A 44737-nucleotide genomic window follows, 5' to 3' on the forward strand; every position below is an offset into this window, starting at 1 on the left:
GACAACTCGTATTGAGCTGCTGTGGTTGAGGCGCCAGACAGGCTTGTAAGCAATCGAATACGCTGGATGGGTTAATAGGTTTCAACAGAATGCTGGAGATAATGTGCTTTTGTTCGTCTTTCAGCCCCAGCTCTCGTCCATAGGCGGTGACCAGGGCGTATTGGCTTGCCGGAGACTGGGCATGTAACTCCATAATGGTATCAATGCCGTCTTTTTGCGGCATGTGCCAGTCAATAAACGCAATATCAAAGTGCGGCTGTTGATTCCGTACGTACTCGATACAGGCGTCACCGGAAGAGAACAGCTTAGAAGCGATACCAAACTTTTTCAGCATTGCAGCCATCACTTCGCGTGCCAGGGCATTATCGTCTACTACCAGCGCCATTTTATCTTTGAAGTGTTCAGCAGGCTGACTCAAAAGACGGGTAGGGGTTGCAAAGGGCAACGGCAAGGTAAAGTAGAACGTAGACCCTTTACCCAGTTCGCTCTCGACAAAAATTTCGCCACCCATTAGTTTCACCAGATGTTGTGAAATCGTCAGCCCCAGACCCGTGCCGCCGTATTTGCGGGTAATGGAGGTATCTGCCTGCGCAAATGATTGGAATAACCGGGTTTGTTGCTCCTGGCTTAACCCTATTCCGGTATCAATGACACTGAAAAGCAGCCGGGCACTTTGTTCATCCTCACTCTGATAGCTAATGTTGACGGTGACATGGCCTTGCTCCGTGAACTTCACAGCATTACCAGCCAGATTGATTAGCACCTGACTGATACGCAGAGGGTCGCCGATATAGTCATTGGCCACATCCGGATGAACATCAAACACTAATTCCAGTTGCTTTTCATCTGCCTTGAAGCCCACGATAGTTGCCACATTATCCAGCACTTTATCAAGTTGAAAATGGGTTGATTCAATTTCGACTTTACCCGCTTCGATTTTCGAGAAGTCCAGAATGTCATTCAGGAGTTTAAGCAACTGCTTAGCAGCATTGTCAATTTTCTCAACATAACTGCGCTGTTTGATATCAAGCTGTGTATTCAGCGCCAGGTGCGCCATACCTATAATGGCATTCATAGGGGAGCGAATCTCGTGACTCATATTGGCAAGAAACTCACTTTTTACTTTGGCATTTTTGTCAGCGAGCTCTTTGGCTGCGAGCATGTTGCGTTCCAGCTCATTACGTTCAGTCATGTCTAAAAAGGTGCCCACTACACCGCCAACCTCTTTAAACCCATCAAAGAAGGGGGCTTCATGAACGATTAGCTCTCGTGATTCCTGCTGACCGTTTTCCAGCTTCAGCTCAAACTGATGTTGTGCCTGCTGCTCTATCGTATAACGAGACTTTTGCTCCAGATAACCTGTGGTGTAAACGTCGAACACGTCCTGTATGCGCATACCGGTTACTTCGGCTTCAAATAGATCCAGAAAATCCAGAAATGCTCGGTTAACACCTAAAAAGGTGCCATGAATATCCCGATAATAAGTGGGGTTGGGAATGGCATTCAGAATGTGCAGCATCATTTCAAGATGCTGTGACAGGGCTGTTTCAGCTGCAAGCTGTTGTTGGGCATTTTCACAAAGCTGTATCTGGATAGCGAGGTCTTCGCACAGCTGCTGGATACTGCTTTGTTGCTCACAATCGAAGTGCTCAACACTGGCAATATACAATGCACCTCTGAGCTGGTTGTTGACCAGCAAGGGATACAGTGCTGCGCTTTTTATTGAAATAACTACGGCACCTGCTTTTACTTCAAAGGCGCTGCTGCCAGCGTCCAGACTCTGGCGTGTTAATGTACGACATAATTGAGCGTATTGGATACTCAGGTCATCTAAGCAGGGTGGGCAGCCAATGGTTTGAATTGGTATCAGTGTATTTTCATCTGTGTTACAAATAGCCACGCTGGGAGCGGCATAATGGGTGGCGAAAAATTCCAGAGCAAAACGCCGTAGCTCATCCGGATCACGGCTATGTCTGATCCCCTGATTAAACATTTCTCGTAATTTAGCGATTTCTATTCGATTGTGAAGTTTGTCATGCATCTTTCCAACAACATTTGCCAGCCCACTGAGCTCAGTGCCAAGTTGTTCGGGGAGTTGTAATTTTGTATTGCCCGTCTGGTTGGCATTGTGTAAAGCCAGATATAGCCTTTGCAGCGGCTCGAACAGTCCGAAGTTGCTCCACCAGGCCGCCAATAGCGTGGCTGCGCTAAGCAGTACAACGCCCCAGATAATGAGTGTCTTGAGCTGCACAAAAATATAGTCTTTATCAGCACGCAATTGTCGACTTTGTTGCATGAAGAGCCCATTCAATTGCTCTAACTCAGCCGTTATGTGCTTTAGTTCTGTGTAATAATGTGCCAAATTAAATGGTGAAGCGACTAAATTTGGTTGATTGAGCTCAGCATAGGTCTGGATAAAAAGCTGTCTCAGGTCACTATGCAGCGTTGCAAGCTGAGCAGCCGAAGATTCAACTGGCAGAGCGGCAATGGCCTCGAGCAGGCTGACTGGTTTCTGGTTTGCCTGCGCGATATCTGGCGAGATCGGTGTACCCGTGACGAGCGATAACTCGGACGTACTGAATATGGCCAGTTTTTTGAGTTGATCGGGCTGCGACTTATTCAGGTATAGAGCAAGCTGAACAGTGTGGCTTTGCGCATGCGCTGTGAGGCTGGATGAGACAGTGCTGAGGGTAGTAAGGTTGTCGAGCTTTTCATTAATGGGCGCTATTTTGGCAAAATTAAGAAGGAGTAATAAGGCTGCAATAATCAACAACGACAGTATCACCGAATAAACGATATTTACTCTAAATCTTACACCCATATATACGCCACACCGTTGAGTTTACTAACATAGTAACCATAGTCGCGTGCGGCCATTTCTCAAGCTATGCTTACTGAAAGTGTGCAAAGCAATGAGGAGGATAAAGGAATGGCAGACATTTTGGTGGTTGATGATGTTGCTGAAAACCTGCACATGCTGCAATTGATCCTGCGCCAGCAAGGACATACGGTACTGGCGGCGATAAATGCTGAAATAGCCTTAAACATTATTAAGCGTAAACCACCTGAACTGGTGATCACGGATATAAAAATGCCTGGGACGTCAGGCATTGAACTGTGTAAGATACTGAAAACGGAAAAACATACCAGTCATATCCCGGTGGTTTTTGTCAGCGTCCACAGCGACACCGACTGGATAGTCGAAGCACTCCACGCAGGCGGCAACGATTATATCACCAAGCCTTTTATTCCAGCCGAAATCCTCGCCAGAGTTGATACCCAAATAAAATTACTGGATGCACAAAAAAGTGCGGTTAAGCAGCAGCTTTCTCAGGTCATGAACGAAATGGTTATAGGGGTTGCCCATGAAATAAATACGCCACTGGGAACGGCCATCACTGCGGTGAGCCATTGTTCTGATACGGTGCATAAACTCATATCAGCTTTGCAAACCAATAGCGCCGACCCGGAGGTATTTGCAGATAAGCTGGCACAATGTGACACCAGTCTGGCGTTAAGCCAGAAAAACCTGACTCGGGTGGCAAAATTTGTCTCTATGGTGAAGCAGATTGCCCGGGTAGAGTGTCCAGTGTCACCGACTCGAGTGAACCTGAGCGACCTTGCTGACAAAGTCCACAGTGCTTGGTCGGACAAACCCGTTGATGTCCATGTCGCTGTCAATCAGAACCAGGTAGCAGTGTTTGATGGTGGGTTAGTGGCATCGGTATTAGACACTTTGATTGCCAATTCTCTATCTCATGGCCGCCAGGAGGGGGCGCTTCAGGTGAATATCGTGATCTCAATAGAGGATGGGGTGCTGAGTATCAGCTGTGCGGATAATGGCTTAGGGCTAGATGGGATTTCGGAAGAAGACATGCTCAAACCGTTTGTGACGACAAAACGAGGCAACACTGGCCATGTGGGACTGAGCGCTTCGGTGGCGGCTAATTTGATTGTTAATGCTTTGGACGGCACGTACAGTGTGCGCAATCACCAGCATGGTCTGGAGTGGCAAATATCTTTGCCCGTGGATGCAGTTTGATCTGAGTCAATCAGGGGGATTATTGAGGGAGTGGGCGGACATAAGTCCTTATCTGCGGCGGTGTATTTCTCTAAGCTCGCGAGCAAGATTTTATCTTAATTCAAAAAGTTAATTTTCAATGTTCGAGTTGCAGTTAATTTTTTGAATTTAAGTCACGTTAATATATCGGTGGAACCATTATGCAACAGCTACCTACAGTTGACTATCAAGCGCCTGACGCGGCGAAACAATTTGTTGAATCTCTGCGCTCTACGGGCTTTGGTGTACTAAAGAATCACCCAATTCCTCAGGAACTGGTTGAGTCTATCTATAAAAACTGGCAAGAATTCTTTAACTCAGAAGAAAAGCACGCGTTTTTATTTAATAAAGAAACGCAAGACGGTTATTTTCCGCCTGATGTATCTGAAGTTGCAAAGGGCTTCACAATTAAAGATATTAAAGAGTACTTCCACGTTTATCCAAAAGGTCGCGTACCGGCGCAGCTGGATGCGGAAATTCGTGAGTACTACCGTCTGGCAAATGAATTTGCGGCGCAGCTATTAAGCTGGGTACAGGCCGAAGCGCCTGAAGATGTGCGTGCCAAGTTCTCGATTGATCTAAAAGACATGATCAAAGATTCTGAGCAAACGCTACTGCGTGTTTTACACTATCCGCCGATGACAGGTGACGAAGAACCAGGTGCTATCCGTGCAGCAGCACATGGCGATATCAACCTTTTGACGGTGCTACCCGCAGCAAATGAGCCAGGTCTGCAAGTACAAAGACAAGACGGCAGCTGGTTAGACGTGCCGTGTGACTTTGGCAACTTGATCATTAACATTGGTGATATGTTGCAAGAAGCGTCTGGTGGTTATTTCCCGTCTACTATTCACCGAGTGATCAACCCAACGGGTAAAGCCAGTGATAAGTCGCGCATCTCGCTGCCGCTTTTCTTGCATCCTCGTCCTGACGTAGTACTGTCTGAGCGCTATACAGCTGATAGTTATCTGCAAGAACGTCTTCAGGAGCTGGGCGTTAAATAACCCTGATTAGCTTATCCGAATGGGTGTATCACCAATAAGGATGAGTTGAGCCTGACAGGCATATTAAACGGCGCGAAAGCGCCGTTTTGCGTTTCGAAATATACTTGCGTAGCACTCTGTATTAATCGGTCTTCAGTTGTAGAGAGTCGGCGTGTAGCAAACAGTGTTAAAATTTCTCATAGCGCTCGTTGTGATGTCACCATCTCTAGATTGGCGACGCCATTTATCAAATGGGTATTAAATCAAGCTGGTGTCCTGTTCCTGAATATGCCGGATTTTGTCGAAGAAAAAGGACAATATTCAGTTCCTTGCAAAAATTTTTCTGACAATTAAGCAAAAGTATGCAATATTAAAATTTTTCACACTGCGAAAAAATAATAAAAAACTTAATGACAACGCTGTCATTTGTTGTGTAACATCAAATCAACATGACTGAATACTGGTTGCCTTTGGATGAGGAGGCACCAATCACACTTTTAGGGGTCGCTACATGATGGCTAAACAGGTTGAACATGACCAGTTATATATAGGTATCGATGGTGGAGGGACGAAATGCCGTGCCACCATATACTCTGCAATACATGGCGTACTAGGCACTGGTCTTGGCGGTCCTGCGAATCCGCTGCACGGATTTGAAAGAACCTTAGAGTCAATCATGGTTTCTACTCAACTGGCATTGCAGGACGCAGGACTCAGAGTAGAGCAGGTACATGAACTCAATGCGGGTTTAGGCCTTGCAGGCGTTAATCTACCTAGCTTATATGACAAAATTATGCGCTGGGATCACCCGTTTAAACAGATGTTTTTGACCACCGACTTGCATACAGCGTGTATCGGTGCACATGAAGGTGAAGATGGCGCAGTGATTATCACCGGAACTGGCTCTTGTGGCTTTGTGCTGGTGGATGGTAAAAGTGCTAATTATGGTGGACATGGCTTTGCTCAGGGAGATATTGGCAGTGGCTCCTGGATGGGTCTGGAAGCTGTAAAAGCCGTATTGTTGGACTTGGACGGGTTAGGGCCAAACACAGTACTATCGCAGGTTTTCTTACAGCATTTCAACACCAATACTGCGATGGGCATTGCTGAGCAAATGGCAGGGCAACCATCTAGCAGTTACGCCAAACTGGCGCGCTATGTATTGGATGCAGCGAAAAGCGGAGACTCGCTTGCCTTGGAGATTGTTAAAACCGGTGCTGACTATGTAAGTCGCCTTGCGCGCAAACTTCTGGAGAACAACCCGCCCAGGCTTTCAATGATTGGTGGTTTATCTGAGCCACTTAGCCAGTGGTTAGATCCGGAAGTGGCAAATCAAGTAGAGCTGCCAAAGCAGCCGCCTGAAATGGGCGCTATTTACTTCGCCATGCAAAGCATTCAACGTCAATCGGAGCACTTGGTATAAAACATGAACAGATTTTTGGCCAGCCGTTTGTTTGACGGCACACAATTTAAAAACGATGTTGAGTTTGTTGTCGACAATGGCAGACTTAGATTTGAATCGCACCCGTCGAGCAGTGACGTAACGCGATTGGAAGGGCTTACCGTACCAGGTTTCATTGACGTTCAGGTTAATGGCGGCGGCGGTGGCTTTTTAAATGCTGATCCGACCTTATCGTGCCTGACAACCATTGTCACAGCACATGCGCAGTTTGGTTCAACCGCTCTGATGCCAACGCTGATCACCGATCAGATTGCCGTTATGGAGCAAGCCGCAGATGCTGTTGCAGAGGCCATTGCCCGTAAAGAACCTGGTGTTGCCGGGATCCATTTTGAAGGTCCACACCTGTCCCACCCAAAGAAGGGAACACACAGTGAGCAATTTATTCGTCCTATCTCAGAGCGTGAATTTGCTATTTATGCCCGTACAGATTTAGGGATCAAGATGGTGACTCTGGCACCGGAAACTGTGCCTCTGAGTGACATAAAACGTCTGGTTGAACTGGGCGTGAAAGTGTCGATTGGTCATTCTAATGCTGACTTTGAAACCACCATGGCTGCATTGGAAGCAGGGGCTGATGGCTTCACTCATTTGTTCAATGCTATGTCGGCGTATACCTCACGTGAACCCGGTGTCGTAGGTGCTGCATTGTGGGAAGACAATGCCTGGTGTGGTCTGATCGTTGACGGTCACCATGTCCATCCTGCGTCGGCAAAACTGGCTATTCGTAGTAAACAGCGCGGTAAGATCATGCTGGTAACTGATGCTATGCCTCCTGTGGGCACCGATGATCAGGAATTCGACTTCTTCGATGGCCGTAAGGTGATCCGCACGGGTGACAGATTAAATTCGACCACAGGTGAGTTAGCCGGCAGTGTTTTGGACATGGCCAGTGCGGTGCGCAATAGTGTCAATACGCTAGACGTTACCTTGTCAGAAGCGCTGCGGATGGCTTCTTTATACCCAGCACAATATTTGGGATTGGCAACTAAAGGGCGCCTTATCGACGACGCCGATGCCGACTTTGTTGTGCTCGATGACGATCTTCATGTGTTGCAGACTTTTATTAACGGGCAACGCGTATAATTTTCCCTGGGTAAAAAACCCCGCTGCAGTTTAGCGGGGATTTTTTGTTTGTGTAGGCTGTAACTATGTCAAATAATAAGAAAAGACTGGCATCACTCGATGCTTTACGCGGTATGGATATGTTCTGGATCCTCGGTGGTCAGTCCATATTTGCCGCATTGTTTGTTTTAACCGGCTGGCAGGGGTGGAAGATATTTGAAGCTCAAACGCTCCACAGTGCCTGGCATGGTTTCACTTTTTACGACCTGATATTTCCCTTGTTCATCTTTTTGTCAGGTGTGGCAATGGGACTCAGACCCAAGCGCATTGACCACCTGCCAATGGCAGAGCGTAAACCCATTTACATAAAAGCGATTAAGCGACTTGGCTTACTGTGCCTATTTGGGGTGCTATATAATCATGGCTGGGGAACAGGTATACCTGCTGATCTCGGTGAGATCCGGTATGCCAGTGTGCTTGGGCGGATTGCTATTGCGTGGTTTTTCTGTGCCATGCTGGTATGGCATTGTAGTTTGAAGACCACAGCTTTTACAGGCGTGGGTATTTTGCTGGCCTACTGGTTGCTACTTTGCTTTATTCCGGTCCCTGGTGGCAGTGCTGGTGAACTCACACCGGCAGGCAGCTGGAATGCTTGGGTCGATCAGGCACTGTTACCCGGGATTACCTATCAAAACCGTCCGGTTGATCCGGAGGGGATTTTGTCCAGCTTTCCTGCCATCGTTAATGCGATAGCGGGCGTGTTTGCAGGCCAGCTGATAGCTCAATCGGATAAACTCGGACAGTGGCAGGTAGCAGGGCGTTTGTTTGTCGCTGGTATCGTCAGCCTGGCGTTAGGCTGGCTATGGGATTTACAATTCCCGGTTAACAAAGAGTTATGGACGAGTTCTTTTGTGCTGGTCACCGTGGGCTGGAGCGCGATTTTTCTTGCCGTTTTCTTTACCCTGGTAGATATACTCAATGGTCAAAAACTGGCTTATCCATTCGTGATTATTGGCGCCAATTCTATCATTATTTATCTGGCCTCGAGTCTGGTTGACTGGGCCTTTATTAGCCGTAGTGTATTTGGCGGTATCATTAATGCTGTGCCTGCGCACTGGCAGGCATTGGTCAGTGTATGTGCTCTGCTGGCGGTTCAGCTTCTGGTATTACACTGGATGTATAAGCGTAAGATCATTGTTAGTGTGTAATAACGCAAAACATACTAACTCCAATATTTAGTTAGCAAACTCAAAATGGCCCGTTGTAAGGGCCATTTTTATTTGGCTATAAAAAAAGTACATTTTTTTATCACTTTTACTTTACAAGCGCGCTTTTTTCTCTAATAATGACAGCGTTGTCATAATGGTAATAACCTAAACAGTGTATCCCAGTTAGGTTTTGATCTGACCTTGTTTTGATTGCACGCAAAGCAAGGTTCAGATCCCATTTTTCCTGTTTGTTCACAACCTTGAGCCTTACATTATGCAAATAGTAATTCTAAAAAACGCAGCAGAAGTTGCGGCATATGGTGCCGATATTTTCACTCAACAGTTAGCACGTAACGCAGGCTCTGTATTGGGACTTGCCACAGGGTCAACGCCCGTTGCTTTGTATCAGGAACTTATCCGTCGTAACGAAGCGGGTTCGGTGAGCTTCAGCAAAGCAAAAACGTTTAATCTGGATGAATACCTTGGGTTGGATGGCGAGCACCCGCAAAGCTATCGCTATTTTATGAATGAACAGCTGTTCAATCATGTAGACATTAACAAAGATAATACGCATGTTCCGCCGGGTGATGCTAAAAACCCAATTGAAGCCTGCAAAGAATATGAAGCACAGATCAGCGCGGCGGGCGGTATTGACGTTCAGCTCTTGGGTATTGGTCGTAATGGCCACATTGGTTTCAATGAGCCTTCTTCAGGCCTGACATCACGCACTCGGGTCAAAACTCTGACTAAGGCAACCATTGACGATAATGCACGCTTCTTTGCGGCCGACGAGTACCAGCCTCATTTATCAATCACTATGGGGATCGGGACTATCCTGGACGCACGTAAAGTCGTGTTGCTTGCGACTGGCGAAAATAAAGCGGACGCCGTGCACGCCATGATAGAAGGGCCGTTAACTGCCGCATGTCCTGCGTCGGCACTGCAAATGCACCGTCACGCCGTTATTGTGTTAGATGAAGGTGCGGCCAGTAAACTAAAAGACATCGAATTCTATAAGCATATTGAAGCTGAAAACCAAAAGCTTCAGGAATATCTTGCCTCTCTGTAGTGTGATATCACACTGTAGTTCAAGCCCGTAAGGGCTTTTTTTTTGCCGCAAAGCTATTGGCATTCGGCCCAGCTATGTTAGCGTGTCCTCAAAGAACAAGAAAAGGATGAACGTCGTGCTGCACTACACGCAAATGAACCTGGATCGGGCCTCGGCTGAACGTAAAGACCCTAACTGGCTGTTGGGCCAATATGGCGAAAAAAGCCGCTGGTTATTGGTGTGGAATAATAAAAATCTGATTGTGAGTGAAAAGCGTGAATTGGCACTGTTATCTCAGTCGCAGATTGCCACACTAGACCGTGCAGAAGCTGTTTTTTTAGGTATCGACGATACACATAGCTATTTTGCACTTGATGTAAGCGAGGTGGAGCAAGAGCTGCTGCAGGGCTGCATTGATGTGAGTTTTGAAGAACACGCCGATCAACAGGCTTTTCATTTTGAAGACATGCGGACTATTGGTCCCAAGCTGGATGTTGAACTGGCCTCTGTGGGCGTGTTAGCGCGAGGGTTATGCTACTGGCATAAAACGCATCGCTTTTGTGGCCGCTGCGGTAGCCCAAATCGTTCTGTTGAAGCCGGGCATGCGCGTTTGTGTAACGACCCGGAATGCCGTCATATGACGTTTCCGCGTACCGACCCTGCTGTGATTATGCTGGTTACTTATACCTTTCCTGATGGGGTTGAGCGTTGTTTACTCGGTCGTCAGGCTCAGTGGCCTGACGGCGTGTACTCGACCTTGGCCGGGTTTGTTGATCCGGGTGAAACGCTTGAGCGAGCGGTGATCCGTGAAGTGAAAGAAGAAGCGGGGGTTGACGTTGATGAGGTGCGCTACCTTGCTTCACAGCCCTGGCCATTTCCGTCATCTATTATGCTAGGCTTTATTGCAACAGCAAAAAGTACCGAAATCTTTGTTGAGCAGGATGAACTGGAGCAGGCACACTGGTTTTCCCGGGAAGATCTCGACGGTTTTGCCGAGTGGGGAGACGATGCGCCGGGATATAAACTTACCCGAAAAGACTCTATCTCCCGATATCTGATTGAATACTGGCGTCAGCAATGATGCATCTAGTCCAAAATTGAGCACTTTATGAAGAAGAATACCAAACTGGTGGCTGTAGGCCGCAAATCCCAGTATACCAAAGGCGTTGTTAACCCGGTTGTACAACGCGCGTCGACAGTTGTTTTTGATTCCGTTGCTGATATGCAGGAAGCCATTTCCGAGCGCGGCAAGCGAACCTTATTTTACGGGCGTCGTGGCACCAATACCCATTTTGCATTGCAAGACGCCATTATGGAGCTGGAAAATGGCGCGGGTTGTGCGCTGTATCCCTCAGGGGCAGCTGCAATTTCACAAGCTTTGTTGTCATTTTTGAAAACCGGTGATCATCTGTTAATGGTGGACACTGCGTACGAACCAACGCGTGATTTTTGTGACAAGATCCTTTCCGGACTTGGCATCACAACAACTTACTATGATCCTCTGGTTGGCGCAGATATAGAGTCTCTGATCCAGGACAACACCAAAGTCCTGTTCCTGGAATCTCCGGGCTCTATCACGATGGAAGTGCAAGACGTGCCCAGCCTGGTTAAAGTGGCCAAGGCAAAGGGCCTGATTACTATGCTGGATAACACCTATGGTAATGGCTGGCATTATCGCCCGCTTGAGCATGGGGTAGATATCAGTATTCAGGCTGCCACCAAATATATTGTTGGTCATTCAGATGTCATGATGGGTGTAGCTGTTGCCAACGAAACCCTGTGGCCAACACTGCGCGAAAATTCCTATCTGCTGGGCCAGTGTACCTCGGCGGACGATGCTTATCTGGCATTGCGCGGCTTGCGAACTATGCCGGTGCGTTTACAGCAGCATGAGAAATCGGCATTGCAGGTTGCCAACTGGCTGGCGGGCCACCCGCTGGTTGATCATGTACGCCACCCAGCCTTAAAAAGTTGTCCCGGGCATGAGTTCTTTAAACGTGACTTTAGCGGCAGCAATGGCTTGTTCTCTGTCGTCATGAAACAGGGACATCGTAAAGCCATTAACCGTTTCCTCGACAGTCTGCATCACTTTAAGATGGGCTTTTCCTGGGGCGGCTTTGAGAGCCTGGTTACGGCTAACGCCAGCATGGCGCCATTGCGAAGCACTACCGGCTGGCAGCATGGCCCGGTGATCCGTTTACATATCGGTCTGGAAGATGTGGAAGACCTGATTGCCGATCTGGAGCAAGCCCTAAAGGTTTATCAGGAAAGTTTGTAACGGAAGAGGGCGGTGATAAATCACCGCCTTTTTAACCGGTTAGCTTAGAGGCTCTGAGCGTAGTGGTAGAGCGCTTTGAGTACTGCCAAATTCTTCTCATTCCCTTCATGTTCGTACACCAGGTTTTCCAGCGTGATCATAAAGTCCTGAGCATTAATAGACGGATTATCTTCGCCGTGCATCAGTTTGTTCTGACAGTATTTACGCCACTGGTCTAATTCGTTTTCAGAGAGACTCTCCGGCCAGTTTCTGGCGCGATAACGAAACAGCAGGGTGTGGAACTTAGGGTCTTCAAATTCCAGCGCCAGCGACCCTAATTCATGAGGCGGTGCACTGCGTACAATGGCCAGTTTGGCTTTGTCAGCTTTACTGATAAAGCCGTTATATAGCTGATAGTCGGGGTTGGTGGTGTCGCTAAAGTCGCCCTGATCATTAAACACTTCAGCCACCTTGTTGCGCAGCTCAGGGTTTGATTTCAGTACTTTTAGATTTTCCAGGCACTGTTCGCGGTCAATGCCCAGGCGTGCTGCGTTCTCCGGCAACAGCGTTTTAGCCGGAGCTAATATCGGACATTTGTTCAGGTGAACCAGTTTCAGACCAACCGGCAGCTCATCTTCGCCTAAGTCACTGTGCTTGGTATATAAGCGCGCCCGTAATTCTTCTACCGACAGGTCCAGCAGGACCTGTGGATCGTTAGTCAGGTTAAAGCACACCACGGCATTTTTATTGACCGGGTGAAAGCTCATCGGTGCAATCCAGCTGGTGCAACCCTGAGTGGCCGGAATACGCGAAGATGTATGAACCAGCGGCTGCATATTAAACACATCAATCAGATCGGCCAGTGCTTTTTTGCCGCGCAGTGAGAAGAAAAACTGATACAGCTTTGGCTGTTTTTCTTTGATTAATTTTGCCAGCGCGATGGTTGCGGTGACATCGCTCAGTGCATCGTGCGCATCAGCGTGTTCAATGCCATTGGCTTTGGTGAGATCTTCCAGACGAAAGCTGGGCGTGCCATCTTCTTTTTCTGGCCACACAATGCCTTCAGGGCGCAGGGCATAACAGGCACGCACCAAATCTATGATATCCCAGCGGCTGTTTCCATTTTGCCACTCGCGCTCATACGGGTCATAAAAGTTACGATACAGGCTGTAACGGGTTACTTCATCATCGAACCGGATGCTGTTATACCCAGCGACACAGGTATTGGGCTTACTGAATTCTATGTGAATTTTCGCCATGAACTCACTTTCCGGTAAACCATGCTTAAGCGCATGTTGCGGCGTGATCCCGGTCACCAGACACGCCTCCGGCTGAGGCAAATAATCCGCCGCCGGGCGACAATATTCAATCAGTGGCTCACCAATGATATTTAAGTCCAGGTCAGTGCGGATCCCGGCAAACTGACTCGGCCGGTCTTTTTGCGGGCTGGCACCCCAAGTTTCATAATCGTGCCAGTAAATTGTTGGGATATTATCAGTCAATTCTTGTGTCGCCATCAGGCTATAAATCCTATTTCTATCAACCTGTTATTCTTATTAAGGGCAGCAGGCTGCTATTCAGAGTTTGCTGTTTTTAAACCCAAGTGTGTATACAACTGCGTATTCCGCCAGGGCCCAATACAAACTCAAAAGTCTGGAAATCTAAGTCGTTGCGTCATTGTCTCATAGTGATGGGAGTAAACGGAAGAGGCCGAGTGCGCTCTTTAATGCTGAGATATCCAAAGTTTCATGCCAGCCTTGTTACTGGTGAATTTGCTTATTATTGTCTTAAACTAACTGGCCCTGTTCATATAGAACTACTTTATGACTTTATAAGCTCATAGGGGCTAGTGTTATTGTAGCGATGCGACGAGTATATTATATTGTTAACAACAAGATTAATTCTTTAAAACGTATAGAGTTAAACGGCAAGGAGCGGGTAACGGCGTTGAATGTACAATTAAGCACATTAGCAAAAGCTAAGGAACTGTGAACCAGCCTTGTACTTCGCTAAATTGGAAAATCGAATATTCCGTTTATCACCATCAACACTTTAAGCCGAGCGGCTCGATGAGAATCTTGAACCGTAAAATTGTCTGCATATCATTGCAAGGGCAGAAAGCATGATCAGTGAAGTGATTGAAGACAGGGATATCAATAAAGGGTAGCAGCAGATGACTGAACATGAAGAGTTTGGAAGTTTAATAGGTCGAATTTCTTTCAACGGCATTGATGATTTTAAAATTCACTGGGACTTGGAAGAGCTAAAACAGATAAATTTGTTTATTGGGCCAAACAATTCAGGGAAGAGTAGGATGATCAGAGAGGTCTTTCAGGCCGATAAAAACAAGATGGAACTCGGTTTTTCCGCTGAAGTAATCAGTGAATACGTGCGTCCTATATATGATAAAATGGATCGCATGGTCAAACTGAATGGCAGCGGCACTCAAGAAGCTAATTTAGCTACAAGTATACAAAATCTGATTGGGGGTGGCTCAGGTCTGGACCCAATTAAGCATTGGGGGCCTTTAATTGGGTATGCTAATCAAGATATAAATTTAAAATCACATTTTGCAGAACCTTTCTACAAGGTAGGGTTTGAAGCCAGAAAGGACTGGACTTATAAGGAGGTGGTAGATAAGTTCGAAGCTCTGAATTGGGAGACAATCTACATTCCAACGCTAAGGTCGCTCCGTTCATTCGGCAATGAAGATCATAACTTATCGCGAACAATAAAAGACTACTTTACGAATTCAGACGGCAGTTACAAAGGTGAAATCAAAGAACAAGTGTTCACTGGCCATTCGATTTATTAAGAACTAATTGAACACCTTTTAGGTGATCATAAAAAACGAAAGACAATCAAAAAATATGAGCAGTATCTATCAAAGGAGTTTTTCTTTGGAGTGGAAGTGTCACTTGTGCCTCGAGTCAACGAAGATGTTGTCTACTTTAAGGAAGGAAACTTAGAAGAGCGACCAATATATGACCTAGGTGATGGGATACAATCGATTATAATTTTAACATTCAAGATTTTTATGGCCGATGGCCCAACAATGTTCTTTATAGAAGAGCCAGAGCATTTTTTGCATGCAGGTATGCAAAGGCGTTTGCTGGAAACATTTGCTAAGCATCCAGAGCATATCTATTTTATTTCCACTCACTCAAACCACTTTTTAGATTTTGCCCAGGAAAGTGATTGCGTCTCTGTTCAGCATTGTCATAGAGAAGATAGTAGGACAGTAGTAAAACCAATGACCGATTACCAAGAGGCTCTTACCTCTTTAGGTGTAAGGGCTTCGTCTGTTCTTTTAGCCAATTGCTCAATATGGGTTGAGGGTATTACAGACCGGATGTATCTGACGTTCTTTATGAAAAAGTATATTGAAGAGAATGATGATAAGAAACATCTAAAGAGCTTTAAGGAAAACCTACATTTCATCTTTGTTGAGTATCAAGGTAGCAACATAACTCATTGGTCATTTGCTGAAACGGAAGAGGGGGAAGGTATTGAGGCTGAGAGTCTCTCTGGCAATATATACCTGATTGCAGATGGTGATATTAGAGATACTGGGAATCGGGTCGAAAAACTGAAAGAGAGCTTGCAAGAAAACTTCTGTTTGCTCGAACGTAAGGAAGTTGAAAACTACTTACCAAGCAAAGTCACTACATCAGTTGCAAAACGCCGGTTTAACGATATGCGTGATAAAACTAAAGCTGGAATATCAATAGACGGCTTTGAATACATTAATGACGAATCTTTTGACGATGAAACGCTTGGTATTGGAGCTATACTAGATAAACATTTGACTCCCGCAGACTTTCCGTTATTCGCTACCGAGTCCGGAACAATAAAAAACAAAGTGGATTTTTGTAAGGAGGCAATCGTATTTATGCAAAAGGATGAGGGGTTTAAGTTAACAGAAGAGCTTAGTGCTCTTTGCAAAGGTATTTGGGACTTTATTGAAAGAGCAAATTCAAGCGAGTTAGGCTCAAATATCCAGTAACTCTAATTGCTTTTCTTTTGGTAAGTGAGTCAAAATGATACGGCCATTCTCGCTGTATCTGCCCACGGAGGGTTTAGGTAATGCTTAAACGAAAGTGTCGCTACGAACGTAGCGTAGCACTGAGTATATACAGTGCCACCATACCTGGCAAATAACCTCACAGACTCCTGAGAATAGCCATCTAACCGGGAAAAGCACTCATCCTCGCCTTCCGAGTTTGCACAAAAAACCTTATTTTTTAAAGCTTAGCTGACAAAGGGATCTGGCTGTATGCCTTGATCTGAAAGGAACTTGGTCGTACTTCGCGATTTGTAGTGGTGGCAAGGGAGTGACATTCTAGGTCAATTACTGCCATTTTTATTTTCTGCAAGGAGCATGGTGCATTTTATCCTAGATTGTGTCCTTAATGAATAGAGGCATCATTGTGGATAGAGTAAGTTATTGATAAATTGTCTATTTTTATAATTATAACGGTATAGGATAGGGAGTGAATCATGGGTCTGTTAGGTATGATTGAGTGTAAGAAGGTGAGTTGTGATGTTTAAAGTTGATTTAGAGCGCAATGAACTAGTGGCACTTGAGCCAACTGATTATTCAGCGATTGGACTTAAAGAGCGTTTTAACATTCAAGAGTGGGTAGTAAAAACCCCATGGATTCTTGGTGAAGAACTATTGGTGATTGGTAAAGAAGTAATCTTACCCTCTGGTAAAAGGCTTGATCTATTGTGCATAGATAAAGGTGCTGCTCTGGTAATTATAGAGTTAAAGAGGGATGACTCTGGTAGCTCGGTTGAGTGGCAGGCAATCAAGTATGCGTCATATTGTTCTAACTTTCTGCCAGAAGAAATTTTTAACCAATATGCATCTTATACAGGTAAAACACCTGATGAAGCTGCAAAAAGTGTTGAAGAGTTCATAGATTCTGACATCGAAGCACTTAATAAATCACAACGTATAATATTAGCTTCTAAAGAGTTTAACTCCGAAGTAATATCTGCTGTCTTATGGCTTCGTGAGTTTGGCTTGGATATTCAATGTACAAGATTGGCGCCATACCTAGACAAAGACAATGAGCTTTTTATTAAACCAGAGACAATAATACCTCTCCCTGAAGCAAAGGATTACATTGAAAAGAAAGAGGTGAAGAATAGAAAAACGGCGATATCAAAAGGTTGGACTGGGTACTGGTTTGTAAATGTCGGTGAGGGTAAGCATAGAACGTGGGAAGATAACCTTAGATTTGGTTATATAAGTGCAGGGCAGGGGCTTATTTATTCAAAAGCACTAAAGAGGTTAAGCGTCGGAGATAAAATTTTTGCGTATATGAAGGGGGTTGGCTACGTAGGTTTTGGCGAGGTTCAAAGTGAATCAATGATGATTAAAGACTTCATTGTCGAAAATAGTAAACCACTTCTAGAGTGTGACCTTAAGTCGGAGAGCCCCGACGAAAACAGCAATAATGAATTGTTATCTGAATACGCTATAAAAATTGATTGGATAAAGACTTTTTCAGTGTCAGAGGCAAAGACTTTTTCCGGCATATTTGCTAATCAAAATGTTGTCTGTAAGTTAAGGCATGAAAGTACGCTTAACTTCTTGCTAAAAGAATTTAAGTGATTCTTTTAATAAAGAAATTAAAAACAATAGGTTAGTTCTTTTCTCCCCCATAAACTGCAAAGTATTTGTTCAAAACCTGGAAAACAGCAGGAAAAGGCAGAGTCAGTAAATGGGGGAGTTACAAACGCAATAACCTATCTAAGCAGCAGGTTTTGAACGTTAACCTTGGTGTGTCTAAACTTAAGGAAGCTATGGCAAAGCATATGGCAGGGCTGTTGAGGTCATGTGTTCTTATTGCTTACTTTGAATCAGTGACCGTTTCAGTTCCTTGTGAACCGGTAGCTCTGGAGGCTTGATGACGCGTAACCGTTCTGATCAACAGCATACCCATGTTAAGCAGTTGCTTAATAAAATGGATCCCGAAGTAGCGGCAAGTTTTAGCTATAAACAGCGTAAAGCACTGCAAAAGGTCATTGATACCAGGGACTGGCGGGGTCATGCCATTGATTTCAGGCCGACACTGGCATTACCGTTTTTACCCTGGAGTTTTTATATTGTTTTCCTGGGTGGCGTCAACCGACGCAGCCTGACTAACACCGAACGCTTTACTGCGGCCATTGTTTTCCTGGCTAGTTTGTTGATTGTTGGGCTGGTTTTAATCGGTCTCGTTTTTGTTGCGCTTTATCTGCTTAAATCCTGGCTGGGCATCGATATTTTTGCAGGCGAATCTTTGGGGCTGTGGGACTACTTTAAGGCGCTTTTTGAATAAGGTTTTGATTGTGAACGCCGAACGACGATTTCGTTGTTTTAATGGTGCTTAAATGGCGCCCTTAGTCCAAAAGTCTAACGCTGTCATTATTGTTTGTGTGAAAAAAGTTCAATATAACAAACAACTTAAAAAACAGTTACCTAAAATAATACACAGATAAAGCGGGTAAAAGTGCTTGATATTTGTTGCTAATTTAAACACATTGTTTAACTGATGAGCACAGTCAGATCATTGTGACTTCATCATCAGTCGATTAAACAATTAAAGCATTACAACAGGAAACAACATGAAACTTAAAAAGGTTAAACTAAAAACGCTCAGTCCCGGCAAAAACATCAATGCACAGCAAACCAATCAAATTGCAGGTGGTGCCAGTGCTTACAGTAAAGACTATGGTGCGTGTCACACTGCTCCCGTGTTTTGTCCGACAGCATACATCTGTTGATAAGGCAGCTTAGCCCGGATCAGTCCGGGCTTTATGGTTTCAAAGTAAACCTTTATTCATTCCTTGTGTTAGCCCATTATTCGCAAACAAGTTGGACTGTCTCTGTACAGTACAGCGTCCTATATCAACCTCACCTTTATGTAAGCCTAACTGTATATTGAGCATCATGGCCTTCTAAACAACATCAGTCATTATTGTGTTTATTCGTGCTTTCACATTTATTCAGAGTCCAGGAATTGTCCTGTATTAACGGATGAAAAAGATGATGAGTAAACAAACTTAATGTACACCGGTTGTGTCAGGTGGCTGTACCTATGGACACGATATACACTCAACAGTGGAATGTTACAGGTTGTATTTCAAACGATAATATATGGAGAGTGTTATGTTGATGCAAGACGACAATGAAAAACCAGAGGGCCCGGAGCCGGACTTTGATGGGCAAGGGCCTGAATTTGAACTCCAGGTAGACGGTGAGGTAATGTTGCTGGGCGCGGCACCAGAAGGCGAAGTGGAGCAGAAGTTTGAGGATATGGCACGGGGCCTGGCCCTTGCCGGGATCTCTGCAATTCCCTATGTTGGTAGCGCGCTTTCGGCAATCATCGGTGTTCTGACCGAACGCAAACTGGATATCTGGGCTGAAATAAAAGAGCGTGTTTATGAAGCCATTCACAGAAGTATCCTTGAAACAAAATTGAATGAAATAAAAGGTCACTACAACGGGGTGACGGAAGTCTTTAGGCAGGCCAATGATTTTCGTGGTGGGCAACGCTTTAACAAGTTAAATAACCTGTCGGATACGTTTGTTGAGAAGTTCGAGAGTATCCAGTCAAGCCTTAAAAAAGGGGACTCAGACGAAGTTGATGGAGAAGCGATTTTTTATGCGCTGCCCTACATCGTGCCATTTTGCGCGCTGGAGCTGGCGAATAGAAATATGGTGATCCGTGCAAGTTGGTGGCATGACTTGTTGAATCGCAATGTTCATAAAAAACATCATGAAGATCGTAAGAATGAGTTTGTGGCCTTTATTACCCTGTCTGCCTGGCAGTCGTTACAGTGGCGTCTTGGGCAAATTGAATTAAAGGACATGACCCAAAATCCAAATAATGCGTCGGCCTTTTACAGATACGTGGATAATTTCACTGGTAAGGAGATAAAAGGGACTGGTCCATTTAACCCGATCAGTAACCCGGATGCGGCTATTTTTAAAGAAGTGGCGGCGTACCATGAAGAAGTAAAGGAACAAACGGTCAATTTTATTATTGAGCATTCAGTCGGTTTTGTGAAGGATTGGGGAGTACCTCAAAAAGTAGAAGAGTGGGATCCTTCACCGCCTTCACCGTTTTGGTCATGGATAAAGTGGTTACTGGGTTGGAAATAAAACGGTAATAGTATCAGCCTTCCCTTTGCAATAAGCTTGTGAGGGGTTGTCTGAAGTTAATTGCCGGGAAAATAACCAGGCATCGGCTTTGGACGTTAAAGCCAATTGTCATTGACGTTGCTCACAGTTTTAGCTGGAAAGGCATTGCAGTATCATAGTGAGCCAGTGCCTTATGACAGTAAGCAAAAACAACTAGACAAAGCCAATTAGGGGCGCTTGTTGATGCTGTGTCAGGTGCTCTGGATCAGAATAGAGCATTACCCTAATAGCCCTGCGCACATAAACAGGCAGCATCTGGCAGGGCAAGTTTTATTGTCTATGCCGATATCAATTCGTCAAACGCTTCTCGTGCTTGATCGCTTTGCAATATCCGGCCATGACCCAGCCCCTGCGTTTCTATCAGTTTGACCTCAGACATTTCAGTGGCTGCGCGTTTAGATACGGTGAACTGTGCAAACCTGTCATATTTATCATGCACGATAATACACGGAGATGTTCTGTTTTTTAATTTCTCAAATGGATCCACTGCTGCCATTGGATAGTTGTACTCACTTTCAACTTTACTGACCACAGAACGAAACAGGCGCATTGAATAGCCGGAACGTTCAATACTGCCAAACAGGTTACTGACATAATCTAATACAGGTGCAATTAACAGCAGTGGCTTGTTATTAAGTTTAGGGTGTTTACATTCAATTGCAGCAGCGCAGCCCATACTGTGCGCAATAACACCTTCAATTTCATTTGTGCTACTTAGCACCGTATCAAGCCCGGATACAAAAGCGGGCAGGTGGCCCATAGAGCCTTCGCTGTTGCCGTGCGCTGGGTGATCAAAGGCCAAAGCGGTATAACCTTGTTGTGCGATGTATTGCATTAACGGGAAGAATTGATTGGCACTGCCAGACCAGCCATGAGTTAATACCCAAACAGGCCCGCTGCCGACCTGATAGGTTTTAAGAAAGCCTTCTCGGGAGGGGATACTCGCCTCAATCATATCACTTGGTACTGTATTTTTCGGTTTTGCCCGCACCGGTGTGAGCAGCAATTTAGTTGCGGTTTTCTCTGCGTGTCTTGGAGCGACTCTGTGATGCGCGCGTGTCATCACATTGAGCATGTGCTTTTTGAAATTAAATCTACTGTCTGATTTAAAGTAAATTTTGTCACTCATATTTATTCCTCTACCTGACAACCATAATTTGTTAACTTTTAAAACGAACGGTCGTGCTTTTAATGTGTTCAAAAAAAGGCTGAAGGTGATCAGCCAGTGTTTTATCCTGTTTTACTCTACTCTGCAGGTGTTAGAGTTAGTCACTTCCATACCAGTCTAGTATTAAACGCTCTACACCGAGCCAGAATCGTTTTGTACTCTCATCCTGTCCATACATGGAGTGATACAAGTGTGCACTCAAATACAGCCCATAGAGCTCAAAAGTGGCTTGTATTGGATCTAAGTCAGATCTAAACTCCTTGTTCTCTATGCCTTTTCCTATCTGAATTTGCAGATAACTTAACCAGCTTTCTATGGCCTGCTTGAGCACTTGTTGCGCAGGTGTTTGGTTAACGCATTTCTCGCGCCAGGCATCTAAGAACATGCAACTGCCCTGAAATGATTGATTCCAGTTGAGCCAGTGATTTAGTAGCGCTGTAATTTTTTCTTTATAACAAGTGCATTTGTCAGCACGGGCAGGCACAATAACTCGCTGTATAAATATTTCGTTGGCATATTCAACAACTGCTGCCTGCAAGTTTTCTTTTGCATTGAAATGCGCAAACAAGCCGCTTTTCGACATACCGCATTGTTTAGCCAGCTCGCCTATCGTCAGGCTTTCCAGGCCATTCTCACTGGCTAACTTAAAAGCGACGCTTAAAATATTATCGCGGGTCTGTTTACCTTTACTCATATATTACTCACTACTACATTAAGTCTATTTATAGCACGACCGTTCTTTTAATGGTAGTAATACCTTTGATAGATGATGGGTGGGGAGGGTAGGCCTCAGATAAGGCTGACTCGATATCAATCATGTTCGCCGCATAGCTGAATATAGATAGAAATAGAGGGAATTGCAACGGGTCTTATGTCTCCCTCAGCGTAGGGTGGTGCATCATTAGGCTGAGTTTTTTTGTTGCGTGACCAGTGTTTGAGTTTTGTTTTTTGACATTAAGTAATTTTATTTGCTTCTCTTTGGCTTTTATTAGAAACAAGTAATGGTTATCAATGACCTAGTCATATTGGGCATTAAAAAATGAGAAATTATAACACTGGATTCGGATGACTTCTAAGAACAAAGAAAACTTTTAGGGGGAGAAGAATGGTCGGCATAGCAGGATTTGAACCTGCGACCCCTGACACCCCATGACAGTGCGCTACCAAGCTGCGCTATATGCCGACTTGGTTGCCACTATAATGATTTTTATCAGAAAGGCAACACCCACTCGTGCGTTTGGGTATTAATTAGACACGCCGTCACTTTGTCAAAGCCAAGGCTAAGTCACCTGTCAGGTTATTAAGACACTTATACATATGTGATGCGGAGTGTTGTGTGTACTAAGCATCAGCATGCTTGCAGTAATCCGCGACAACGACTATACCTTTGCCTCAAATGTTATGAATTTGTTTTAGTAATGAACAGAGCAAACTGACTCAGGTTGATAGGAACGCATCAATGTTTTACAGTAATGCACATCGCATGCTTATGTATGTGTGTAAGTTTAAGCGAATTTTTCTACCCAGTGTCTAAGTTAAATAATAATAATAAACTAAACGAACGGCGCACCGCCATTGAACATGGTCTCCTTAGAGTCGTTCTTGCTTGCGTTTCTTTGTTAAACGAAAAACGTGCTTTTTACAGGTATGGACAGCAATGAATAAAATGGAAAAAATATTTGTAAGTGTAGTAAACAGCCAAGACCCGCTGCATCGAGAATCTTTTGAGTACCAAACTGTATTTCTCAGTAAAGTAAAACCAGATCCAACTAACGGCCGCTTTTTGCCTTGCGCATTAATATCAGATGAAGATGCTAAGTTGTTCATCGAAAAGCGACTCTCCAAGCGACAACTCGTGGAAAAGTATGAAGCTGAAGAACGTGTCATTGTTGGTAAAAATTGCATTATAAACTGTATGAAATATGGCTCCTTTGAATGGAGCAAAGCGCAAAAAAGCATAGACACAATAGTTGAGTTGGGTGACAACATTGCAGTATGTGAAATGATTCAGGTGCCAACGATCTACCCTATTGAAAATGGGGACTTTCAAATATTGACCGGGCACAGGCGATTTTTTGCATTGGTGTATGCAAAAGGGTATGACTCTTATGAGCAGTTCAAGGTATATGATCGCAGACCACTGTTTACTAAGGTTAAGCAATTCCAGGAAAACGCGAGTCGTGAAGACTTACCGCAATATGGTAAGTTACAGGCGTTTCAAAATGCATTGAGCGAGATTAACGCACTGAACAAAGCACGTAAATCCGCCGGGCATAAAGCACTCACCATTAAGGAAGTGGCTGCAAATCTGGGTATCTCTATGGGGGCCTATGATAATTACAATGTGTTGACTCGCTATCCGAGCGTGCTCAGAGCTTACGAAGAAGGCTGCTCGTTATCTTTTCGAAAAGCAAAAAAAATAGTCACTTCTGTTGAGTCTGAATATAAACAAACACATGGTAAGAAAGCGCTTAATGCGCTGGATAAGCAAACCATTTCGGAATCAATTTATGCCCGGGTAACAGGCAAGCATCAGATTCGTAAACTCGCGAGTGATATTTATAAGCTCGAGCCAATTCGTTCAGCTTCGGCCCTGAAGACTTTGCTTACAAATGATGTTACAAAAATTGATTGTGGTGTTAACTGGCAAGAGTTGGACTGGGAAGATCACGCGAGTATTTCTTCCGCATTGATCCAATTAAGCAAGTATCTAAATCAAGATCAGCCTCAGCGTTGAATTCATCTGGGTTTATTCTAAAACTAGCCTTTATCCTTAATGAGGCCGTTGCCGTTTTTGGGGTGTTGAGTGCATTTTGTAAATCACCGCGTTTAGAACATAACCATTGCAATAAGACAAATGTCTAACTTGATAAAGACTAGCTCCCCAAGTATTACTGTATTAAACCGTTTCTGTTCGAAAAATGCACAGCTCATTTTGGGCAGCAATTTGGTTTTTTTACTTCTTATATCTCTACCAAGCATATTTGCTTGAAGCTTTAATTTAGATAAATACTACGTCATAACTTGAACACAGATCCGGGCTGCTTTAAGCGATCAGGTACCAAATGTTGCCGTCTCGATGCGTTATCTTGTTTCGCTGGAACTTGGGGGTGTGAAAAGTTATGTACAGTTTATATTAATCCTATTTACGTAGTTTATGCAGTGGATGTGGGAAAATTGTTGCATATCTCCAGATCTCACCCGTGAGATCTGGAGATATGCGCCGTCAAAAGGGACTGCTGGATGTATAGGCAAACGTATACTCTAAGCTTGCTAGACGCCCAGTATGTAAAAATGATAGCCGTTTGATTAAAAAGGGGTTGAGGGAATGAAGAGAAAATATTTAGCAAGAATGTTTGATATTGCAGGGGCGGAAAGAGTTGATATTTTAACTTTAGAGGATGCTTTTAATGACGTTCATGATGGTGAGTTTGACGTAGTATTACTACGCGTTGAAGCACAGGACAGTGTTGATTTTTGGTGGGAAAAGCACGCTGCACAAGGTATAGGAGACAACACGTATCCAGCTGACGTTAATACTATAGGGATGAGGCTTGGCAAATTACAAAAGGCGTCAGATGATGAATATGAGGCAAGGTCGCAGTTGTATTTTGATTCTGCTAAAGCTGTCAACTCCACACTCAGGCAAACTCCTTACTTTACATTTTTTGAACGAGAGTTAAATGCCAGAGCACTGGAGGTAGAGCAGGATCTGGAAATGCTTATAGCCTCTCGATATGAGTATCCACCGTCGACTGAAAAACATTTCAGTTCTGCACCGTATGCGAATTCTATTTCCTATGCTCGTGCCAGTAAGTTCTGGCCTGTAAAAGAAAGTTACCCGCAAACGGCCGCTTTTCTTACCGTACAAAATGCAACGAATTGCGCAGGGTTTACGATGTGGGATTATTTGCCGGCAAGTCTCGGTGAAGTGGATGAGTTTTCAGCGCTGTACGACAAAGACAAAGACAAGGCTTTGGCTTTTTTGGGTCAATACAGCAGCATAGAAATCAATCCCAGTGAGGGCGACCTCTGTGTTTTTAACTGCCGAAAAATGCACGGTATTAAAACATGTAACACATTGAGAAAAACCATAGGCTCATTCTTCATTAAAGAAGATGGCTGGCGTATGTTCGGCTGAGTTGGATTAGAAAAAGCACTAGTGGTGCTTGCAGTGTCAACGACAGGCAAGGCGAGATTGGTACATAACCCACTTTAACTCTGGTAAATAAGAGATTTTACAACATGTTAGCCCACACTGTTCTCTGGCAATGAGCAAACTCGCCTTCGTTTTTATACAGACCATATGTTAGCAAGCAGCATGCATCCAGCGTATCAATAGATGATTGGACATAGCTGCGTTTCGTGACAGAAATACACCGTGATGAGTCACGTCATTGAGATGGTGGGCGCGGACTTAAGTCTCGCCTGATGCAGTCATAATTTTTAATGTGCCGATGCAGTAAGTGCACATTTATTGATCTAGCGCAAAAAGTAACCACCTAAGCTGAGATAGAATCTGGGTATCGGGTGAAAAAGCGCTTAGATGGTCATAAAATATTGTTTTGGCAATAGCAAATATAACGAGAAAAGCCCGACGCTGTATTGTTAAACTTTGGTGCTGTTAGCACTTAAAGGTGCCATTGAGCTGTTTTATATATCTGGTACTGAAAAGCGCACAGTGTTACATTCTTAAAAGCTCAGGATAAGGCGACTGGCTTTGCCCGTTGTTGCTGTATTAAATTAAGCGCTTTTTGTGGCTGTATGCTCCTCCTTGAGTTTTTTAAGAAATTGATTTTGTACTTCTTCCAGCTTGATGTGAATACCTTGCCGGGTGTTAGATGCGCCTTGTAAATATCCGCTTTTAAAGGCTAACTTAACCAGTTCATCGTTTGTTCTCATAGTCCATGCCTCTGTCTATTTGTTAGGAAACACAGGGTAACGACACTGTAAAATACACAGAATACCTGCAGTACGAAATACGCATTGTGAAAAAAGTATTACGAATAATCCATGAAAAAGTAACATGGTATTCAGATACTTTAAAGTGATTTATGAGTACTTAATTTCAAAGTCTCTTATTATCAACAAAAATACAGCGTAAAGTCATACCTGCCTGGATGGCATCTTCATTGACAAACACAGGAATTCAATCAACGTTTTTAAGCACCCGAACCAAGTTTGTGAAAGGTCTGAAAAAGGTACAAGTCAGATGTGTTAATCTGAGCTGGCCGTTTTATTGTTACTACAAAGGTGTGAGTAATGATTCTGGCCCTGTTATTTGTGTAGGTTGGTAGTCAGTGTTCCTTTGCAGCCCGTCATGTTTAGCCGAATAGATTCAGAAAGACCCTGAACAGTATTTTATTGTTGGTCTTTGCATGACGATCAAAAGTGTATCTGATGTACTTAATTCGCCAGGAACCCAGGAAAACCCGTATTTTATTAATATATTACTTAAGTGTATCGGTTTAACGCTGAGCTGTTTTATGCGGATATCTTTTATGATACAAATCAGGTGTTTGTCACCTCTATGGAACGATAACAAGAACCGAATATGTCTTGCTCCGCGCGCTGGGGTGAGCTTGCTTTATTTCATTTAACCAGGAAAGAACGAATGAATTTTGAGAATAAAAAGGTTGTGATTACGGGTGCAAGCCCGGACTTTGGACAAACTCTGTCTATACTGTTTGCGCAGATGGGGGCTGAACTTTTTTTGTCTGCCAGGACGCTCGAGAAAGTGAACGCGACAGCTAAGCTGGTCAGGGAAGTGGTCCCCGGTGCAAAAATATCGACATTTCAGGTGAATGTTAGCAATCCTGCCGAGATCGAAAAGTTTGCACATGACGTTCGGGAAATATCAGATGACATTGACATTCTCATTAACAATGCATCTTACTGGCTCGAGGGCCATCTTACTGATGTTGATGACGAAGACATAGTTGAAACGATAAATTCAACCGCTACAGGCAGTGTCCTGATGACTAAACATTTCCTGCCATTGCTCAAAAACTCGAAATCACCCGACATCATTTTTGTTAATAGTACAGCCAGCTTAAACAACAATATACACTCGATCGCCAACGAAGCATTTAGTGCGGCTAAGTCAGCTCAATCTACTTTTGCGGACAGGCTTCGCCAACGTATGAAAGGGCAAGGGGTGCGCGTAATTTCGGTGTATCCGCCTAACTTTGATAATCCATCGCCGTTAGATGACGTTCAATGGAATGAGCGCAGATCACATACGCAATTAAGATACCTGAGTGCCCGAAACGTGTTTGAGTGTATTAAATTTGCGTTGTCTCAGGACCGGGTTTGCTCAATCGATAAGATTGTTTTGAGTAATAACAATGCAGCAGAAACCGAGGTGATTGACTAAGCCTGACCCGAGTGCCTCAAAAGATATAGGCCCAGCAGGGTTAGCCGAACATTGAATGATTGAATTGATAAAGATTCATAAATAGCAGGCATGCAAGCGAGCATTTAACAGTTATGTAGGAGATCTCACGGGTGAGATCTCGTTTTATTTGAAAAGCAATACAGATCAGGATGGTTATCATTATCTCAATAAATTATGGCGAGAGAGTGTTGGCTTGCTCAGGCCAATGCGTGAATACATGTCGATACTCGGAGTCGAGCCGATTGAGGAAGTCAGCCCTGTCATTTTGAAAGGTGTTGCATGCATGACAGAATTCCAATCATTTACGGATCAAACAAGGCCAGCATACAGGCTTTGAACGCCAATTTTGCGCAGATCCTTTATCATTGTTGTCTACACTCAGTCGCAGAAGCTGCAGCCGAGTAGTTGATAAATACCGCGGAATTCCATCCTGATACACATACCCTCCAAAGAAATCATAAAAAAACTCCCTGGCTACATTACGTTGAAAACTGCATCAATACTGCTGCCTTAGTTCTGACTTTAATTTAATTAATTATTACTATTCAATAGCTTAAATTTTAAATTTGCTATGATATTGGCTAACTCAATGAGTGCATTGTTGCTGTCATTTTAACTTTCTCTTCGAGTTAACTTAAATCAAAGTAACTTTACATAAAAATAATTTACGTAAAGACTTGACGATCTAAGATACTTTATGGCAACTTAAATACCAATCCAGAGCAACACACATCTGGTTAAGTTTTAGAATAAAAAAACGCTTGCAGGTGATAGAGCAAGTAGTGGAATAACACATAGTCACTAGGGTTGAGGGAAGCATGAAAGAATTTAAGGCAAGAATTTACGATTTTGACGGCACTGCGAAAACGGACTCTTTATCACTTGAGCACGCGTTTAATCTTGTACATGGCGGTGAATACGATGTCATTTTATTACAGGTAGAGTCGCAGCAAGGTGTTGAATTATGGTGGGGAAAGCATGCCGATCTGGCAATGAATGGCCACCGCTATCACACCGGTATCATGACAAGCGGTATGACACTGGGCAAGTTGCAACGGGCTACCAATGAGGAATATCAGGCGACGTCTGAGCTTTATTTTAACTCGGCAAATGTGGTTAACGCAGCGCTTAAGCAAACGCCTTACTTTGAGTTTTTTGAACAGGGTTTGAGCGCAAAAACACTGGAGGTGGAACCCGGACGTGAAATGCTGATTGCATCGCAACGTGAGTATCCACCTTCAACTGAAAAGAACTTTAGCTTTGCACCCCATGCGGACTCTATTTCTTATGCACGGGCAAATGATAGCTGGCCAATTAAAACCTGTTACCCGCAAACGGCTGCCTTTATCACGGTACAAAATGCTGCAAACGAAGCTGGTTTTGTAATGTGGGATTATTTGCCAAGTAGCCGCAGTGAGTTGGATGAGTTTATTGCGCTGTATGGCAAGGATGAAGCACAGGGGATGGAATTCCTGGCGCAGTTCGAAAGTATGGAGATTAACCCGGAAGTAGGTGAACTGTGTATTTTTAATTGTCGCAAAATGCATGGTATTCAGACGTGTGACACGTTACGTAAAACAATCGGCTCGTTCTTTATCAAGCAAGACGGCTGGCGCATATTCGACTGAGTAAATTATGAAAACATTAATGAAAAAATTCATAAATGGGGGCGTGCCAATACTCAGTATGCACACCGAGCGGGTCGAAAACAGGCCTGATGTGATTCTGGTTTTGCCCTTTGGCACTGAACTGGAGGCGGCTAACAGCTTCATTGCGAGCCTGGATCAGACATGCAACCTGTATACGTGGCAAAGCCGTCATATTTTGGACGACAACGATGAATTGCAAGTTCAGGCACTGACCATGGCGTCACATGCTGCGGACTTAGAGCAACTGATTGAAGAATACGCGTTGCACGAACCTGTGATTGTGGGTTACTGCTCCGGCGCTGCCGTGGCACTGCACTTTGCAGCGCGAAGTGACAATTATCAGGCCCTGTTTTTGGTTTTTGGCGAATACGCTTTGGCTGAAAGAAGTAAAGAGTACGAGATACCAGCACATTACTTTGAAGTGGATACTTTGTTGAGAATGGCTGCCAAAAGCCGAGCGTTTAGCACTATGTTAAGCGACAAAATGTCGGATGCGGGTTTTGCCAGTCAGGTTGCGGATGAAGCGAGATTTTTCAATAAACCTTACTTCAATGAATTGTATTTGCATCGTTATGCTTTGAATTATCTGGACTTTGTGAGTCACGATTATCTGGGTGATGCGAAGCAGCTTGAGAAACACGTTTATGTGTATTGCTCCGATGAAGACAAGCACGTCGGCACGGACACGTCAGTGGTGATAAGCAATGCGCTGAGAAACAGCACGCTGGTCAAAGGGAAGTTTGGTGACCACTACGCATTTTGTCGCCCTGAAACAGGCATTTTACAGCAATTAAAAAAGGATATTTCTCATGAAATCAGCAGCAGAGAATGTTTACGCGCAGTTTGAGTTAAGCGTCGCAAAACATCCAGACCGCATTGCGCTGGACAGTGACAAACAACAGCTTAGTTATCGCACTTTATATCAATCGGTGGAGCAGCTCGCAGCGATTTTATCAGAGCAGGGAGTTACGCAGCAGGATGTCGTATTGGTAAAACTTGAGCGCTCCATTGAATTTATCACGGCTGTATTGGCATTGTTGCGAGTCGGTGCGACTTATCTGCCGGTGTCGAACAAGCTCAATGAGTCGGACCTCAGTTTTATGTTGCAAGAAACTCAGGCACGTTTTGTGATTTGTACAGATGTTACATCACTTCCAGGAATGGGCATTGAGGTGCTTGATATTGTGGACATGCTGGCTCAGCAACCCACGCAATCTGCGCCCGGAGTTACCCGCAGTCGTGAAGCGTGTGCCTACATTATGTATACATCGGGTTCAACAGGCAGACCCAAAGGCGTCAGAGTACCTGACAGAGCCATCCAGCGTCTGGTCGTAGATAGTGATTATATCCAAATCACGCCAGAGGATGCGATTTACATGACGGCTGATATTTCATTCGACGCTGCGACCTTTGAAATATGGGGCGCGTTATTAAATGGCGCAAGACTCATTATTGATGGTGCTGAGTTTAGTCCTACCAGGTTTATGCGTAACGTCGCAGCTAAGAAGGCGACTATTGCCTGGCTTACATCTGGGTTATTTCACATGTTGGGTGCGAACCGCCCTGAGGTGTTTCGGCCATTGCGGGCCATCCTTGCTGGTGGAGATGTACTCAGTAGCGCGGTGATCCGCTCCGTGCTGAATACTTGTCCGGATCTGACTGTAATCAATGGCTACGGCCCGACAGAGAATACAACGTTTACATGTTGTTATGTCATGGATGACGTGACCTTACCACAAGACAATGTCCCGATAGGATATCCAATTAGAGGCACTCATATCGCAATTTTGGACGACGAGCTGGAGCATGTGAGTGATGGTGAGTCAGGGATTTTGTATGCCTACGGTGACGGTGTTGCACTGGGGTATGTTGGTGACAGAGATAAAGACAATGCATTTTTCTATAACGAAAAAATCTCCTCAGGGCTGATTTATCGCACTGGCGATAAAGTGAAACGCTTAAACGGAAGAATTCATTTCCTGGGGAGAGAAGATAATCTGGTTAAAGTACGCGGATACCGGGTATCTATGGAGTTTGTTACAGAGAAACTGTATCAGCTCGACTATATAGAAAATGCGTTTGTTCACTTAATTAAAGATCATGCAGGAAATAATGCTTTGAGTGCAAAGGTAACGACTAAAAAGCCTGTGTCTTCGAAATTAATAAAACAAGAACTGGCAACTATGATTTCACCTTATATGGTGCCAGATATTATTGAAGTAAAAGAAAAGTTTAGCTTAAACAAAAATGGCAAAATCGCCAAAAATCAACTTATCGAGGTGTAATATGCAAAACAGTAATCTAGTTAAAGACATTGTGCTGGAAAAAGCACAGACCACATTTAGTGGTATCGAGATTGACGAAAAGACAGACTTTTTCTCAGTTGGGATAAGCTCTCTGGCAGTGGTTAACTTTCAGATGGAAGTTGAGCAAGCGCTGAACTGCACGGTCGAAACATCCGAGTTAATGGCTAATTCGACTTTAGGTGACTGGGTCAACCTTTACCAGTCTGCAGCGCAAACAAACTGATTTAATTAACATCAACTAAAACCAAACTTATTTAAATAAACCAATTTAATCAAATTTTTATTAAGGAAAATACAATGAGCTTTTATCTAACTGAAGAAGAAATCCAACAAATGCGTACAAACGGTTATATCGGTCCATTTGACCTATATGAGCGAGACGAAATTCTTGAGAAGTACAAGAATATCCGTGCCAAAATGTTTGACCGTAAAAATGCCGCCTATGACCTGGATCACACCAGCGTAGTATCTGGCTATGACCGTCACCTGGATATTGACGCGCTCAGCGAACACGTTATGAATCCGATTATTGTTAACAAGGTAAATTCAATTCTGGGCCCGGATTTAATCTGCTGGCGTTCAGAGATGTTCCCTAAATATCCGGGTGATGAAGGCACAGATTGGCACCAGGCAGATACCTTTTCTCACGCATCTGGCGCGCCTCAAATCAGATGGCCAGGTGAAAGCGACTTTGGTGGTGCAATCACCGTATGGACTGCACTGACAGATGTGTCTGAAGAAGTAGGCTGCTTGTGCTTCATTCCGGGTACACATGAAGAAATGTACTACGACGAATCAAAAGACATGGAATATACACCTGATGAAGTGAACGCGCTTGAAAAAGACGGTGTAAAACGCGGATTCTTTGGCTATGACTATCGCAACCTGCAAAAGGACCCAAGCTGGAAGCCGGATGAGTCTCAGGCCGTACCAATCAAAATGAAAGCCGGTCAGTTCGTGATTTTCTGGTCAACCCTGATGCACTCATCATTACCAAATATCACAAAAGACCAAACTCGACTGGGCTTTGCTGCGCGCTATGTGCCTGCTGCGGTCGATATTTACCCTGACACTGATTCAGTCACAGAGTACGGCAGTGAACTGTCACTTGAAAGGTATGGCGTGGTTTCAGTATCCGGTGAGCGTAATGATAGCCATAACCGAGTTCTGGATGAGAGCCTGAATGGGTTTAGCTTTGAGCGCTAAGTCATTGTATCGCGTCGTGAAGCTTCTTACTTCGTAGCATTGGCCTGATGAGTTCACAGGCAAGTAAGAAGCTTAATTCGCTCGTAAAGGAGAGTTGAAATGCAAACACAAGAAAAGGTTTTAAGCATAGTCGCTTCGCTGGTAAAGGATGTACCGGCACTTGCTCTGGATACGCAGATTAATGATTTAAATATCAGTTCCATGCAGGCAGTGATGATGGTGAGTGAGATTGAATCTACTTTCAACATTGCTTTACCAATGCAAGAGTTCTATGTACGTGAGTGTATACAGGATCTGGTTCAGTTTGTTGAGGAGGCTGCGTAATGTGGTTGAAACACATTAGCTCTGGGGGCACTTCGTCTGCAAGGGTGATCTGTTTTGGGCACGCTGGTGCCAGCCACGTTGATTTTGTTAAATGGCGAGATCTTCTGCCTTCAAACATAGAGATCATTGCCATTGCATTACCAGGACGGTGTGAGCGGGTGAAGGAAACACCAGTAAACGACATTCAGGTATTGGTACGTGAGATTGCCGCGGCAGTTGCAGAGTTGCCGACGATGCCAACCAGTTTTTATGGTCATAGCTTTGGTGCCGTGCTCGCTTATGAAACTGCTGCATTTTGCACTATACATGGACTTTTACCTGAACTGCAACGAGTGATTTTGTCAGCCAGCGCTTTGGAAAAACGCCGTATTCTGCAAGGCGTCAATATTGCGGATATGGATGCCGTATTGTCGGTGTTTATCGAGCGTCAGTACATCAGTGAGCAGTACGCACAAAATAAAAAGCTCATGTCTTTGGTACTCCCATACTTGCTGGCAGATATTTGCTGCAAAGAAGAGTGGGAAATTGATAACACTATCAAGTTGGCAGTGCCGATCCATACGGTGGCATGGGACGAGGATGCCCTGGTTGACCCATCGCAGGTGCACAGTTGGGTTGTACGCAGTGAAGTGCCCCAGTTGTGTCGTCAGGTGACGTTACCAGGCGCACACCTGGCATATTTAAATTCACCAGCTGAGTTTATCGAAACAATTAATGAGTTCATCGCTGAATAGTTAAGGAACCAAGCGGATAAGGAGCGCGTCGTGCAAGATTTATGGAAAAGTGTCCGGGTCAGAGCATTTCAGGAGTCGGATATAGACCAGCATATTGCGTACTGGCACAACCCCGAGAACACCTTTCTTGAAGATTTGGGGGTTGACCGGCAGCGGTTGATACCTGCGCACAAAATGCGTGAACAACTGCAATATGTACTCAACAAGATGCCCCAGGCATGTAGTTTGTTGACTATTGAGTATCAGGGACAGGCCATCGGCGTACATGAATTAACGGATATAGTTGAACAGGAGAGTGGGGTAATGCATGCCAGTATCTGGACTTCGGAATTTCGTGGTCTGGGCATCGGCAAAGTGTCTTACGTAAAGGCCATGCAGTGGTACTTCGAGCACTTGCCATTGCAGCGGATCCTCTTTAAAACGCCGAAAAATAACCGAGCAGCGAACAAACTAAAGCAAACGCTCAAGATTAAACAGGTTGGTGAATGCACTTATGAACTCCCCATATTCGGCCGACCGATTGAAGCCCATTTATATGAGATGACGCGCAGCGCGTTTGAGCACCAGGTTGCGCTTGCTGCGCCCAGGGAATGAGGAGAAAACCATGGACAAACAGGTAGATCAGGCGCTGGCAAGGTTTAGTGCGTTTCGAAGCGCAAAGACGCTGGGCAATTTTTCAGTAGAACAAATTGATGAATGGGGATTTACTCTGGTGCCGAAAGGACGTGAATCGGAAGACGGCAGTTCCCATAGCGAACTGACCCTTATCGCACTGAACCACGGCAATGAAGTGGGCGGACTGGCAGTACTAAATGCCTTATGCCAGGAGATTGACAATGGTCAGTTAACCCCGGATTTACGGATCACATTTTTATTGGGTAACGTTGCCGCAGCTAAAGCAGGTAAACGTTATCTGGAACAGGATATTAATCGCACTTTTAACACTCAGGCACACGACAGCCTTGAATCACAAAGAGCAAAACAACTGGAGCCCATTGTCAGAAACTCCCGGTTTATCCTGGATTTTCACCAGACAATAGAGCCGACCAATACGCCGTTTTTTGTGTATCAATATAATCGACTCGCTGCACTGTTTGCGCATGCAGTAGACAACGCGCTACCGGTGATCACCCACAAACAGTCAACAGCAAGTAAGCTCGGGGGCATGCGGTGTGATGAATTTGGTACCCACTGTGGGTGTGTGTCGATTGCGCTGGAACTAAGCCAAAAAGGATTCGACCAACAAGGCATTAAGCTAGGGGTATTGGCTGCTAAGCGCGCAGTGGCTGCTGTTGAAAATTGGACAGAAGTTAAATCACAGGCCCCGAAACAAGTAAACCCAATGTGGACCTGGTCACATATTGAGACATATCCGCAAGAATATGTGCAGTTACATACCGGGCTGCAGAACTTTACTGAAGTTGAAGCCGGGCAATTACTGGGTCACACGCAATTAGGGATTGCGGTACAGGCTGCTCAGTCGGGCGCTTTACTGTTCCCCAAACACATTAAAGTGGGTGAGCCAAAACCGGGCGAGCTGTATCGCATCTTAAAACAAGTCAATTACTTTGCTACGTCAGGCCCGGGCAGGGCGGTGGCGTAATAAACAGAATTTTAATTACTCATAAATTTATTAAGGAAAAGTCATGAAACATAATTACGTAAGCTCAATAAAAAAATGGACCGTCGCACTGGCCACAGGTTTGCTGCTCACCAGTGGGGCCGCGATGGCAAAGAAAGGGGTGACAACGCCAGACGGGTTTGAATCTGTACTCGTTCTGATGGGAACAGGCACCATTGATAAGCATAACCCGGAGCCTCATCCGGGGGTTATTAACTGTGATGGCCTGATCTGTGACGGTGAGTTTTTCCAGAAGGAGATCATGGGCCGTACAGATGCTGAAATTGCTGAAGTTGCGCAGCAGGCAAAAACGTTTTACCTCGAACGGTTTGGACTGGTTGCCGATGATCTGGTCGCAAATAATCGCGCCACGTTCAACAGCTTTACTTTGAATCCGGATTTTGAGTATCGACTGCAAATTGCCACGGGCATGAAAGCAAAAGGCGAAGGCTGGATCATTCGCGATGGCGGTTTTAACCTTACGATCACCGACCCTCAGGGAGTACCCATGGCCGGTGAAATGACGGGCCGTTTAGCCAAGCCGGGTGATCAGTTCCTGTTCGGCAGTTACAACATTCTGGTAACGAATAAAAAGGGAAAACCGAAAAAAGAACTGGTTATTGACTATCGCTCGCGCGTTCCTGCGGTTTCAGATGAAGACGGTTTCAGGTTGCAAAGCTTCCTGTCGAGTGAAGAGTTTGGTGAAGGTTTGGTACTGGGCACCATCTTAACCAGAGACGGCGCCGATGAAACAATCAAAGTGAACGGCCGTACTGTGATTTCTTTCCCGGCCGAAACACAACTTGATTCATTCCCGGCTTTCCCGGCCTTTGACGATAAACCTAAAAGCAAATAACACAAACCTGAAGGGGCATAGCCCCCTTCACCTTTTAATGGTGGTGAGTATGGATAACAAAATAAATATAAGCGAGGCGTTAGCATCGGTAACGGAACATTGGTCACAACGCGTGCTTGGTGAGGCAAATGGCCAGTTATATAAGGTGGCCAAAGGGCTGGGCGCAACAAACTGGCACAAACATGACGACCAGGACGAATTGTTCATCCTGTATCAGGGCCAGTTGAACATTGAACTCAGAGACAAAACCATCGAACTGAAGCCACAAGATATGTTTATCGTACCAAAAGGCGCAGAGCACAGAGCCGTCGCGCCAGTTGAAGCAGAGTTTGTGATTGTGGGTATGAACATTACATCGACCAAAGAAGGCGGAAAACCGAATAAATAGAAAATGTGTTTTAGGAGCAATAAGGGAGATTAAAGCGCAGATTGCTGGTGGTGTGAGAAAGAATGGTCGGCATAGCAGGATTTGAACCTGCGACCCCTGACACCCCATGACTGCGTAGATGTCGGTGCTATTACTATGTTTTAGATGTGGTTTTTATGGTTTTGGGTGGGGTGTTAAATCATCAAATTTTCGCTATTTATGCCTTTAAAGTCGCGGGCTACAGAGGGAGTTTTGCACGGCCTTTGTCCATAAAAACAGTTTGTTCCTATTGTCAAAGGTGAGTTGTATAAGCTTGGGCATGAAACTTAAAAGTGTAATTGAAGTTTACCCTAACTGTTTTTATTGAAGAGTATGAAGATGGCCCGAGAAAGCTTATTGATTATGTTCTAGGGCCAAGAGCAAAGAAGTGTAGATACTTAAAGCTATCTAGAAGGCCGTCAATTTATATGTAAATCTCTATTGTGGCCGCAAAAGTCACAGAATTGAGCATCATCAGTGTACTCAAAACTAGGACAATCACATATACTGCATCCATAACCACAGCATGTGTCGTTATCTACGACAAGCTCTACCTTCCCTTTCTTGATCGGTTTCTGGTTTTTATCGTCAGCGTGGTTGTGTTGATGTTTCAGCACTGTACTATTCATGATTATTCCTTAAACATTTTTACCATAGGGTGAACGGTAGCTTTGACCTACCAACCAATTGTTTAGCAGAAAAATGATAAGAAAGAAATGTATGGAACTAATAAAATATTCAGTGATGAATTATACTTTTGTTGAAATCTCGAATTATATAAATCCCTATTTAATCTCCGCAAATGGTACTTCCACCCATTCAATATGGTTCTTAGTGTAAATCTTGGTGCTTTTTGCGTCGGTGTGCGCCATCCTGGATTGGGGGTCTACGCCCTGGGTGTCAAACAGGTGGGCGGATAGGGCGCGGATTTCGTGGAAGGTGGGGCGCTGGTCTTTTTCTAAGTGGTCACAGCAGCCCAGTTCGTCACGGATTTTTGAAAACGTGCGGCTGATGTAATCGGGGGTTAGCTGGGTGACGTGATTTACTTCTTTGCTGATCTTACGTTTACTCTTTGCCGGCAGTCGGTGGACCACGTAATCACTAAGCAGGTTGTCACGGCTGCGGTCGATGATGTTCTTTATCTCATCACCAATAGGAATGGCCACATGCGCAGCTTCTTTTTTCTCTGTCTTTTGACGGTGAATGTACAGTATGCCGTAAACTTTGCCCTGGGGCGTTTCCTCCAGAACCTGGAACCAGACGCAGCCACAGGCTTTGCTGTTGGGCTTTTTAATTTTGTATTTTATGCGTGAAATTTCCAGGCGCGCATGGGTTGTCTGCAGTGACAGTTCCATTGCGGTTTGCAGCCAGAGCGGGGCGGCTTCGTGGATTGCGTCGTACCATTCCTTTTTCAACCGGTTACGCTGTTTTGTGCTAATGCGGCGCATCTTTTTGAGCTCAGCAGGGTTGGTTGGCATAAGGCTTTCATCGACCGCATAAGAGAACAGCTTTTTAAGCCAGCAAGTAGTTCAAGTGACACCCACCGGTAAATTCACAGACCAATTTGAACCTGCCATGAGAAAATTCAGTTTGAAACGCCCAGAGTGCTTCCAAGAACGGTTAAGCTGATCACTGATAATTTGATGAGTAAGTCGGAGCTTGCAAGTGAACTTGGGCTTTCGCCACATATGGCGGAGAAGCTGCTGAGCTTACCCATGGGCTATTTTGAGGATGCGCAACATAGCGGTAATGTTGTTGAGCTTAAGAGCCGTTTTCGCTCAGGGCAGACTAAAAACGACAAGGCTGATGTCGTAAAAATTTTTTAGAGTGTTCCCCGCGTGCGCGGGGAACGATCCTTATCTTTAGGTATGCATTTCCATTAATACGCTTATTACCAAGCAGACAAAGAACGTGAATCCTATGAAGATGAACGTGGCATTTAAGGTGAAGAATAGAGCCCATTTATTTTTATATAGGCTTTCTCTTGCCTTTTCGTAATGTGTTGCAGGCCCGCCTTCCGCTCCTTCCAGTATCACCACTGCCTTTGCAAACTCATCGGCTGCACTGAGGTAGCCTGCGTTTAGTCTAAACAAAAAGGTGGTGAGCAGCACCCCAAAAGATGCGACTGCAACTAAGATCGATGGGGGAAATTTCGATTGGCAAAACAGGTAACCCCAAGCTGACAATACAACTAAACCTTGAACCAAGGTCAAGATTCTGACATTTAAACTGCAGGTTGAGTAGTGTCTTATAAAATGACAACCCTCAGAGTATTTGTCCATCAATATGCTCCTATATAAAGCTAATAATCTAATGGAACTAAGCTTTCTCTTTTGCCAGCTTAACGCTGTAAAACGCATCATCTAGCTCATGCACTGCTTCTAGGTAATAATATTTACCGGATTTTCTGACGTACTTTCCTGTTTTTGGTAGCTGCATAGTTGATCCTTTTAAATGCTACTGAAGGTTTGCTAGTATGTTAATGTTAAAGTGGCGTTTTTGGCAAGTTTGAAGGTAGCTCAAGCATATATTGCAGAATGACCTTCAGCCGTTAAAAACTGGTTACATGGGGTTATTTCAAGGAAATTAAATGAATGATGAAAAATCTAAAAAATTAAGGGATGCGGCAAACTTAGGACCTAGAGCGCCCACATACAGCGACAATCCTCACGCCGAAGATTCGGATGCTTTTGATCTGTATGAGCGAAAAGTTACTCAGCGAATAAAGCGAATGGAGAATGTGAAGTGCGAATCATATCCAATTGGCGAGGAACCTGTGTACGGACATTATGGCGAGCTAAAAGGAAGTAAGTTTGTTAAAGAGAAAAAGCCCGTCAAAACCAATGGTTATGCTGCTGCTAAAATGAAGTAGTGTGCCGCTGGTTGCTTTCTTTGACTGTTACCCAGTTTTTAAGCTGGGTAGTATTAATATTACTATCAGCTTATGGTAGAACCGTTGTGGCGGTTTCTACAGCCTTACACCATTGAAACAAGTAATTACCTGTCACTCCATACAGCGAGTTTTCGGCGGCCTTTTTGATGGTTTCGAACATTGAGGGGGAAGCCGACTGAATCGTTTGTAGTGCCTGTATGGTTTCTTCTTCGTTGGATTTGTTGTTAATAGCTTCGCTGATGATATTGAGCGCGCTTTGAAGTTCGGGTTTGTGTTGATGCGCCTCTATCATTTTTGAAATGATCTGGTGACATGAATCCAGCAAATCGCTTTTGCCTGTAGATAGTTCACCAATAATGATCTGGGATTGGTCCATGTGGTGCATCTGCTGGCCCAGTTTCTGCCTTAAAAATGCTACGTCGTCCTCAAGGGTGCCGATTCGGCCTTCGTAGTTTTCTTTAGTTAGTGCAAGTAACTCCCGTGTTTGTTTTACTTCTAGCTTGGCCATTTCCAGTTTATTGCTAAGCGCCAGTATGTGTACTTTATCTTCTAGTAGTGATTCTGGTGGGGAGTCATTGGTTACTACCAGAGCGTAGTTTTCCAGTGTTCTTTCTATAATTTCTTTGGTTCCGTCCGGTGCTGTAATTAGCATTCTAACAATGTTGTTGTCTTGCTCAATTCTGACCTTGACGGCGATGTCTGGATATTTTTGTTTTACTACCTCGCCAAAGTAAGACAGTATGCTTATACAAGATTGCGTATATTCTTCCGGGAATTCTATGACGCGTTCAATTTTGTCCTCATTAGTATAAGAAGCCTGATTATATTCAAAGATTTCTAAAGGGCCTTCTTCAAATGCAATCCCTAAAATAACCATTGGAGGAAAGTCGGCGAGATCTATGTAACTATCTAGGTCATTGAGGCAATCTTCGAAGAAGAATTGGTCGGTGCGAATGTTTCTCCTTACGTTTCCATGTAACTCATTGTTAATATTAACTATCTTCTTGGATGCTTTAGTTGACTTGTTACATGAGACTAGTATTGGAAGATCAACTGTGCCACTGCTTACACCCATTTTACTTTTTACGAAAAGCCAATCTAGTAATTCGCTACTACTAAGAGTGATGAAACTCAACGAAGCTTTTTTGAATGTCGCTTCGTATTTTTTTTCGGCGCTCATATGGTCATTACTCTCTAACTTCCACCGTAGTCTTTTCATATAGTTATTTAGACAAGTTCTCACATCTAAATTCGTAATGTAGTGGGGGAGCGGGTATGTTATAGCTGTAGTTCGAAGTCGATTGTGTTTGGGGTTAGAGATGAAAGTTTGATTCAAGGCCGATACAGCCGTATTGATGTCTGAAAAAACGCGCTCGTTTTCTTGTAAGCGAACCCATCCACCATTGATGCTTATGACGTTAGTTATTTCCATATTTTTACCAAGTTAATCTGTATTTTTAGCCCTTTTGAAAGGCTGTAAAATTATCTTTTGAGTAAGCTCTCAACCTATCGATATTTAGTCGGTCATCAGCTATAAAAGAGTTTTGCAATACTGCTTCGCCTACGAACGAAATTAATACAGCAAAATTGATATTTCAAGTAAATGAGGCCTTGTTGATCAAATCTAGATAGCTTAGGTAATACCGAGATTTCAACTGTTTGCCTGATATTCAGGCATACCTAGCCCAGTCATTCTATTGCGTATTTTCACTTTGATCATCGCTTCACAGCTTTTAAGTGACACCCACCGGTAAATCCCTGTTAGCATCGGGTACTTTCTTAGTGCCTGGTATTAACGTTTTCATGATAAGGTGCTATTTCCATTTGTACACTCCCTCCAAGCCCGGAGTATTCTTGCGGTCCAGTTTCGCAAGTGATAATTTTATGCGGGTATTTGTGTTTACTGTGTATAAGGATATAGACCAATGATTTGCCCAAGATGTAAGTACGAGCGAAAGGAAACTGATCTGAACCCCGACTGGGAGTGCCCTCAATGTGGTGTTGCGTATGTTAAAGTTGTACCAATGCCGCCAGCGGACTCCACCAACAACACTCAAGTAGCTCTCAAAAAGCCGAGAGATTTGGCCAGAAATGAGGTTCTGATCATCAGTTTTGTGTGCCTTTGTATAGGTTTCTTTAGTGGCCGAGAGTATTTAAAGTACGAAATCCGCTCATCAATGCTGGGAGCTTTCTCTTCCATAAAAAGCGGCTGGTTCTCAGGGGCTGAAAAAAAGAAAGTGATAAAGAGGATTCAGAAAAGCCTGAGATTATTTCACCAAGAGTCCTAAATAAAACGTATCACGATTACGAATACGACTCCAATATTTGGTTTGACGTAGACTGGAATACATCAGAACTTAGTAAGCCCACCAGAGCAATCAAAGGGGTTTTGATTTTCGCTGACCTATTTGGTGAACCTCGCTTTAAGCTGAAGACAACAATTAATTTGCCCATGTCTCCAAACGAACCTGCATATCAAAAGGGAGTAGGTTTTGACTACAATAAATATAATCAATCACATCACTGGATGAAAGTAACCAGCCTTGAAGATATGACTTTTAAATTCGATGTAAGAAGTGTGAAATACGCCGACGGCTCAATTGAATCATTCGAGTGAGGCACTTGAGTGTGGTTTATGTTGAGAATACCCGTGTTAATTTGTACTAGTGTGATTTAACACGGGATACTGACGGTCTAAGAGCTTAAGTAGCTTTTAAATGAAAGTAGCTTATAAGTGACACCACAGGGTCTATTTGCAACCTCTTCAACAGTGGCTAATTATCGTTGATATAAACCCGCTTATCTGCACGCATGCATCGGCCTGTTAATTCAACCAGTGAATATAATAAGATTGCTATGAATGAGTACGAGTTTTGAATTGAGTTTTGCACTTATTTTGCACAGGTGTGTGTCTAGGACTTTAGAATAGGATAAAACTTTAATGTTATGAGGGGGTTAAATGGTCGGCATAGCAGGATTTGAACCTGCGACCCCTGACACCCCATGACAGTGCGCTACCAAGCTGCGCTATATGCCGACTTGGGGTTCACTATAATGATTTTTTGATGAAAGGCAATAAGTAATTGTTTCAATTGAATGTTATTTGTACTTAATTGGTTTGGCTGCGGATTTGTTGCACAGTTTATTTGCAGAGGATAGAAAAAGAGGGGAGGTAGCATAAGCTGCTACCTCGGTAATGGATTACTTGTGCCAGATGCCTTTAGGCAGAGTCTTTAACACTTCAGGTTTTTGCGAAGGGTCAAAAACAGGGGTTTTGCCTTGTTTAAGCTGGGCACGATAGTCTTTAGCCAACCAGATAACAATGCCGGATAGCATGAACAACGCGACTACGTTGACGATGGCCATCAGGCCCATTGAGATGTCGGCAAGTGTCCAAATCAAACCAAGCTCGCCGACCGCACCAAACATCACCATAGCAAGTACACAGGCTCGGAAGATAAAAAGGCCTTTAGGATGGTTGTGCTCAAGGAACAGCAAGTTGGTTTCTGCATAACTATAGTTAGCAACAATGGATGTAAAGGCAAAGAACAGGATAGCGATGGCAACAAAAATCGCGCCCCAGTCACCGACATGCTCAACCAGTGCAGCCTGTGTTAATTGAATTCCTGTTACACCAGACTCGGGTACAAGCTGGTTTGACAACAGAATAAGTGCCGCTGTGGCACTACAGATAACAATGGTATCAACAAATACGCCAAGCATCTGAACATAGCCCTGTGAAGCTGGGTGGTTTGGATTCGGTGTTGCGCTTGCTGCGGCGTTTGCAGCGCTACCCATACCGGCTTCGTTAGAGAACAGGCCGCGTTTAATCCCCTGGATCATGGCCTGCATCACAGCATAACCTACGGCACCGCCTGCGGCTTGTTCAAAACCAAGCGCACTGTTAATGATCAGCATAAAGACGTCAGGTAATTGGCTGGCGTTCATGACACATACAACGATGGCCAGCAATAAATAGGCGATAGCCATAAATGGCACGGCCAGCTCGGCAAATCTTGCTATGGTCTTAAGGCCACCAAAGATAATAAAGGCCGAACCACAGACTAGCAAAAGACCCATTACGTATTTAGGCACGTCAAAGGCAACTTCAAATGCTGCGGCAATCGAATTCGCTTGTACGGCATTAAACACTAAGCCAAACGCCAGGATAAGACATAAAGAGAAGAGCACACCCATCCAACGCTTGTTCAGGCCATACTCCATATAATAAGCAGGACCACCACGGAAGTTGCCTTCATCGTCTTTGGTTTTGTATAGCTGAGCCAGTGCACTTTCTGCAAAGCTTGTCGCCATGCCGATAAGCGCGATTAGCCACATCCAAAAAATAGCACCTGGCCCACCTAAATAGAGTGCAACAGCAACACCGGCCATATTACCGGTTCCTACCCGGGCGGCAAGGGAGGTACAAAAAGCCTGGAAAGAAGAGATACCGTCTTTGGCGCCGCTTCGGCTGTTTGCCATCACTTTAATCATGTATGGGAATTGGGTGAATTGAATGAAACCCAGTCGGAGGGTAAAGAAAACACCTGCTGCAATTAATAGGTATATAAGTATATGACCCCACAGCAAGCCGCTTATTGTATTAAAAAAGTCAGCCATTGGATTACGACCCTTATTATAGATATAGCAGAACGGGTAAATAAGGTGGCGTAATTTACCACAGGACCGCGTTCAACTCTAAATATTATTGTCTTATCCACAGGTTTTTGTGGGTAACTTGTGTGGTGTTTGTGCGGTTTTTTGGGGTAAAAAATTAATCCAAAAAAGTGCTAAAAAGCGCTTGCGCTGGGTTTCGATTTCCCTATAATGCGCATCCACCGACACGGGGCACAACGCTGAAAAGCAACGAGCCAACGAGTTGGGAGTCAAATAAAACTTG

The 44737-nt window shown here is 44.3% G+C and carries 40 protein-coding genes and 2 tRNA genes (1 of these 42 cut by a window edge); 30 read left to right on the top strand and 12 right to left on the bottom strand.

Features of this window, described 5'->3' with window-relative positions; all coding sequences use genetic code 11:
• A protein-coding gene (locus MHN31_RS05150) for a PAS domain-containing hybrid sensor histidine kinase/response regulator (protein WP_239443622.1) crosses the window boundary here: on the bottom strand, positions 1 to 2821 show its 5' portion. Its footprint begins 1094 nt before the window's first position; only the first 2821 of its 3915 coding nucleotides appear in the window; it begins with the start codon at positions 2819 to 2821; its stop codon lies off the left edge, out of view.
• 108 nt (positions 2822 to 2929) lie between these two features.
• Between MHN31_RS05150 and MHN31_RS05155 the strand changes: the two genes are divergently transcribed.
• The 8 genes from MHN31_RS05155 to MHN31_RS05190 all read left to right on the top strand — a co-directional run bounded on the left by MHN31_RS05155 (position 2930) and on the right by MHN31_RS05190 (position 12101).
• Positions 2930 to 4042, top strand: a complete 1113-nt coding sequence (locus MHN31_RS05155; RefSeq protein ID WP_239443623.1) for a hybrid sensor histidine kinase/response regulator — start codon at positions 2930 to 2932, stop codon at positions 4040 to 4042.
• Between the two features lie 179 nt (positions 4043 to 4221).
• Positions 4222 to 5064: a 2OG-Fe(II) oxygenase family protein gene (locus MHN31_RS05160; RefSeq protein ID WP_125561285.1), complete on the top strand. Its 843-nt coding sequence runs from the start codon at positions 4222 to 4224 to the stop codon at positions 5062 to 5064.
• A 490-nt stretch (positions 5065 to 5554) separates the two neighbouring features.
• The gene (locus tag MHN31_RS05165; RefSeq protein ID WP_138536881.1) at positions 5555 to 6466 is read left to right on the top strand and encodes a BadF/BadG/BcrA/BcrD ATPase family protein; all 912 of its coding nucleotides are present in this window, start codon (positions 5555 to 5557) and stop codon (positions 6464 to 6466) included.
• Positions 6467 to 6469: 3 nt separating this feature from the next.
• Positions 6470 to 7588: an N-acetylglucosamine-6-phosphate deacetylase gene (gene nagA / locus MHN31_RS05170; protein ID WP_138536883.1), complete on the top strand. Its 1119-nt coding sequence runs from the start codon at positions 6470 to 6472 to the stop codon at positions 7586 to 7588.
• Between the two features lie 65 nt (positions 7589 to 7653).
• The gene (locus MHN31_RS05175) at positions 7654 to 8775 is read left to right on the top strand and encodes a DUF5009 domain-containing protein (protein ID WP_125561279.1); all 1122 of its coding nucleotides are present in this window, start codon (positions 7654 to 7656) and stop codon (positions 8773 to 8775) included.
• Between the two features lie 274 nt (positions 8776 to 9049).
• Complete coding sequence (nagB, locus tag MHN31_RS05180; protein ID WP_010385341.1) at positions 9050 to 9844, top strand: glucosamine-6-phosphate deaminase; 795 nt, start codon at positions 9050 to 9052, stop codon at positions 9842 to 9844.
• A 115-nt stretch (positions 9845 to 9959) separates the two neighbouring features.
• On the top strand, positions 9960 to 10904 hold the full coding sequence (gene nudC / locus MHN31_RS05185) for an NAD(+) diphosphatase (RefSeq protein ID WP_239443650.1): 945 nt from the start codon (positions 9960 to 9962) through the stop codon (positions 10902 to 10904).
• 27 nt (positions 10905 to 10931) lie between these two features.
• On the top strand, positions 10932 to 12101 hold the full coding sequence (locus MHN31_RS05190; RefSeq protein ID WP_049864572.1) for a cystathionine beta-lyase: 1170 nt from the start codon (positions 10932 to 10934) through the stop codon (positions 12099 to 12101).
• A 44-nt stretch (positions 12102 to 12145) separates the two neighbouring features.
• Here MHN31_RS05190 and sbcB read toward each other — a convergent pair whose 3' ends face one another.
• Positions 12146 to 13597: an exodeoxyribonuclease I gene (gene sbcB, locus MHN31_RS05195; protein WP_239443624.1), complete on the bottom strand. Its 1452-nt coding sequence runs from the start codon at positions 13595 to 13597 to the stop codon at positions 12146 to 12148.
• 656 nt (positions 13598 to 14253) lie between these two features.
• On the opposite strand from sbcB, the gene MHN31_RS05200 reads away from it, so the two are divergent.
• The 6 genes from MHN31_RS05200 (at position 14254) to MHN31_RS05225 (ending at position 20238) form a co-directional block, all read left to right on the top strand.
• The gene (locus MHN31_RS05200) at positions 14254 to 14895 is read left to right on the top strand and encodes a hypothetical protein (protein ID WP_239443625.1); all 642 of its coding nucleotides are present in this window, start codon (positions 14254 to 14256) and stop codon (positions 14893 to 14895) included.
• 90 nt (positions 14896 to 14985) lie between these two features.
• Positions 14986 to 16086, top strand: coding sequence for an AAA family ATPase (locus tag MHN31_RS05205; protein WP_239443626.1), 1101 nt, complete (start codon positions 14986 to 14988; stop codon positions 16084 to 16086).
• A gap of 537 nt (positions 16087 to 16623) precedes the next feature.
• Positions 16624 to 17703, top strand: a complete 1080-nt coding sequence (locus MHN31_RS05210; protein WP_239443627.1) for a hypothetical protein — start codon at positions 16624 to 16626, stop codon at positions 17701 to 17703.
• A gap of 295 nt (positions 17704 to 17998) precedes the next feature.
• Positions 17999 to 18412: a hypothetical protein gene (locus MHN31_RS05215; protein ID WP_239443628.1), complete on the top strand. Its 414-nt coding sequence runs from the start codon at positions 17999 to 18001 to the stop codon at positions 18410 to 18412.
• A gap of 286 nt (positions 18413 to 18698) precedes the next feature.
• Complete coding sequence (locus tag MHN31_RS05220) at positions 18699 to 18857, top strand: hypothetical protein (RefSeq protein WP_155946329.1); 159 nt, start codon at positions 18699 to 18701, stop codon at positions 18855 to 18857.
• Positions 18858 to 19242: 385 nt separating this feature from the next.
• Positions 19243 to 20238, top strand: a complete 996-nt coding sequence (locus MHN31_RS05225) for a hypothetical protein (RefSeq protein ID WP_239443629.1) — start codon at positions 19243 to 19245, stop codon at positions 20236 to 20238.
• Positions 20239 to 20554: 316 nt separating this feature from the next.
• Here MHN31_RS05225 and MHN31_RS05230 read toward each other — a convergent pair whose 3' ends face one another.
• The 3 genes from MHN31_RS05230 to MHN31_RS05240 form a co-directional block, all read right to left on the bottom strand.
• Positions 20555 to 21406, bottom strand: a complete 852-nt coding sequence (locus MHN31_RS05230; RefSeq protein ID WP_239443630.1) for an alpha/beta hydrolase — start codon at positions 21404 to 21406, stop codon at positions 20555 to 20557.
• Between the two features lie 136 nt (positions 21407 to 21542).
• The gene (locus tag MHN31_RS05235; protein WP_125561267.1) at positions 21543 to 22139 is read right to left on the bottom strand and encodes a TetR/AcrR family transcriptional regulator; all 597 of its coding nucleotides are present in this window, start codon (positions 22137 to 22139) and stop codon (positions 21543 to 21545) included.
• Positions 22140 to 22551: 412 nt separating this feature from the next.
• Positions 22552 to 22628 (bottom strand) — tRNA-Pro (locus tag MHN31_RS05240).
• A gap of 474 nt (positions 22629 to 23102) precedes the next feature.
• Here MHN31_RS05240 and MHN31_RS05245 point away from each other — a divergent pair.
• Complete coding sequence (locus MHN31_RS05245) at positions 23103 to 24182, top strand: hypothetical protein (RefSeq protein ID WP_239443631.1); 1080 nt, start codon at positions 23103 to 23105, stop codon at positions 24180 to 24182.
• Between the two features lie 591 nt (positions 24183 to 24773).
• A complete protein-coding gene (locus MHN31_RS05250) occupies positions 24774 to 25586 on the top strand; it encodes a hypothetical protein (RefSeq protein ID WP_239443632.1) in 813 nt (270 codons plus the stop codon).
• A 602-nt stretch (positions 25587 to 26188) separates the two neighbouring features.
• Here MHN31_RS05250 and MHN31_RS05255 read toward each other — a convergent pair.
• On the bottom strand, positions 26189 to 26347 hold the full coding sequence (locus MHN31_RS05255; protein ID WP_164517566.1) for a hypothetical protein: 159 nt from the start codon (positions 26345 to 26347) through the stop codon (positions 26189 to 26191).
• A 712-nt stretch (positions 26348 to 27059) separates the two neighbouring features.
• Here MHN31_RS05255 and MHN31_RS05260 point away from each other — a divergent pair.
• From MHN31_RS05260 to MHN31_RS05315, 12 genes are all read left to right on the top strand, one after another.
• Positions 27060 to 27821 carry an SDR family oxidoreductase gene (locus tag MHN31_RS05260; protein ID WP_239443633.1) on the top strand — a complete coding sequence of 254 codons (762 nt, stop codon included), beginning with the start codon at positions 27060 to 27062 and terminating at the stop codon, positions 27819 to 27821.
• Between the two features lie 839 nt (positions 27822 to 28660).
• The gene (locus MHN31_RS05265; RefSeq protein WP_239443634.1) at positions 28661 to 29470 is read left to right on the top strand and encodes a hypothetical protein; all 810 of its coding nucleotides are present in this window, start codon (positions 28661 to 28663) and stop codon (positions 29468 to 29470) included.
• A gap of 19 nt (positions 29471 to 29489) precedes the next feature.
• Positions 29490 to 30338: an alpha/beta hydrolase gene (locus MHN31_RS05270; protein ID WP_239443635.1), complete on the top strand. Its 849-nt coding sequence runs from the start codon at positions 29490 to 29492 to the stop codon at positions 30336 to 30338.
• Positions 30301 to 31776, top strand: a complete 1476-nt coding sequence (locus MHN31_RS05275; protein ID WP_239443636.1) for an AMP-binding protein — start codon at positions 30301 to 30303, stop codon at positions 31774 to 31776. The genes MHN31_RS05270 and MHN31_RS05275 overlap by 38 nt, the downstream gene beginning before the upstream one ends.
• Position 31777: 1 nt before the next feature.
• Positions 31778 to 32020: an acyl carrier protein gene (locus tag MHN31_RS05280; protein WP_164517564.1), complete on the top strand. Its 243-nt coding sequence runs from the start codon at positions 31778 to 31780 to the stop codon at positions 32018 to 32020.
• A 74-nt stretch (positions 32021 to 32094) separates the two neighbouring features.
• Complete coding sequence (locus tag MHN31_RS05285; RefSeq protein WP_125561252.1) at positions 32095 to 33003, top strand: chlorinating enzyme; 909 nt, start codon at positions 32095 to 32097, stop codon at positions 33001 to 33003.
• Positions 33004 to 33102: 99 nt separating this feature from the next.
• Positions 33103 to 33327 carry an acyl carrier protein gene (locus tag MHN31_RS05290; RefSeq protein ID WP_239443637.1) on the top strand — a complete coding sequence of 75 codons (225 nt, stop codon included), beginning with the start codon at positions 33103 to 33105 and terminating at the stop codon, positions 33325 to 33327.
• On the top strand, positions 33327 to 34061 hold the full coding sequence (locus tag MHN31_RS05295; protein WP_239443638.1) for an alpha/beta fold hydrolase: 735 nt from the start codon (positions 33327 to 33329) through the stop codon (positions 34059 to 34061). The genes MHN31_RS05290 and MHN31_RS05295 overlap by 1 nt, the downstream gene beginning before the upstream one ends.
• A 30-nt stretch (positions 34062 to 34091) precedes the next feature.
• A complete protein-coding gene (locus tag MHN31_RS05300) occupies positions 34092 to 34655 on the top strand; it encodes a GNAT family protein (RefSeq protein ID WP_125561246.1) in 564 nt (187 codons plus the stop codon).
• A 10-nt stretch (positions 34656 to 34665) separates the two neighbouring features.
• Positions 34666 to 35664: a succinylglutamate desuccinylase/aspartoacylase family protein gene (locus MHN31_RS05305; RefSeq protein ID WP_239443639.1), complete on the top strand. Its 999-nt coding sequence runs from the start codon at positions 34666 to 34668 to the stop codon at positions 35662 to 35664.
• 43 nt (positions 35665 to 35707) lie between these two features.
• On the top strand, positions 35708 to 36538 hold the full coding sequence (locus MHN31_RS05310; RefSeq protein WP_239443640.1) for a hypothetical protein: 831 nt from the start codon (positions 35708 to 35710) through the stop codon (positions 36536 to 36538).
• A 49-nt stretch (positions 36539 to 36587) separates the two neighbouring features.
• Positions 36588 to 36926 (top strand): cupin domain-containing protein, encoded by a 339-nt coding sequence (locus MHN31_RS05315; RefSeq protein ID WP_239443641.1) that lies wholly within the window; start codon positions 36588 to 36590, stop codon positions 36924 to 36926.
• Between the two features lie 803 nt (positions 36927 to 37729).
• Here MHN31_RS05315 and MHN31_RS05320 read toward each other — a convergent pair.
• On the bottom strand, positions 37730 to 38422 hold the full coding sequence (locus MHN31_RS05320; RefSeq protein WP_239443642.1) for a hypothetical protein: 693 nt from the start codon (positions 38420 to 38422) through the stop codon (positions 37730 to 37732).
• A gap of 165 nt (positions 38423 to 38587) precedes the next feature.
• Here MHN31_RS05320 and MHN31_RS05325 point away from each other — a divergent pair, with 165 nt between their 5' ends.
• On the top strand, positions 38588 to 38770 hold the full coding sequence (locus MHN31_RS05325; protein ID WP_239443643.1) for a hypothetical protein: 183 nt from the start codon (positions 38588 to 38590) through the stop codon (positions 38768 to 38770).
• Between the two features lie 36 nt (positions 38771 to 38806).
• Here MHN31_RS05325 and MHN31_RS05330 read toward each other — a convergent pair whose 3' ends face one another.
• Positions 38807 to 39226: a hypothetical protein gene (locus tag MHN31_RS05330; protein ID WP_239443644.1), complete on the bottom strand. Its 420-nt coding sequence runs from the start codon at positions 39224 to 39226 to the stop codon at positions 38807 to 38809.
• Positions 39227 to 39534: 308 nt separating this feature from the next.
• Here MHN31_RS05330 and MHN31_RS05335 point away from each other — a divergent pair, with 308 nt between their 5' ends.
• The gene (locus MHN31_RS05335) at positions 39535 to 39816 is read left to right on the top strand and encodes a hypothetical protein (protein WP_239443645.1); all 282 of its coding nucleotides are present in this window, start codon (positions 39535 to 39537) and stop codon (positions 39814 to 39816) included.
• A gap of 70 nt (positions 39817 to 39886) precedes the next feature.
• Here the strand turns inward: MHN31_RS05335 and MHN31_RS05340 are convergent, their stop codons facing one another.
• From MHN31_RS05340 to MHN31_RS05355, 4 genes are all read right to left on the bottom strand, one after another.
• Positions 39887 to 41269, bottom strand: a complete 1383-nt coding sequence (locus tag MHN31_RS05340) for a hypothetical protein (protein ID WP_239443646.1) — start codon at positions 41267 to 41269, stop codon at positions 39887 to 39889.
• 1528 nt (positions 41270 to 42797) lie between these two features.
• Positions 42798 to 42874 (bottom strand) — tRNA-Pro (locus MHN31_RS05345).
• Between the two features lie 164 nt (positions 42875 to 43038).
• Positions 43039 to 44457: a sodium:alanine symporter family protein gene (locus tag MHN31_RS05350; RefSeq protein ID WP_010385312.1), complete on the bottom strand. Its 1419-nt coding sequence runs from the start codon at positions 44455 to 44457 to the stop codon at positions 43039 to 43041.
• 93 nt (positions 44458 to 44550) lie between these two features.
• Positions 44551 to 44737: hypothetical protein (locus MHN31_RS05355; protein ID WP_239443647.1), on the bottom strand; the 187-nt coding region annotated here is incomplete at its 5' end.

It is taken from the genome of Pseudoalteromonas sp. McH1-42, assembly GCF_022347845.1.
Classification (GTDB): Bacteria; Pseudomonadota; Gammaproteobacteria; order Enterobacterales; family Alteromonadaceae; genus Pseudoalteromonas; species Pseudoalteromonas rubra_D.

Coding starts and splice junctions, on each gene's coding strand:
- MHN31_RS05330 (WP_239443644.1), bottom strand. CDS start 39,226: ATGGACAAATACTCTGAGGGTTGTCATTTTATAAGACACTACTCAACC.
- MHN31_RS05175 (WP_125561279.1), top strand. CDS start 7,654: ATGTCAAATAATAAGAAAAGACTGGCATCACTCGATGCTTTACGCGGT.
- MHN31_RS05350 (WP_010385312.1), bottom strand. CDS start 44,457: ATGGCTGACTTTTTTAATACAATAAGCGGCTTGCTGTGGGGTCATATA.
- MHN31_RS05160 (WP_125561285.1), top strand. CDS start 4,222: ATGCAACAGCTACCTACAGTTGACTATCAAGCGCCTGACGCGGCGAAA.
- MHN31_RS05340 (WP_239443646.1), bottom strand. CDS start 41,269: ATGGAAATAACTAACGTCATAAGCATCAATGGTGGATGGGTTCGCTTA.
- MHN31_RS05320 (WP_239443642.1), bottom strand. CDS start 38,422: ATGCCAACCAACCCTGCTGAGCTCAAAAAGATGCGCCGCATTAGCACA.
- MHN31_RS05280 (WP_164517564.1), top strand. CDS start 31,778: ATGCAAAACAGTAATCTAGTTAAAGACATTGTGCTGGAAAAAGCACAG.
- MHN31_RS05210 (WP_239443627.1), top strand. CDS start 16,624: ATGTTTAAAGTTGATTTAGAGCGCAATGAACTAGTGGCACTTGAGCCA.
- MHN31_RS05275 (WP_239443636.1), top strand. CDS start 30,301: ATGAAATCAGCAGCAGAGAATGTTTACGCGCAGTTTGAGTTAAGCGTC.
- MHN31_RS05230 (WP_239443630.1), bottom strand. CDS start 21,406: ATGAGTGACAAAATTTACTTTAAATCAGACAGTAGATTTAATTTCAAA.
- MHN31_RS05250 (WP_239443632.1), top strand. CDS start 24,774: ATGAAGAGAAAATATTTAGCAAGAATGTTTGATATTGCAGGGGCGGAA.
- MHN31_RS05215 (WP_239443628.1), top strand. CDS start 17,999: ATGACGCGTAACCGTTCTGATCAACAGCATACCCATGTTAAGCAGTTG.
- MHN31_RS05245 (WP_239443631.1), top strand. CDS start 23,103: ATGAATAAAATGGAAAAAATATTTGTAAGTGTAGTAAACAGCCAAGAC.
- MHN31_RS05155 (WP_239443623.1), top strand. CDS start 2,930: ATGGCAGACATTTTGGTGGTTGATGATGTTGCTGAAAACCTGCACATG.
- MHN31_RS05190 (WP_049864572.1), top strand. CDS start 10,932: ATGAAGAAGAATACCAAACTGGTGGCTGTAGGCCGCAAATCCCAGTAT.
- nagB (WP_010385341.1), top strand. CDS start 9,050: ATGCAAATAGTAATTCTAAAAAACGCAGCAGAAGTTGCGGCATATGGT.
- MHN31_RS05235 (WP_125561267.1), bottom strand. CDS start 22,139: ATGAGTAAAGGTAAACAGACCCGCGATAATATTTTAAGCGTCGCTTTT.
- MHN31_RS05225 (WP_239443629.1), top strand. CDS start 19,243: ATGTTGATGCAAGACGACAATGAAAAACCAGAGGGCCCGGAGCCGGAC.
- MHN31_RS05295 (WP_239443638.1), top strand. CDS start 33,327: ATGTGGTTGAAACACATTAGCTCTGGGGGCACTTCGTCTGCAAGGGTG.
- MHN31_RS05325 (WP_239443643.1), top strand. CDS start 38,588: ATGAGTAAGTCGGAGCTTGCAAGTGAACTTGGGCTTTCGCCACATATG.
- MHN31_RS05315 (WP_239443641.1), top strand. CDS start 36,588: ATGGATAACAAAATAAATATAAGCGAGGCGTTAGCATCGGTAACGGAA.
- MHN31_RS05270 (WP_239443635.1), top strand. CDS start 29,490: ATGAAAAAATTCATAAATGGGGGCGTGCCAATACTCAGTATGCACACC.
- sbcB (WP_239443624.1), bottom strand. CDS start 13,597: ATGGCGACACAAGAATTGACTGATAATATCCCAACAATTTACTGGCAC.
- MHN31_RS05200 (WP_239443625.1), top strand. CDS start 14,254: ATGACTGAACATGAAGAGTTTGGAAGTTTAATAGGTCGAATTTCTTTC.
- MHN31_RS05335 (WP_239443645.1), top strand. CDS start 39,535: ATGAATGATGAAAAATCTAAAAAATTAAGGGATGCGGCAAACTTAGGA.
- MHN31_RS05265 (WP_239443634.1), top strand. CDS start 28,661: ATGAAAGAATTTAAGGCAAGAATTTACGATTTTGACGGCACTGCGAAA.
- MHN31_RS05310 (WP_239443640.1), top strand. CDS start 35,708: ATGAAACATAATTACGTAAGCTCAATAAAAAAATGGACCGTCGCACTG.
- MHN31_RS05305 (WP_239443639.1), top strand. CDS start 34,666: ATGGACAAACAGGTAGATCAGGCGCTGGCAAGGTTTAGTGCGTTTCGA.
- MHN31_RS05255 (WP_164517566.1), bottom strand. CDS start 26,347: ATGAGAACAAACGATGAACTGGTTAAGTTAGCCTTTAAAAGCGGATAT.
- nagA (WP_138536883.1), top strand. CDS start 6,470: ATGAACAGATTTTTGGCCAGCCGTTTGTTTGACGGCACACAATTTAAA.
- MHN31_RS05165 (WP_138536881.1), top strand. CDS start 5,555: ATGATGGCTAAACAGGTTGAACATGACCAGTTATATATAGGTATCGAT.
- MHN31_RS05285 (WP_125561252.1), top strand. CDS start 32,095: ATGAGCTTTTATCTAACTGAAGAAGAAATCCAACAAATGCGTACAAAC.
- MHN31_RS05260 (WP_239443633.1), top strand. CDS start 27,060: ATGAATTTTGAGAATAAAAAGGTTGTGATTACGGGTGCAAGCCCGGAC.
- MHN31_RS05220 (WP_155946329.1), top strand. CDS start 18,699: ATGAAACTTAAAAAGGTTAAACTAAAAACGCTCAGTCCCGGCAAAAAC.
- MHN31_RS05290 (WP_239443637.1), top strand. CDS start 33,103: ATGCAAACACAAGAAAAGGTTTTAAGCATAGTCGCTTCGCTGGTAAAG.